General features: G+C 50.0%; 50 protein-coding genes and 1 tRNA gene (1 of these 51 cut by a window edge). 23 read left to right on the top strand and 28 right to left on the bottom strand.

The window, feature by feature from the left end; all coding sequences use genetic code 11:
* Positions 1 to 160 precede the first annotated feature (160 nt).
* From nadB to ACO0LD_RS16565, 6 genes are all read left to right on the top strand, one after another.
* On the top strand, positions 161 to 1,768 hold the full coding sequence (nadB, locus tag ACO0LD_RS16590; RefSeq protein ID WP_423008718.1) for an L-aspartate oxidase: 1,608 nt from the start codon (positions 161 to 163) through the stop codon (positions 1,766 to 1,768).
* Between the two features lie 210 nt (positions 1,769 to 1,978).
* Entirely contained in the window at positions 1,979 to 2,650 is a 672-nt protein-coding gene (locus ACO0LD_RS16585) for an ABC transporter ATP-binding protein (RefSeq protein ID WP_423008716.1), read from the top strand.
* On the top strand, positions 2,647 to 4,632 hold the full coding sequence (locus ACO0LD_RS16580) for an HlyD family efflux transporter periplasmic adaptor subunit (RefSeq protein ID WP_423008714.1): 1,986 nt from the start codon (positions 2,647 to 2,649) through the stop codon (positions 4,630 to 4,632). Before ACO0LD_RS16585 ends, ACO0LD_RS16580 begins: the two co-directional genes overlap by 4 nt.
* Entirely contained in the window at positions 4,629 to 5,876 is a 1,248-nt protein-coding gene (locus ACO0LD_RS16575) for an efflux RND transporter periplasmic adaptor subunit (protein WP_423008711.1), read from the top strand. Before ACO0LD_RS16580 ends, ACO0LD_RS16575 begins: the two co-directional genes overlap by 4 nt.
* The gene (locus ACO0LD_RS16570) at positions 5,873 to 7,108 is read left to right on the top strand and encodes an ABC transporter permease (protein ID WP_423008709.1); all 1,236 of its coding nucleotides are present in this window, start codon (positions 5,873 to 5,875) and stop codon (positions 7,106 to 7,108) included. Before ACO0LD_RS16575 ends, ACO0LD_RS16570 begins: the two co-directional genes overlap by 4 nt.
* Positions 7,109 to 7,168: 60 nt before the next feature.
* Positions 7,169 to 7,936: a hypothetical protein gene (locus tag ACO0LD_RS16565; RefSeq protein WP_423008707.1), complete on the top strand. Its 768-nt coding sequence runs from the start codon at positions 7,169 to 7,171 to the stop codon at positions 7,934 to 7,936.
* 494 nt (positions 7,937 to 8,430) lie between these two features.
* Here the strand turns inward: ACO0LD_RS16565 and nadC are convergent, their stop codons facing one another.
* The 4 genes from nadC to ACO0LD_RS16545 all read right to left on the bottom strand — a co-directional run bounded on the left by nadC (position 8,431) and on the right by ACO0LD_RS16545 (position 14,751).
* Positions 8,431 to 9,297, bottom strand: a complete 867-nt coding sequence (gene nadC, locus ACO0LD_RS16560; protein WP_423008705.1) for a carboxylating nicotinate-nucleotide diphosphorylase — start codon at positions 9,295 to 9,297, stop codon at positions 8,431 to 8,433.
* Between the two features lie 155 nt (positions 9,298 to 9,452).
* Positions 9,453 to 10,583, bottom strand: a complete 1,131-nt coding sequence (nadA, locus tag ACO0LD_RS16555; RefSeq protein WP_423008703.1) for a quinolinate synthase NadA — start codon at positions 10,581 to 10,583, stop codon at positions 9,453 to 9,455.
* Between the two features lie 141 nt (positions 10,584 to 10,724).
* Complete coding sequence (locus ACO0LD_RS16550; protein WP_423008701.1) at positions 10,725 to 12,776, bottom strand: M13 family metallopeptidase; 2,052 nt, start codon at positions 12,774 to 12,776, stop codon at positions 10,725 to 10,727.
* Between the two features lie 16 nt (positions 12,777 to 12,792).
* A complete protein-coding gene (locus ACO0LD_RS16545) occupies positions 12,793 to 14,751 on the bottom strand; it encodes a CocE/NonD family hydrolase (RefSeq protein ID WP_423008699.1) in 1,959 nt (652 codons plus the stop codon).
* A gap of 167 nt (positions 14,752 to 14,918) precedes the next feature.
* Between ACO0LD_RS16545 and ACO0LD_RS16540 the strand changes: the two genes are divergently transcribed.
* Complete coding sequence (locus ACO0LD_RS16540) at positions 14,919 to 15,380, top strand: hypothetical protein (RefSeq protein WP_423008697.1); 462 nt, start codon at positions 14,919 to 14,921, stop codon at positions 15,378 to 15,380.
* Between the two features lie 98 nt (positions 15,381 to 15,478).
* On the opposite strand, the gene ACO0LD_RS16535 is transcribed toward ACO0LD_RS16540, so the two are convergent.
* Together ACO0LD_RS16535 and ppnN are read right to left on the bottom strand one after the other, a co-directional pair.
* Positions 15,479 to 16,435: a chemotaxis protein gene (locus ACO0LD_RS16535; RefSeq protein WP_423008695.1), complete on the bottom strand. Its 957-nt coding sequence runs from the start codon at positions 16,433 to 16,435 to the stop codon at positions 15,479 to 15,481.
* A gap of 65 nt (positions 16,436 to 16,500) precedes the next feature.
* Positions 16,501 to 17,871, bottom strand: a complete 1,371-nt coding sequence (gene ppnN / locus ACO0LD_RS16530) for a nucleotide 5'-monophosphate nucleosidase PpnN (protein WP_423008693.1) — start codon at positions 17,869 to 17,871, stop codon at positions 16,501 to 16,503.
* A 252-nt stretch (positions 17,872 to 18,123) separates the two neighbouring features.
* Between ppnN and ACO0LD_RS16525 the strand changes: the two genes are divergently transcribed.
* A tRNA-Met gene (locus ACO0LD_RS16525) sits at positions 18,124 to 18,200 on the top strand.
* Between the two features lie 144 nt (positions 18,201 to 18,344).
* Positions 18,345 to 18,569, top strand: a complete 225-nt coding sequence (locus ACO0LD_RS16520) for a hypothetical protein (RefSeq protein ID WP_423008691.1) — start codon at positions 18,345 to 18,347, stop codon at positions 18,567 to 18,569.
* 38 nt (positions 18,570 to 18,607) lie between these two features.
* Here ACO0LD_RS16520 and ACO0LD_RS16515 read toward each other — a convergent pair whose 3' ends face one another.
* Both ACO0LD_RS16515 and ACO0LD_RS16510 read right to left on the bottom strand, forming a co-directional pair.
* A complete protein-coding gene (locus ACO0LD_RS16515; protein ID WP_423008689.1) occupies positions 18,608 to 19,408 on the bottom strand; it encodes a LytR/AlgR family response regulator transcription factor in 801 nt (266 codons plus the stop codon).
* The gene (locus ACO0LD_RS16510) at positions 19,405 to 20,442 is read right to left on the bottom strand and encodes a sensor histidine kinase (protein WP_423008687.1); all 1,038 of its coding nucleotides are present in this window, start codon (positions 20,440 to 20,442) and stop codon (positions 19,405 to 19,407) included. Before ACO0LD_RS16510 ends, ACO0LD_RS16515 begins: the two co-directional genes overlap by 4 nt.
* 218 nt (positions 20,443 to 20,660) lie before the next feature.
* Between ACO0LD_RS16510 and argH the strand changes: the two genes are divergently transcribed.
* The 3 genes from argH (at position 20,661) to ACO0LD_RS16495 (ending at position 24,767) form a co-directional block, all read left to right on the top strand.
* On the top strand, positions 20,661 to 22,055 hold the full coding sequence (gene argH, locus ACO0LD_RS16505; protein ID WP_423008685.1) for an argininosuccinate lyase: 1,395 nt from the start codon (positions 20,661 to 20,663) through the stop codon (positions 22,053 to 22,055).
* Positions 22,056 to 22,461: 406 nt separating this feature from the next.
* A complete protein-coding gene (locus ACO0LD_RS16500) occupies positions 22,462 to 23,004 on the top strand; it encodes a TRAP transporter small permease subunit (protein ID WP_423008683.1) in 543 nt (180 codons plus the stop codon).
* Positions 23,001 to 24,767 carry a TRAP transporter large permease gene (locus tag ACO0LD_RS16495; protein WP_423008681.1) on the top strand — a complete coding sequence of 589 codons (1,767 nt, stop codon included), beginning with the start codon at positions 23,001 to 23,003 and terminating at the stop codon, positions 24,765 to 24,767. Before ACO0LD_RS16500 ends, ACO0LD_RS16495 begins: the two co-directional genes overlap by 4 nt.
* A gap of 161 nt (positions 24,768 to 24,928) precedes the next feature.
* On the opposite strand, the gene ACO0LD_RS16490 is transcribed toward ACO0LD_RS16495, so the two are convergent.
* The gene (locus tag ACO0LD_RS16490) at positions 24,929 to 26,020 is read right to left on the bottom strand and encodes a TRAP transporter substrate-binding protein (RefSeq protein ID WP_423008678.1); all 1,092 of its coding nucleotides are present in this window, start codon (positions 26,018 to 26,020) and stop codon (positions 24,929 to 24,931) included.
* A gap of 378 nt (positions 26,021 to 26,398) precedes the next feature.
* On the opposite strand from ACO0LD_RS16490, the gene ACO0LD_RS16485 reads away from it, so the two are divergent.
* Positions 26,399 to 27,079 (top strand): TerC family protein, encoded by a 681-nt coding sequence (locus tag ACO0LD_RS16485; RefSeq protein ID WP_423008676.1) that lies wholly within the window; start codon positions 26,399 to 26,401, stop codon positions 27,077 to 27,079.
* Positions 27,080 to 27,142: 63 nt separating this feature from the next.
* Here the strand turns inward: ACO0LD_RS16485 and pmbA are convergent, their stop codons facing one another.
* Positions 27,143 to 28,495 (bottom strand): metalloprotease PmbA, encoded by a 1,353-nt coding sequence (gene pmbA / locus ACO0LD_RS16480; protein ID WP_423008674.1) that lies wholly within the window; start codon positions 28,493 to 28,495, stop codon positions 27,143 to 27,145.
* 189 nt (positions 28,496 to 28,684) lie between these two features.
* Between pmbA and yjgA the strand changes: the two genes are divergently transcribed.
* Genes yjgA through ACO0LD_RS16455 form a run of 5 tightly spaced genes read left to right on the top strand, consistent with a single transcriptional unit; the run spans position 28,685 to position 31,880 of the window.
* On the top strand, positions 28,685 to 29,296 hold the full coding sequence (yjgA, locus tag ACO0LD_RS16475; protein ID WP_423008672.1) for a ribosome biogenesis factor YjgA: 612 nt from the start codon (positions 28,685 to 28,687) through the stop codon (positions 29,294 to 29,296).
* On the top strand, positions 29,277 to 29,927 hold the full coding sequence (gene mog, locus ACO0LD_RS16470; RefSeq protein WP_423008670.1) for a molybdopterin adenylyltransferase: 651 nt from the start codon (positions 29,277 to 29,279) through the stop codon (positions 29,925 to 29,927). The genes yjgA and mog overlap by 20 nt, the downstream gene beginning before the upstream one ends.
* A gap of 17 nt (positions 29,928 to 29,944) precedes the next feature.
* On the top strand, positions 29,945 to 30,487 hold the full coding sequence (locus tag ACO0LD_RS16465) for a metal-dependent hydrolase (protein ID WP_423008668.1): 543 nt from the start codon (positions 29,945 to 29,947) through the stop codon (positions 30,485 to 30,487).
* Entirely contained in the window at positions 30,484 to 31,161 is a 678-nt protein-coding gene (locus tag ACO0LD_RS16460) for an alpha/beta hydrolase (RefSeq protein ID WP_423008666.1), read from the top strand. The genes ACO0LD_RS16465 and ACO0LD_RS16460 overlap by 4 nt, the downstream gene beginning before the upstream one ends.
* Complete coding sequence (locus ACO0LD_RS16455; RefSeq protein WP_423008664.1) at positions 31,158 to 31,880, top strand: phytanoyl-CoA dioxygenase family protein; 723 nt, start codon at positions 31,158 to 31,160, stop codon at positions 31,878 to 31,880. The genes ACO0LD_RS16460 and ACO0LD_RS16455 overlap by 4 nt, the downstream gene beginning before the upstream one ends.
* Before the next feature lie 5 nt (positions 31,881 to 31,885).
* Here ACO0LD_RS16455 and ACO0LD_RS16450 read toward each other — a convergent pair whose 3' ends face one another.
* The 3 genes from ACO0LD_RS16450 to purU are packed head-to-tail and all read right to left on the bottom strand — an operon-like array spanning position 31,886 to position 34,401.
* Positions 31,886 to 32,986, bottom strand: a complete 1,101-nt coding sequence (locus ACO0LD_RS16450; RefSeq protein WP_423008662.1) for an acyltransferase family protein — start codon at positions 32,984 to 32,986, stop codon at positions 31,886 to 31,888.
* Positions 32,987 to 33,529 carry a YaeQ family protein gene (locus tag ACO0LD_RS16445; RefSeq protein WP_423008660.1) on the bottom strand — a complete coding sequence of 181 codons (543 nt, stop codon included), beginning with the start codon at positions 33,527 to 33,529 and terminating at the stop codon, positions 32,987 to 32,989.
* On the bottom strand, positions 33,529 to 34,401 hold the full coding sequence (gene purU / locus ACO0LD_RS16440) for a formyltetrahydrofolate deformylase (RefSeq protein ID WP_423008657.1): 873 nt from the start codon (positions 34,399 to 34,401) through the stop codon (positions 33,529 to 33,531). The genes ACO0LD_RS16445 and purU overlap by 1 nt, the downstream gene beginning before the upstream one ends.
* 264 nt (positions 34,402 to 34,665) lie before the next feature.
* Here purU and ACO0LD_RS16435 point away from each other — a divergent pair, with 264 nt between their 5' ends.
* On the top strand, positions 34,666 to 35,691 hold the full coding sequence (locus ACO0LD_RS16435) for an NADP-dependent oxidoreductase (protein WP_423008655.1): 1,026 nt from the start codon (positions 34,666 to 34,668) through the stop codon (positions 35,689 to 35,691).
* An 83-nt stretch (positions 35,692 to 35,774) separates the two neighbouring features.
* On the opposite strand, the gene ACO0LD_RS16430 is transcribed toward ACO0LD_RS16435, so the two are convergent.
* The 8 genes from ACO0LD_RS16430 to ubiD form a co-directional block, all read right to left on the bottom strand.
* A complete protein-coding gene (locus ACO0LD_RS16430; RefSeq protein WP_423008653.1) occupies positions 35,775 to 37,403 on the bottom strand; it encodes an ATP-binding protein in 1,629 nt (542 codons plus the stop codon).
* 41 nt (positions 37,404 to 37,444) lie between these two features.
* On the bottom strand, positions 37,445 to 37,885 hold the full coding sequence (locus ACO0LD_RS16425; RefSeq protein ID WP_423008651.1) for a response regulator: 441 nt from the start codon (positions 37,883 to 37,885) through the stop codon (positions 37,445 to 37,447).
* Positions 37,882 to 39,795 (bottom strand): PAS domain-containing protein, encoded by a 1,914-nt coding sequence (locus tag ACO0LD_RS16420; protein WP_423008649.1) that lies wholly within the window; start codon positions 39,793 to 39,795, stop codon positions 37,882 to 37,884. The genes ACO0LD_RS16425 and ACO0LD_RS16420 overlap by 4 nt, the downstream gene beginning before the upstream one ends.
* Positions 39,796 to 40,539 carry a substrate-binding periplasmic protein gene (locus tag ACO0LD_RS16415; RefSeq protein ID WP_423008647.1) on the bottom strand — a complete coding sequence of 248 codons (744 nt, stop codon included), beginning with the start codon at positions 40,537 to 40,539 and terminating at the stop codon, positions 39,796 to 39,798.
* Positions 40,540 to 40,993: 454 nt separating this feature from the next.
* Positions 40,994 to 41,785 carry a 2-oxo-tetronate isomerase gene (gene otnI / locus ACO0LD_RS16410; protein WP_423008645.1) on the bottom strand — a complete coding sequence of 264 codons (792 nt, stop codon included), beginning with the start codon at positions 41,783 to 41,785 and terminating at the stop codon, positions 40,994 to 40,996.
* Between the two features lie 10 nt (positions 41,786 to 41,795).
* The gene (locus tag ACO0LD_RS16405) at positions 41,796 to 42,755 is read right to left on the bottom strand and encodes a bile acid:sodium symporter family protein (RefSeq protein ID WP_423008643.1); all 960 of its coding nucleotides are present in this window, start codon (positions 42,753 to 42,755) and stop codon (positions 41,796 to 41,798) included.
* 139 nt (positions 42,756 to 42,894) lie between these two features.
* Complete coding sequence (locus ACO0LD_RS16400) at positions 42,895 to 43,353, bottom strand: acyl-CoA thioesterase (protein WP_423008641.1); 459 nt, start codon at positions 43,351 to 43,353, stop codon at positions 42,895 to 42,897.
* A 59-nt stretch (positions 43,354 to 43,412) separates the two neighbouring features.
* Positions 43,413 to 44,897, bottom strand: coding sequence for a 4-hydroxy-3-polyprenylbenzoate decarboxylase (gene ubiD / locus ACO0LD_RS16395; protein ID WP_423008847.1), 1,485 nt, complete (start codon positions 44,895 to 44,897; stop codon positions 43,413 to 43,415).
* Between the two features lie 535 nt (positions 44,898 to 45,432).
* On the opposite strand from ubiD, the gene ACO0LD_RS16390 reads away from it, so the two are divergent.
* Positions 45,433 to 46,335, top strand: coding sequence for a transglycosylase SLT domain-containing protein (locus ACO0LD_RS16390; protein WP_423008639.1), 903 nt, complete (start codon positions 45,433 to 45,435; stop codon positions 46,333 to 46,335).
* Positions 46,336 to 46,428: 93 nt separating this feature from the next.
* Here ACO0LD_RS16390 and ACO0LD_RS16385 read toward each other — a convergent pair whose 3' ends face one another.
* The 6 genes from ACO0LD_RS16385 to ACO0LD_RS16360 all read right to left on the bottom strand — a co-directional run bounded on the left by ACO0LD_RS16385 (position 46,429) and on the right by ACO0LD_RS16360 (position 52,045).
* Positions 46,429 to 47,595 carry a pyridoxal phosphate-dependent aminotransferase gene (locus ACO0LD_RS16385; RefSeq protein WP_423008637.1) on the bottom strand — a complete coding sequence of 389 codons (1,167 nt, stop codon included), beginning with the start codon at positions 47,593 to 47,595 and terminating at the stop codon, positions 46,429 to 46,431.
* 103 nt (positions 47,596 to 47,698) lie between these two features.
* The gene (nusB, locus tag ACO0LD_RS16380) at positions 47,699 to 48,163 is read right to left on the bottom strand and encodes a transcription antitermination factor NusB (protein ID WP_422952084.1); all 465 of its coding nucleotides are present in this window, start codon (positions 48,161 to 48,163) and stop codon (positions 47,699 to 47,701) included.
* 108 nt (positions 48,164 to 48,271) lie between these two features.
* A complete protein-coding gene (gene ribH / locus ACO0LD_RS16375; RefSeq protein WP_110253023.1) occupies positions 48,272 to 48,769 on the bottom strand; it encodes a 6,7-dimethyl-8-ribityllumazine synthase in 498 nt (165 codons plus the stop codon).
* Between the two features lie 100 nt (positions 48,770 to 48,869).
* Positions 48,870 to 49,988 carry a bifunctional 3,4-dihydroxy-2-butanone-4-phosphate synthase/GTP cyclohydrolase II gene (gene ribBA / locus ACO0LD_RS16370; protein WP_423008635.1) on the bottom strand — a complete coding sequence of 373 codons (1,119 nt, stop codon included), beginning with the start codon at positions 49,986 to 49,988 and terminating at the stop codon, positions 48,870 to 48,872.
* A 168-nt stretch (positions 49,989 to 50,156) separates the two neighbouring features.
* Positions 50,157 to 51,026 carry a PhzF family phenazine biosynthesis protein gene (locus tag ACO0LD_RS16365; RefSeq protein ID WP_423008633.1) on the bottom strand — a complete coding sequence of 290 codons (870 nt, stop codon included), beginning with the start codon at positions 51,024 to 51,026 and terminating at the stop codon, positions 50,157 to 50,159.
* Positions 51,027 to 51,055: 29 nt separating this feature from the next.
* Positions 51,056 to 52,045, bottom strand: a complete 990-nt coding sequence (locus ACO0LD_RS16360) for an XdhC family protein (RefSeq protein WP_423008631.1) — start codon at positions 52,043 to 52,045, stop codon at positions 51,056 to 51,058.
* Between the two features lie 167 nt (positions 52,046 to 52,212).
* Between ACO0LD_RS16360 and ACO0LD_RS16355 the strand changes: the two genes are divergently transcribed.
* Entirely contained in the window at positions 52,213 to 53,721 is a 1,509-nt protein-coding gene (locus ACO0LD_RS16355) for a peptide MFS transporter (protein WP_423008629.1), read from the top strand.
* A 71-nt stretch (positions 53,722 to 53,792) separates the two neighbouring features.
* On the opposite strand, the gene ACO0LD_RS16350 is transcribed toward ACO0LD_RS16355, so the two are convergent.
* Positions 53,793 to 54,650 (bottom strand): DUF1653 domain-containing protein, encoded by an 858-nt coding sequence (locus ACO0LD_RS16350; protein ID WP_423008627.1) that lies wholly within the window; start codon positions 54,648 to 54,650, stop codon positions 53,793 to 53,795.
* A 462-nt stretch (positions 54,651 to 55,112) separates the two neighbouring features.
* On the opposite strand from ACO0LD_RS16350, the gene ACO0LD_RS16345 reads away from it, so the two are divergent.
* Together ACO0LD_RS16345 and ACO0LD_RS16340 are read left to right on the top strand one after the other, a co-directional pair.
* Positions 55,113 to 56,402, top strand: coding sequence for an MFS transporter (locus ACO0LD_RS16345; protein ID WP_423008625.1), 1,290 nt, complete (start codon positions 55,113 to 55,115; stop codon positions 56,400 to 56,402).
* A 170-nt stretch (positions 56,403 to 56,572) separates the two neighbouring features.
* Positions 56,573 to 57,671 carry the 5' portion of an OPT family oligopeptide transporter gene (locus tag ACO0LD_RS16340; protein ID WP_423008623.1) on the top strand. 1,154 nt of this gene lie beyond the right edge of the window, so the window shows 1,099 of its 2,253 coding nt (coding positions 1-1,099); it begins with the start codon at positions 56,573 to 56,575; its stop codon lies beyond the right edge, outside the window.

Here is a 57,671-nt window from a genome sequence, read left to right as displayed (position 1 = left end):
GATATATGGTATGGCTTTAAGTTATAGGCGACGCTGAGAGCCAGTCATGAATCATGAAGCACAAAAAGCGCTCGTATATAGCAGACCCATAGCAAGCCCCCAAGCAAACCCCCAGAAATCGGAATAAACTTAAAACAAATAAACACAGACACGGAAGACAATGAAGAATTTTGACGTAGCAATCGTAGGTAGTGGACTGGCCGGCTTATCTGTCGCCCTGCATCTGGCGCAAACTCGCAAAGTCGCCATCGTTTCCAAGCGCGAATTACTCGACGGCGCAAGTAACTGGGCACAAGGCGGCATCGCCGCTGTACTCGATTCTCACGACAGCCATGAACAACACATTTCAGACACCCTGATTGCAGGCGGTGGCTTGTGCGATGAAGGAGCTACCCGCTACATCATAGAACACGGTCGTGAAGCCATAGACTGGCTGATAGAGCAAGGCGTACCCTTCACCCGTGATGAAGAAGCAGAACTGGGCTTTCACCTGACCCGCGAAGGCGGCCACAGCCAGCGTCGTATCATTCATGCGGCAGATGCTACCGGTCATGCTGTGCAAGTCACGCTGGAGCAAAAAGTACGCAATCATCCCAACATCACGCTGTTTGAACATCACTATGCAATCGATGTAATTACCTCAGCCAAAATCGGTGACACATCCCCTACCCCACGTTGCCTGGGTTTGTATGTGCAAGACGTAAAAACCGGCAAGGTCGATACCTTTGCGGCCCAGCATACGGTGATGGCAACCGGCGGTGCGGGTAAAGTCTATCTGTACACCACCAACCCTGACACTGCTACCGGCGATGGCATCGCCATGGCATGGCGTGCAGGCTGCCGCATCGGCAATATGGAATTCATACAATTCCACCCCACCTGTTTGTATCACCCATTCGCCAAATCATTTTTGATTACTGAAGCGGTACGTGGAGAAGGCGGCATCCTGAAGTTGCCAGCCGAAGCTGGTGCATCTGCTGGCAAGCGCTTCATGACCAGTCATGATGACCGCATGGAACTGGCACCACGCGATGTGGTTGCCCGTGCGATTGACTTTGAAATGAAAAAACGTGGCCTGGATTTTGTTGAACTTGATATCAGCCATCAACCACCAGAATTCTTGAAAGAACATTTCCCCACCATTTATGCACGCTGCCTTGAGCTGGGCATAGACATCACCAAGCAAGCCATACCCGTGGTGCCTGCAGTGCACTTCACTTGTGGCGGCATCGTCACTGATACGGATGGCCGCACCGACTTACCCGGCCTGTATGCCGTAGGTGAAACCGCTTATACCGGCTTGCATGGTGCCAATCGCCTGGCCAGTAATTCACTGCTTGAATGCCTGGTCGTAGGCCGCGCCACAGCCAAGCATATAGAAGCCCAGGAACGTGCCAGCGTCATTGCCTTGCCAGACTGGGATGAAAGCCGTGTTTCAGATGCAGATGAAGAAGTCGTCATCGCCAATAACTGGGATGAGCTGCGCCGCTTCATGTGGAATTATGTAGGCATAGTGCGCACCACCAAACGCCTGGAGCGCGCCAAGCACCGCATACGTTTGCTGAAAGAAGAGATAGATGAATACTATGCAAACTTCCGCATCTCGAATAATTTGCTGGAGTTACGCAACCTGGTAGAAGTAGCTTCACTGATCGTGAACAGCGCATTATCACGCCGTGAAAGTCGTGGCCTGCATTTTAGCCGCGATTATCCAGACACGCTCCCCAAAGCACTGCCTACAGTCTTGTCCCCCAAGCGTAAAAAATAATCCTTCATGCTGACAGCGTTCGCGCTGCCAGCATGATCGAATCACCTAAGCCCCCAGCGCAACCAATAAAAGCACTGAGTTTTTCATCTATTTACTGCATAGCCATTTGACAAATTAAATTATCACAGTGATACTTCCCAGCTTGCTTGCCGGGTAATCATATCAGCAGTTTTTTCCGGCGCAGCCTACCTGAAACCAGAAAAAATTGGCATGATAAAGCTCAGTCAGATACGTAAGACATATAAGCAGGGCGGCAATGAAATCAGGGCGCTTGACGGCATAGATTTACACATCACCAGCGGCGAGTTTGTCGCCATCATGGGCCCTTCAGGTTCTGGCAAATCCACATTACTCAATGTACTTGGCGCACTTGACCGCCCTGATCATGGGCGCTACCTGTTGAATCAGGAAGAAATCAGTGCCATGAATGATGACGCGGCATCTGATATACGCAACCGCAGCATTGGCTTTGTCTTTCAATCTTTTCATTTATTACCACGCTTGACCGTGCTGGAAAATGTGCTGCTGCCGCAACGTTATAGCAAGGCCCCTGATGCGCAGGCAGAAACACGCGCCCGCCAGTTACTTGAACGCATAGGTCTGGCACAGCGCATGGATCACAGGCCGGGTGAATTATCTGGCGGCCAGTTGCAACGTGCAGCCATCGCCCGTGCCCTGCTGAATCAACCTGCCTTGTTACTGGCAGATGAACCTACTGGCAACCTGGATTCGAAAAGTGCCGCCGATGTCCTGGGCTTGCTTGGTGAATTGCATGCGAATGGTCAAACTCTGGTGCTGGTGACTCACGATCCTGCAGTGGCTGCCAAGGCGCAAAGAACTATCCATCTGGCGGACGGCAAGGTTGCGGGGATCGCAGCATGAAGCACAACTTACCTAAACACTTACGCTTCTCAAAGCTGAGCGTCTGCATACTCACTGCTTGCTTGAGCATGCCTGCACTGGCACCAGCTTCATCAGTAGCACCTGCCGATACCGCCAAAGCATCCCTATCTGCAAAGAACCGCCCGGTCTTGTTAACTGGTGAAGTCATCGCCAAAGATTCTCAAACCATTTTTGTCCCTCCCTCAAATTCTGCTCCCGTGGTTTTGCGGAATTTTATTGCTGAAGGTAGCAAAGTAAAAAAAGGCGATCTGGTACTTCGCATAGAAACACCTAATGGTTCGAATATAGAGCAACTGGAAATTGGCATGCAGCAAACCAGGGCCAAAGCCGATTCCGAGCAGGCAAAACTGGAAGTCGCAGCACTTGAAGCCGAAAAAAACCTGGTCACAGCAAAGGCAGCACTCGCCAAGGCACTCGTCGATGCTGCCTTGCCGAAGGCACAGATTTCTGCGCTGGACTTTGATAAATACCAGGGAGAAAGAGAAAGATCGGAACGCGACCTGCAAGTGAAACAACTGGCATTTGATGACGCCTATGCTGCTATCAACAGGAAAAAATCAGATGCTGAGCTGGAAATCAAAAAACAGGAAATCAATATCAATTATCTCAAGGCACAACTGACCCAATCTGAAGTGCGTGCCACGCAGGATGGCTTCGTTGTCCATGGTTATAGCAACTGGCGTAACGAGAGACTGGAAGAAGGATCCAGCGCCTTTCCTGGCAATAATGCGGGTCAGGTCATAGGCTCAGGCCAGATGGAAGTGCAGGCCTGGACACTGGAAGCCGACAGGATATACCTGAAAGAGGGACAGGCCGTTAAACTGAAATTTGATGCCTTGCCAGGATCTGAAACAATCGCCAGTATCGCCAGCATTTCCAACGCCCCTGAAGAACACAATAGTTGGGGTTATGGCAGGTATTTCCGAGTCAGTATCAAATTACCACAGCAATTAAATCTCAAGCTGGTGCCTGGCATGAGCGCGCTGATAGAGCCAGTACAGGCCAGCCAGCAAGCGACAGAAAAGCGTATCGCCAAAACCGGGGAACTGACCATAGAAGGTGAAATACAATCGCGCAACAATACGCCGATAGGGCCGCCCACCATCCCCTATATCTGGCAGTATACCTTGGCCAAAATTGCGCCGGAAGGCAGTGCAGTAAAAGCTGGCGACATACTTGCCATGTTCCAGGCAGCCGAAGTACCGACCCAACTCGCCAGCCAAAAAAGTCAGTTGAATGAAAAACTGAGGGCGCTGGAAAAACTGAAGCTGGAACAATCAGAGGCAGAAAAAGCTGTTGACCTCTCAGTGGCCGAAGCACAAAGCAATGCCGAAAAAGCCGCACGTAAAGCCACCATGCCAAAAGAATTAATACGACGTGTGGATTACGACAAACTGGTTATAGAAAAATCACTCAATAGCGATCTGGCAGCACTTTCCTTGAAGCTTCGCACCACGCAGGCACGCGCCCGCAAGGCTGAAAAGGTCGGACTGGAAACAGAGATAGCCAAGCTGCAGGGAAAGATAGACGTATTAATGAAAGGCCAGCAAGCCCTGACCATAACAGCCTCAAAACCCGGCATGATGATTTACAAAACCAATATGGAGGGTGAAAAATTCACGACTGGCAGCCAGATCTGGATGGGATTATCGATAGCCAGTGTGGCGGACCCGGACAAATTATTTGTCTCGGCCAAAATACCAGAAGCGCAATCAAGCACAATCGCCATAGGGCAAAGTGCGCGCATCACCATCCCGGGGGCAAACCTGACAGTGCCCGCACGCGTGACCGGTCTCGGCAATGTATTTCATAGCAAATCAAGCTCACAACCCATCATCGTGCGCGATATAGAACTTGAATTTGACCAGATGCCCAAAGGGCTCAAGCCTGGTGCTGCCGTGCAAGCCATTTTGAATGCAGCAGGAACAGACACACCAGCGGCCGGAGTAGTTAAAAAATGAACATCCGACTCCTCTTTACCTGCGTGACACTATCTGTGAGTAATCTTGCCTGCACTGGCAAAACCGATCAGGTGCAAGTGGCGACAGAAACTTTTGCGCCCAGAATCTGGCAAGAAAGCATCGTCGTCAATGGGGAAATTATCGCTGCCAACAAAACCCCGTTGACTGTACCAGGACAGGGCTGGGATGGCCGCACCCTGGTTGACATGCTGCCCGAAGGTAGCCTGGTAAAAAAAGATCAGGTCATTGCCCGTTTTGACGCCCCAAAATCCCGCATGGAATTATCGCAAGCTGAACTGGAATTACTGCGCAAGGAACTAGCGAAAGAAACCATACAGGCCAGCGATGCCAGCAGCCGCTCTACCCTGGCGGCAGATAATGCAAAAGTCCAGACAGATTTGCGCCTGAGTGAACGCTATGCCAATGCCGACCTTGCCATTTTTTCACGTAATAAAATTCTGGATGAATTACAGGATAGCGGTTTTCTCAAGAACAAACGTGGTTACCTGAACTGGAAAACCGGTCAGGTACAGGCGCGTAGTGCAGCAGAACAAGCTGTACTAAGCTCACAAAAAGAAAGTGTCAGCCTGAATGCCATCCAGCACAAGAAAAACCTGGATGCGCTGGAATTATTGGCGCCGCATGATGGCGTGTTTTTGCTACAGGCAAACTGGGATGGCAGCAAACCACAGGTAGGCTCAAGCTTCCGCCCCCGCGAAGAATTTGGTTCACTCCCTGACTTGGATCAACTGGTTGCCAATTTCAGTATAGAAGAAGGCCGCACCTTTGGCCTGAAAGTCGGCTTGCCTGTGAAAGTGCGCCTGGCTGGCAGTGGCCAGGAAATCGAACTCAGCATCACCAAGGTTGGCAATAGTGCCAGCGTCACGTCTCGAGACTCCCCAGTCAAATTCATCACGTTTGAAGCCGCTTTCAAAAAAGAACAGGCACAAACTCTGGCATTGAAACCAGGTCAGGCATTATTGGGTACGGTAAGTCTCATCAATCAAGCCAAAGCCATGACCGTACCAAACATCGCCCTGGTGCAAGATGGTGCCAGCTTTGCCACCTATGTCAAAGAAGGTGATCAGCTTAAACGCCAGACTGTGGTACTGGGTCAGCGTGGACCAGTGCGCAGTGAAATCAAGTCAGGCATCAGTCAGGGTAATCAGATTGTCCTTCTGCCCGAAATAAAAGATAAAGACAAAAATAAAGACAAAGAAAAAAACAAGGATACACAGTCATGAACCGCGCCCTGATACTGGAAGCCATTAATGAACTGCAAAGGCGCAAATTACGTACCGGCCTGACTTTATTGGGCATGATATTTGGTGTCGCAGCCATCGTTGCCATGCTGGCTGTAGGTGAAGGCAGCCGCCGCGAAGCCTTGCGCCTGGTGGCAGAACTGGGCCTGGACAATGTCATCATCGAAAGCAAGAACATCGACGACAAACGCCTCAAGGACATACGCACACGCTCACTGGGCTTGTCTGCGGCCGATGCAGATGCCGCACTGGCGGTCGTGCCTGGTGCAAAAGCAGTGGCACTAAAAAAGGAAATCAAGGTTGACCAGTTAGTCAGTGGCAATAGCGTCGTTCCTGCCCGCGCCTTTGCCGTATCTGATTCGTATGCAGAACTCGGTGGCCTGCAAATTGGCCAGGGGCGCTGGTTAAGCCCGCAGGATGATGCCAGTCTGGCACCAGTATGTGTGATAGGCCCGCGCCTGGCACATCAGCTGTTTGGTGACAAACAAGCTATCGGTGAACGCATCAAACTCAATCATGCCTGGCTGGAAGTGGTTGGTGTGCTGGCTGACCGTGCATTGAGCAAGTCAGAATTCGAGGGTGTCAAACTGGGACTGGACGATGAGCGCCTGTTCGTCCCCTGGCAAACCGGGCGCGCCCGCTTCCATTTCACTGCCCTGGAAAATGAAGTTGATAGCTTGAGCTTGCGCCTGGATGGTCAAACCCCACCAGACATCGCGGCGCGAGTCCTGCAAAACCTGATAGAACAAAGACATGCAGGCACAGACGACACCAATCTCATCGTCCCCATGGGCTTGTACAGGCAAAACCAGCAAACCCAGCGCATCTTCACCATCGTCATGAGTTCGATTGCTGCCGTATCCTTACTGGTAGGCGGCATAGGCATCATGAATATCATGCTGGCCAATGTACTGGAACGCCGCCGTGAAATTGGCCTGAAGCGCGCCCTGGGTGCGCGCAGACGTGACGTCATAGAACAGTTTCTTGCAGAAGCCCTGGTAATCGCTTTCAGCGGAGCTTTGCTTGGTGTGGTGTTGGGGGCAGTTGCAGCATATAGCATTGCCGCATTGGCAGGCTGGTCTGTCGCCTGGTCACCTGTCAGCCTGTTTATTGCAGTCAGTTCGTGTGTAGCGGTTGGCCTGGGCTTTGGTGTATTCCCGGCACGACAGGCCGCAGCACTGGACCCGATTGCGGCTTTACGTACTGATGGTTGATGCGGCACACGTACGTCTTCCACTGTAATTAATTATCAGTAATCCGGGACGAGCAAAAAAATGAAATTCAAACCCTTATCATCCAAAGATTTTGAATATTTGTGTGATGTATATGAAGCAGAAAAATACGATAGTCAGACCGAATTACTAGATGACTGGAGAGCACTGGGGAACATGTTCCCCGAATCCAGAATACTGCTAACTTTAGATGATCTGGGACAAGCTCAGTACACGTCCATGCATAGCAAGGGCTCTCATAACCTGGACGAGACAGAAGGTTTCGATTTAAGCTCACTTGATGCGATATGCTTTGAGAACGGCGAGCATGTCGGCTATCTCAGTACCAAATCAGAATTTTTTATTCGTCTGGGAAATTTTGAAAAACTATGCAAAGAAAGCAGCTTGGAACAAATCTTTCAAGAGAAAAATCTGCTTTTAAATGATGGATCACTTTTAGAACTAATCTCAGCACAAGAAAACTGGATATCAATTCTGGATGACAGCGTTTATGCTTTCAGAGCCATTGTCAACACAGCTGAAGACAGTCTGGCAGCATTTCCTAACGGCTATTTCTCATCGGATCTGGACCCCTTTGAAAATCACACCCTGTGCCTGCATCTCAGAGAAAATTATGGCTACAGCCTGATAGGAATCGGTGCATCATACCTTGCCCTCATCAGAGAAACGAAGCTAAGCCCGGCACAGACAAGCGACCTGACAGATCTTCTACTGAAGCTTTATGGTGAAAAAGCCGCGAGTTGGATAGAACTGGTCATGAGCAAAAAAGATGAATCGCAACATGTATTGATGTTGCGATATACGGAATAAATTATTCCATAAAAATTGCAATCTACAACTTACCAATGAACGAAAACGAACTGACCGCAAGTAGCTCAAGATAAATCAGGAAATATAACTACGCTCTTTATCTCTTGTACGAAACTCACTTTCAAGTCCTGTACAATTTCTCTGTTTGCAAGCAAACCAGCTTACCTGATTGAATGTGCATGGGGAGTTGAGATTGTCTTTTAAAAATGCACAATTCTCAAATTCACAGTTAACGAATCTGGCACCTGAAAATGCCGTCCCATGAAAAGTACAATTTAAAAACTTTACATCAACAAGAATGCTGGTATTGAACAGACCCCAGTACCATCCACAGTCTGTAAAGCTGCAAGCCAGGAAGGTAGATGTGATATCTCCCCCTTCAAATTGTATATCTGAAAATTCACAATAGCGAAAGACATGCTCATCCAGACTGACAGGCTTCCTCAATCTGGATGCAAAGTTTTGGTTTTCAAACAGCATGTGAAATGAAGTAATTAAATAATCCGCAAAGAATAATCCGTCGCCTTGATATCCTTGGTCAGGCTACCTATGGATATCCTGTCCACGCCAGTCTCGGCTATGGCTCTCACGCTTGCATGATCAATACCACCAGATGCTTCCAGCAAGGCACGGCCAGCAGTGATGACCACTGCTTCGCGCATCATGTTGGTGTTGAAATTATCCAGCAAAATGGACTTGGCACCAGCGTTCAATGCAGTCTGCAATTGTTCTAGTGTTTCCACTTCTATTTGAATGCTGACGCCCGCATTCAAGCTCAGGGCAGCTTGCATGGCTTCAGCTACGCCACCTGCGGCGGCGATATGGTTTTCCTTGATGAGAATACCGTCATACAAGGCCAGGCGCTGGTTCTTGCCGCCGCCTACACGCACTGCATATTTTTGCGCCAGACGCAGGCCGGGCAAGGTTTTACGGGTGTCGAGTATGGCTGCTTTTGTGCCAGCGATGATGGCGACATATTTGCTGGTCGCGGTTGCGACAGCAGATAACAATTGCAGGAAATTCAGCGCAGAACGCTCAGCTGTCAGCAAGGCCCTGGCAGGTGCCTTGATTTTGCAAACGACAGTATTTGCCTTCATCTGCTCGCCTTCGGCATATTGCCAGTCTATTTCTATGCTTGTATCCAGCGTTGTCATGACGGTGTCGAACCACGGGGCACCACAGAGAACGGCATCTTCACGCACAATGACTTGTGCCTGCACTACTTCATCTGCAGGCACCAGCAAGCCAGTCAGGTCGGCAGCGCCGACATCTTCAAGCAGCGCATCGCTGATATTGCGTTCAAATGCTTTTTGTAAATCTGCATCAAATGGGAAATGCGTATTCTTTAAATTACCAGACATGTCCAGATCACCTCAGTTTAATTTTATTTAGCTTGCGCAGCATTCAGAACCTGCTTACGATCTGTAGCGAGCGTGCGTCAGCGGGGTGAAGAGCAGCGCATGAGCCCCCGCATTAATTCCTGTTGCGCTTGCGCAGTAAGATCGTCAACAGGTTCTCAGGCCGGGCCTATGCCGGAGAACAGTTTGGTTTCTTTCGCCAAATCACCTGAAGGACGTACATTGGCTTTTTTGGCGGCAGCAAAATCCAGCATGCGGTCTATGCAAACTTTGGCTTTTTGCCCAACTGCAGGGTCAACCTGGATTTCATTATTGCCGTTTTCCAGCACCTGCACCAGATTGCGCAAGCCATTCATCGCCATCCATGGGCAATGTGCACAGCTCTTGCAAGTCGCACTATTACCAGCGGTTGGGGCAACGATGAAACGCTTGGTAGGCGCAGCCATTTGCATTTTGTGCAGGATGCCATTGTCTGTGGCGACGATAAATTCATCTGCATCCAGAGTCTTTGCAGCATGGATCATTTGTGAAGTCGAACCGACCACATCAGCCAGAGCAACGACTGCAGCCGGTGACTCTGGGTGCACCAGGACTTTGGCATTTGGATGCTCAGCCTTGAGCACATCCAGCTCTATCCCTTTGAACTCATCATGTACCAGGCAGGAACCCTGCCACAGCAACATGTCTGCACCTGTCTGCTTCTGGATATAACCACCCAGATGCTTATCAGGTGCCCAGAGTATTTTTTTACCTTGCGCATGCAAGTGAGCAACAATGTCCAGACCTATACTGGACGTCACCATCCAGTCAGCACGAGCTTTGACGGCAGCGCTGGTATTGGCATACACGACGACGGTGCGGTCGGGATGGGCATCGCAGAACGCTGCAAACTCATCTGCCGGGCAACCCAGGTCCAGCGAGCAAGTCGCATCCAGGTCAGGCATTAAAATGGTTTTTTCGGGGCTGAGTATTTTGGCTGTTTCGCCCATGAACTTGACACCGGCCACGACCAGGGTCTTGGCGGGATGGTCGCGGCCAAATCTTGCCATTTCCAGCGAATCAGAAACGCAGCCACCGGTTTCTTCTGCCAGGTCCTGCAGTTCGGCATCGACATAATAATGCGCCACCAATACAGCCTGCTTTTCTTTCAAAAGCTGGCGCACCCTGGCTTTCAGTTCCAGCTTTTCTATGGCTGAAGGCGCATCCGGGATACGCGCCCAGGCATTGGCAGTACAGCTACTACCCACATCCATTTGTGGACGTTCAAATTCAACAACTTTGGTTTCCATATAGCCCTACATATCTGGAGTGCATGCCTGGCATGCACTCTGATGACAAGAAATATTTGGCAGGCTTGGGGTTGCCAGATTTACATCCAGTATCACCCCAACCTGCAGTCTCTACTGCATTTCAGGCCATAGTATACGCTGTTACCAGATATTTACCCGTGTCGTCGTCGGGCGCAGGGGTGAACGATCTCCCTTGCACTGGAACGCATCAGAGAATTCTGTCATATTTGCCAACGGCGCGATGACACGGTATTTGTCTGGTGAGTGAGGATCAGTTGCAAGTTTCATGCGCAGCATCTCATCACGGATAAGGCTACGGAAGCTTTGCGCATTGGCGACAAAGAAGCGCTGATCAACCGTCAAACCATCAATTTCTTTGGCCTGAGGCTTGCGCTCCAGCGATTTGTGTAAAGCCTGCAGGGCTATCTTCATCCCACCCAGATCGGCAATATTTTCACCGGCAGTCAATTTGCCATTGATATGCAATTTGTCGATGGGATTGAACTCGTCAAATTGCTTTTCTATGGCTTTGACGCGGACCAGGAATTTTTTCTCGTCGTCTTTAGTCCACCAGCTTTTGAGATTACCCTGGGCATCAAATTGACGTCCTTCATCATCAAAGGCATGCGTTAGTTCATGGCCAATTGTTGCGCCCGTATTGCCGTAGTTGGCCGCCGGGTCTGCATTCACATGATATAAAGGTGGTTGCAAGATACCCGCCGGGAACACCATTTCATTCATGGTGGGGTTGTAGTAGGCGTTCACGGTTTGTGGCGTCATGCCCCATTCGTTTCTGTCTATGGGCTTGCCCAGTTTGGCGAGATTGCGCTTGAATTCAAATTCAGCGGCGCGTGCCATGTTCGCTGCATACGGGCCAGTGTCTATCTGCAGACTGCTGTAATCACGCCAGACGTCGGGGTAACCTATCTTGACGAGTATCGTGTCGAGTTTTTTATAGGCTTGCTGCTTGGTCGTATCCGACATCCATTCCAGCTTGCTGATACTTTCACGCATGGCCAGCTTGATGTTGTCGACCATTTCCAGTACACCAGCCTTGGCTTCAGGGCCAAAGAATTTGGCGACATACAATTCCCCCATGGCTTCGCCTGCCATGGCATCGATAGAACCGAGAACACGCTTCCAGCGTGGCTGCAATTCCTTGGTACCTGCCAGGGTCTTGCCATAGAAATCAAAGTTGGCATTGACAAAGGCTGAACTCAAATCCCTGGCACGCGCATTCGCCAATTGCCAGCGCAAATAAGTTTTCCATTGATCAAGGCTGACGGTATTGACCATGCGCCCTGCTTCGGCAACAAACTTGGGATGAGCAAGATTGAATTGACCTGGCTGCGCCAGACCCAGTTCATTAAAATAAGTCGCCCAGGCAGTTTTTTTATCTGCCTTTTGCAAGGCATTCAAGTCAGACAAGTGGTAACTGGCTTGTGGGTCACGCAATTCGACCTTGGTCAATGATGCCTTGGCCAGACGGGTTTCCAGCGTCAGGACAACGGCAGCATTTTTCTTTGCCTGGTCTGGTGCATCTCCAAGCAAAGTAAAAAGCTGAGTCACATAAGCCACGTATTTGTCGCGGATATCCTTGGTCTTGGCATCGGTCTTCAGGTAATAATCGCGGTCTGGCAAACCCAGGCCACCCTGCATGATTTGCGGGATATAGCGCGTGGTATTCTTGGCGTCCTGGTCTACTGCAAAACCAAACAAGGGTGAAACACCTTGCTTATGCAAACCGGCGATCACGGCCAGCAATTGTTGGCTATCCTTGATGCCATTGATTTGCGCAAACTGTGGTTCCAGCGGTTTGACACCTTCTTTTTCTATCTGCGCCTCATTCATGCCACTGGCATAAAACGCACCCACCAGTTGTGCTGCCTTGCTCTTGCCATCACCCTTTGCAGCGGTCTCGGCAATCAGTTTCAATGCCGCCAAATTCCGTTCGGTCACTTCGTCATAGGCACTGTAACGCGCACGGTCTGAAGGAATGGGATTGGCTTTCAGCCATTCGCCATTTGAATATTGAAAAAAATCCGTGCAAGGGTCGGCCTTTTTATCCATGGTCATGGATTCCAGCACGAGCTGGTTTGATGTCGCCGTTTGGGCCATCACCGCATTGCCCATGCACGCCAACCCAACCATGCTGGCCAGCACACTGCGCTTGAAGATATTTTTTGTTTTCATTTTTATTTCTCCGTTTTCAATTTTTTGATGGCAGTACTTGCACAGCTATACCAGAATATTGTCCGGGTGAGCGATACACTCTTTGCGTGGCTTTCTGGAAATCTTCAGGATTGGCTTTTGGGATATCCATGAATTTTTGCGGATTCAAATCCACCAGCGGGAACCAGCTACTCTGCACCTGCACCATGATGCGATGACCACGGCGGAAGGTGTGCTGGATATCCGGCATGTTATAGCTGATGGCTGCCACCTTGCCCGGCACAAATGGCTCAGGCTTTTCAAAGCTGTTGCGGAACTTGCCGCGCAGCGGTTCACCCCTGACCAGTTGCTGATAACCAGCCATGGCTACTGACGGTGGCGGCACATCATTGGCACGTTCGCGCACTACCTGTTTATCCGGATAAGTCGATGGATAAACATCGATGAGTTTGACGACCCAATCAGCATCCGTACCTGAAGTGGACACAAACAATTTTGGATTGACTGGTCCGACGATGGTCACATCTTCTTCCAAAGGTTCTGTCTGGTAGACCAGTACATCTGGTCTGCTTGATGCAAAGCGCTGGTCAGAGACGACATATTCACGCGGTGCACCAGTGGCAGCATACGAAATAAAAGGCACGGGCTTTTTAGGGTCGCTGACATATTCATCAAAGGTATTGAATTCTGTCTGCGGTTCTTTCCAGCTCAAGCTGCCGTCATTGCCAAAATACAGGGTGCGTTTTTGCGCTTGCTGCGGCGGCCAGCTTGGGTATTCACGCCAGACATTGGTACCAGTTTCAAATACGGTTACCTCTGGCAAGGCCTTGCCAGCCGTACCTTTCAAATGCTGTTCAAAGAAAGGGAAAACGATGTTCTTGCGATAGTAGTCACCTGTCTTGGTGTCAAAGCTGACATTGCCGATGGATTTACCGTCAGCACTCGCCCAGCCCCCATGTGACCATGGGCCCATGACCAGGCCATTGTAATAACCCTTGTTATTGCTTTTGATGCTGTGATAAGTCGTGAATGGCCCTTGAGGGTCTTCAGCGTCATACCAGCCGCCAACAGTCAGCACGGCTGCCTTGATGTTTTTCAGGTGAGGTGCGATATTCCTGCTCTTCCAGAAATCATCATAAGTACTATGCTCTATCGTTGGCATCAGTAATTCGCGCTGCTTGGCTGACAGCTGGGCAGTAATATTTTTCAGGCTCATATGCTTGAGAAAGTATTGATAACCATCTGAGGTACCAAAATCAAACTCTTCCCAGCGCTTGGGCAAGGTGGTGGGATTTTTTTCTACAGTAAAGTTGGAAAAGAACCCAAAATTGGCGGCCAGCATGAAGGCACCACCATGGTAGGAATCGTCACCCATGAACAAATCAGTGACAGGTGCTTGTGGCGATGCTGCCTTGATGGCCGGATGCGAATCGATGATGCTGGCTGAGGCATAAAAGCCCGGGTAAGAAATACCCCAGATGCCGACCTTGCCATTATTGCCCTTGACGTTTTTCAACAGCCATTCAACGGTGTCATGCATGTCCTGGCTTTCGACACCCTCGCCTGCCAACCTGCTTGCCTTGATATGCGGCGTCATCTCTTGCCAGACGCCTTCAGACATATAACGTCCACGCACGTCTTGCTTGACAAAGATATAGCCACTTTGGTCAAACTCTTTTGATGGCCCCAATGATTGCGGGTAAAAATCCACGCCATAGTGCGACTGCCCACCATCATAGACACCACTGCCATAGGGGGATCGAATCATCAAAAAGGGATAAGACTTGCTACTGTCTTTGGGAACATACACCACAGTAAAAAGCCGGGTACCATCACGCATGGGGATCTGGTATTCATATTTGGTGTATTGTTCGCGTATGCCCGGTTTGGCAGCGTCAGGAGCATCAGCCATGACGGCTTCGACAGCATACACTGGCAAATTTACCAGCAAGGCCAGAGCGCACAAGGCTGCACATTTTTTAATCACGAATTTCATAATTCCCTTTAAGATAACGCGCTATTGTTTTATTTATTCTGCCCACATGCTTGCAAACCAAGCCTGGCGCAGTGAATCATAAAGAGTGAAATTTTCTCAATAAGTTTCCTGATTTCGACCTAAACTGATAAATAGTCATCAAACAAATATTTTATTGCGAAATAACCATGAAATCATTCAGAATATTTGCCCTCGCCCTGGGTTTAGTCATGCTTGCCGGATCTGCAGGGGCGCGCCCTGGCGTCCATCATTTCCACCCGAGGGTGAGCATCGGTGTATCTATCCCGCCGCTGTATTTTAATTATGGCAACCGCCATAGCTATGTGTCTGCGTACTACCCTTATGATTATTCATGGCGTTATTACCCCAGCCTGGTGATAGCCCCTGCCGTCAGCTACGTTACGCCGGTGGTCAGCACTGGCAACGTGGTTTATACGGATAGCTATGGTACTTACAATACCTATGCTCCAGACTATAGCAATGACAGCAACATCATCAGCCTGCCCAACTTGGCTCCTCAGTCGACGGCAGGCAAGGATTGGCTATATTGCCATCAGCCTGATGGCTTTTACCCAGCAATTAAGTCTTGCCCAGGCGGTTGGGAACGTGTGCCAGCGCAAGCAAGGTAGAGGTAACAAGGCCAGATACAAAAAAGGGTGCAAAAAAAGGGTGCAATTATTTCACTAATTGCACCCTTTTTTACGACTTCCAACTTCTACTGCAAGATTTATTTTGCCAGTACGGCACGTATCGTCGCAGCCAATTCTTCAGCAACGAACTTGGCAACATAGGCATCTGCACCTACGGTCTTGATATGGTCTTCGTTGGTCGCACCTGACAAAGACGAATGTATCACCACCGGCAAGAATTTAAACCTGTCATCCTGCTTGATCTTGCGTGTCAGGGTAAAGCCATCCATCTCTGGCATTTCCAGGTCTGTCAGCACCATCGCAACCTTGTCACGCACTCCCTTGCCTTCAGCCTGCGCCGCAGCTGCCAGGGATTGCAATTTCTCCCAGGCTTCTTTACCGGTCTTGGTCATGATGTATTGCGCACCCATGGCAGTCAGGGCTTGCTCGATCAGGCCGCGGGCTACAGCTGAATCATCAGCAGCCAGAATGGAAGCCCCGGCTTGCATTTTCAGTTTGGCACCTATGGTTTCAGGGTCAACATCCTTGGTGTCAGACGGTGTGATCTGGCGCAGGATTTGTTCAACGTCCAGCACCTGGGCCAGGCGAGTATCTTCAGTATCGCCATCCAGACGGGCAATACTGGTCACCATGCCGCCAACAGCACTGTTTTCAGCTGACAAAACCTGGTTCCAGTCGAGACGCACGATTTCTTCTACTGATTCGACCGCAAAACCCTGGGTAGTACGTGCATATTCAGTCACCAGCATAATATTCAGGCCAGTCTTGGGTTTCAGCCCGACTACGGAAGGTAAATCAATGACAGGGATGATCTGCCCGCGCAAATTCACTACGCCCAGCATATGAGGCATTGCGCCTGCCATACCGGTAATCGTGGGCATGGCGACTATCTCTCGCACCTTGAAGACATTAATGCCAAACAATTCTGACCTGTCGCTGTTGCCATCTGTCCCCAACCGGAACAGCAAAAGCTCAAACTTGTTGGACGCAGTCAGGTTGGTACGTTCGTCGACTTCTTGCTGTACGGAACTCATGTCTGTTTTCCTCATATTGATGGAACAGGGTTGCACCATTATCCTACGGTTTTACTGCAACGCAATTACTTTATAACACGGTAGCAAGGGGTATAAGCCTTACCGGGTAATTTCATGCGACTTTGTGCAACAAAAGATGCCAGCAAGGTATCCATTGATGCCATTATTTCACTATCGCCGCGAATTTCAAAATGTCCATGTTTTTCTATCGCACGTATGCCCTGGTTTTTGACATTGCCTGCCACTACCCCTGAAAAAGCACGGCGCAGATTTGCCGCCAGCAAATGGGTTTCCTGGTTTTTGTGCAGCGCCAGATTGCGCATGTTTTCATGGGTAGGTTCAAACGGTTTTTGGAATTCTGCATCTATCTTCAACAACCAGTTGAAATAATACGCATCGCCCTTGGCTTTGCGGAATTCACGCACCTCTTTGATACCTGCTTGCACTTCTTGCGCCACCCTGACCGGATCATTGACAATGATCTTGTAACTCTGCTGCGCTTTAGGCCCCAGGGTTGCAGCAATAAACTGGTCTATCTGACGGAAATAATCTGCTGCACTTTCTGGCCCGGTAAAAATCAAGGGGAAAGGCAGATCGGCATTATCGGGATGCAGCAAGATACCCAAGAGGTACAAAATTTCTTCCGCCGTACCTGCACCACCAGGGAACACAATCACAGCATGCCCCATGCGTACAAAAGCTTCGAGACGCTTTTCTATATCCGGCAAAATCACCAGGTCATTGACGATGGGGTTTGGTGCTTCGGCAGCAATAATGCCGGGTTCTGTAATCCCCAGGTAACGGCCAGTAGTAATTCTTTGCTTGGCATGGCCTATGGTGGCACCTTTCATCGGGCCTTTCATGGCACCTGGGCCACAACCTGTGCAAATATCCATGCCGCGCAAACCCAGCTGATAACCTACATGCTTGGTGTAATCGTATTCATTACTGGAAATCGAATGCCCACCCCAGCACACCACCATATTGGGGTTGACTTGTGGCTTAAGCAAATTGGCATTACGCATGACGTGAAAAACGGCGTCACTGATGCCCTCAGTGGTAGTTAAATCAAATTTACGGTCGTCTTCGATGGCTGCCTTGATGAACAGGATGTCCCGCAACACGGCAAACAAATGCTCTTGTATCCCTTTGATCATCACGCCATCAACAAAGGCGCTGGCTGGCGCTCCCTTGACATCCAGTTTGATGCCGCGTTCACGCTGGATAATGCTGATATCAAAACTCTTGTAGCGCTCCAGCAATTCCTTGCCGTCATCAAGCCCACTGCCGCAATTCAATACTGCCAATGCGCAACTGCGAAACACCTGATACAGACCACCATGACTATTGTCGAGCAATTGCACGACCTCGGCCTTGGACAAAACTTCCATGCGGCCGCCGGGTGAAATTTGTGTGTCAATAACTTCGAATTCCATAACTGCTTTTTCGCTCCTGAAAATGATCTTTGGCCTGGTGCATACACTGCACCACTACTACGCTTCCCTATGCGTCCATTATGCATCCAATTTATTCTGCGGGTTGCATCAGCAGCATTATTTTCCACATTTGTATTGTGAAGAATGGCAAATTAAGTCTGCTTCAGATTACTGATTTGATGCGCGTATAAAAATATTTCCATAAAAGATTGTATATAGCGCCCGCGCCATGTACAATTCGCCTCCTTCAGACGCGGGGTGGAGCAGTCTGGCAGCTCGTCGGGCTCATAACCCGAAGGTCGTAGGTTCAAATCCTGCCCCCGCAACCAAGTTTTTTTGTTCTGGTGCATTCGCACAAATTTACCGAGCACTATTGATACTTCTGGCAAGCAATTGCCAGGGTCGGTTTATTTTGCGTTTTGCTCAAGCGTCACAAAATATCGCCAAACATCAACATTGATCAAGCTCAACTGATGAAAGACAATAAAGATCACGCTACTCTGGAATTACCCGGCTTTGGCGAACCAGCATTTTTATTGCCAGAAGCCAGGAAGCCTTTGCCAGCACAACGTCAGCGCGGCAAAAAACAAGAGCAGCTTGAACTTTTGGAAGTACTGGGCCCAACTGATCGCACAGGTCTGCCAGCCTGGGTACATGATGAAAACACTGACCTGACTGGCTTGCCGGTCTGGCGCTGAACGGTCTGGCGCTGGACTTGCTCAGCGCGCAAGACAAGTCAAACCCGCACCAAAGCCTTGATAATGGGCCATTGCCTGCGTGAAATCGGCAAACGCTCAGTACAACCGCTAACGATGATTTGCCAGGATTCTGATACCTTTTCCTGATTATTCTCCACATCCACCAATTGCACTGCCCGCTCGACACCATTAATGGCACCACGGGCAACCAGAGCATTCCTGTGCACCCTGACCAGTAAATCACCCAGTTCCAACTCTATTGAAGTCAGCGACTCTTCCAGCAGATATTCGCGCTGCACAGTATGCAGGGTCACATATTTTTGCTCTGCCTTCAAAAACAGCACATCAGCCACGGGCACCAATAATATCCGCCCTCTTTCCAGCACTGAAAAATGCTTGCGTCTGGATCCACTGGCATCTGTTGCCATGGTTTCGGGCAGACGGCGCGCCCCCTTCATTTTTTCGCTGGCGCGCACCAGGGCATCGACCAGACGACTGGCCCGCACTGGCTTCATCAGGTAATCCAGCGCATGCACTTCAAAAGCCTTGACGGCAAATTCATCATAGGCAGTCACAAAAATAATTGCTGGAGAGCGCAAGTTGGCTTGATGCTGCGCCAGGTGCTGCGCCAGCTCTATGCCATTCATGCCCGGCATCTGCACATCAAGCAAAACGATATCTGGCTGCAAATTGCCGATTTGTTCCAGCGCCCGCATGGCGTTTTCAGCTTCTCCAACGACGGTCACCGGGCATTCAGCCTCAATATCCGACAATAGGGCCATCAACCTTTGTCTTGCGGGAGCTTCATCATCAACAATCAGTATTCTTGGTGTCATCATCTTTTAGCCGGGAATTGCAATTTAACCTCAAAGTACGCATCCACTACTCCGTATTGAATTTGCGCTTCGATATCATAAAGCAAACTTAGTCGCTGCCGTATGTTTTCCAATGCCATCTGATTGCCGGAAACCACATTCGCTTCTGCGTGATAAGGATTCCGAATACGAATTTCGACCTTATCCAGTTGACGCTTTATCTCTACTGTGACGGTCGCCCGTTCCACTGATGGCTCAACGCCGTAATGAACCGCATTTTCGAGCAAGGGTTGCAACAACAAGGAAGGAATTTGTATTTCACCCAATTCTTTGGGTGAAATTTTTTCTTTATCCCAGGTCACCTGCATACGCTCTCCCAGGCGTATTTTTTCTATTGCCAGATATTGCTCACACAAGCGTATCTCATCCTGCAAACTGGTGACATTGCGCGTGTCGCGCATCAATACCCTGAATAAATCAGCCAGATCTTCCAGCACAACTTCTGCACGGCGTGGGTCGGTACGTATCAGCGACAAAGCAGTATTGAGGCTATTGAATAAAAAATGTGGACGTATCCTGGCTTGCAAGGCTTGCAGCTTGGCCTCACCCAGCGCAGGCGAAAAAGCTCGTGTACGCAATTCAAAATACTGTTGAAATGCCAGCGCCAGCAAACCAGTTGCGGCTACGACAAAGATGGGATTAAGTTTAGGGAAACCTGCCAATATCCAGTCTTGCGTACGCAAATACAGCATCAGCAAGGCAGCTATCGTTGTTGGCAACGTACAACACAACAATCGCTGAAACCAGCCAGACATGTAGTAATGCATCGCCAATCTGCGCACATTGCATAAAACCAGCAAAGACAGCAGACATATCGTTTCCAGCAATGCCGCGCTTTCCAAAAAATTTTGCAATACCACACGCCATTCGTCTCCCCGCGACCATAAGGCCAGCAATGCCAGCAGATTCACACTGATCAAGATACGGGAAAACACACCCAAATTGCAACAATCAGGAATCAGCGGCTCGCTTACGGTGCTTTTCTTATCGCTAGTCATTTTTGTTTATCTTTATTATTTGTACGCGTAACAACATTTTAATTCGTAACTGGCCTGCGCCTCATAAGCGGCTACACGGACGCTGGGCAAGCAAATTAAATGACTAATTATCCACGGCTAAGCAGGCATCTGGCATTTCCAAGGGTAATCAGACGCAAAATCTGGGATAATCACCGAAACTTCTCTCGCAAATGCAGCCAATATGGCAACAATTCACTATGACATCACAATTCAATAAAAAAAGCGAGGCATGGTCTGCCCGTTTCTCTGAACCTGTTTCCGATCTGGTCAAACGCTATACTGCCTCGGTTTTTTTCGACAATCGCATGGCCGCCTTTGATATTGAAGGCTCACTGGCGCATGCTGAAATGTTGCAGGCACAAAGCATCATCACGGCCCAGGATTATGCCGACATACAACGTGGCATGGCACAGATCAAATCTGAAATCGACAGCGGCAAGTTTGAATGGTTGCTGGATCTGGAAGATGTGCATCTGAACATAGAAAAACGCCTGACCGAGCTGGTCGGCGATGCTGGCAAACGCCTGCATACTGGCCGTTCACGCAATGACCAGGTCGCCACCGACATACGCCTGTACATGCGCAGTGCCATCGATAATATCCTCGGCCTGTTGCGAGACTTCCGTCTGGCCTTGCTGGATCTGGCAGAAAAGAATGCTGACACCATCTTGCCTGGCTTTACCCATATGCAAGTGGCGCAACCCATCACTTTTGGTCACCACATTCTTGCCTATGTAGAAATGTTTGGCCGTGATGCAGAGCGCATGCACGATTGCCGCAGACGTGTCAACCGCCTGCCGCTTGGTGCAGCAGCGCTGGCTGGCACGACCTTCCCTATCGACCGTGAACGCGTCGCCAAAACCCTGGGCTTTGACGAGGTTTGCTACAACTCGCTGGATGCCGTCTCTGACCGTGATTTCGCCATCGAATTTTGCGCTGCGGCTGCCTTGGTAATGACACATATTTCACGCATGTCAGAAGAGCTGGTGATCTGGATGAGCCCGCGCATAGGCTTCATCGATATCGCTGACCGCTTTTGCACAGGCTCTTCCATCATGCCGCAAAAGAAAAACCCTGACGTACCAGAACTGGCACGTGGCAAAACCGGCCGCGTTAACGGTCATTTGATTGCCCTGCTGACCTTGATGAAAGGCCAGCCCCTGGCTTACAACAAGGACAACCAGGAAGACAAAGAACCCTTGTTTGATACTGTAGATACCGTCATTGATACCCTGCGCATTTTTGCAGACATGGCAGGCGGCATTACCGTTAAACCAGAAGCCATGCGCGCTGCTGCCTTGCAAGGCTATGCCACAGCAACCGATCTGGCTGATTATCTGGTCAAAAAAGGCCTGCCTTTCCGCGATGCCCACGAAGCAGTGGCGCTGGCAGTACGTACCTGTGTAGATAAAGCCTGCGACCTCAGCGATATGTCATTGGAAGAATTACGTGCATTCTCCAGCCTCATCAACGAGGATGTGTTCCACGTATTGACACTGGAAGGCTCGGTTGCCGCACGTAATCATATAGGCGGTACGGCACCACAACAAGTCAAACTGGCCATAGCCAGGTTGCGCAGTCAGCTCAGTTAAGCTTGCATAAAGTAAGCTTGGTTAAAGTAAGCTTGGTTAAAGCAAGCCTGACCAGGCAAGTTGGCATATCTGCATCAAACTGCTGATCAGGGTGCGATTTACCACACGGAAATCGCACCTCTCCATCAAGCTTCAAATTCCCGCGTTAAATATTCATCTAAGTAGAAATACTGGGAATGTCGTTTTCACTCCAAAAAAGCATTTTTTCAACGCCGACAGACTCTCGTGTATGTGAAAAAATGTCTTATACTCGTGACGGTTTCCGGAATACCTGCACCAAGCTCATGGTGATTCCAGAAACACCAAAATAAGACACCAAGAAGCGATCCTGTGCAGGGCTTTATGTTTCCCTGACAGGATAAATTTCTTTAGTAGTCTATAAAATAAAAACTCAGGAGATATGTATATGCAAGTATTTCTGCGTCTGTCTAAATGGATCGACGTAATGAATGAGCGTATCGGCAGTCTGGCAAACTTGTTAATTTTATTATCATGTATCGTCAGCGCTACGAATGCGTTAATACGTTATGGTTTCGACTGGAGTGACAACTGGCCATTGGAGTTGCAATGGTATTTGTTTGGTGCCGCCGTGATGCTGGGTGCCTCGTACACCTTCCAGAAAAATGAACACGTCAGGGTAGATTTGATTTACGCCCATGTTTCTGAACGGGCTCAACTCTGGATCGATATTTTCGGCATCGTCTTCTTCCTTTTCCCCTCATGCATACTGTTTTCCTGGCTGGCCTGGAAATCCCTGTTCCTGCCATCATGGGCAATCCTGGAGCAATCGAGTAACTCTGGTGGCCTGCCGCGCTACCCGATCAAACTGATCGTTCCTGTTGGCTTTGCATTACTGACATTGCAAGGCGTATCTGAACTCATCAAACGTATTGCATCCTTGCTGGGCAAGACACATCTGGAATCGAAATACGAAAGGCCTGTGCAATGATCCCTCTAGAGTATATGCCGCCACTGATGTTTGGCGGCCTGGTTTTGTTCATGCTGGTCGGTTTCCCCGTCGCATTTTCACTATTGGCTGTTGGTCTTTCCTTTGGTCTGCTATCGATAGAACTGGGGTTTTTCAACGTCGCTTTCCTGCAGGCTGTACCACAACGTATTTTCGGCAGCGTACTGGCCAATGATCTTTTATTGGCCATTCCCTTCTTTACCTTCATGGGGGCGATCCTGGAGAAGTGTGGCCTGGCAGAAGACATGCTCGACTCCATGGGCCAGCTGTTTGGCCCTATCCGTGGTGGTCTTGGCTATTCAGTCATTATCGTCGGCTTCATACTTGGTGCCATCACAGGCACGGTTGCTGCACAGGTAATTGCGATGGCAATGATTTCATTGCCAGTCATGATGCGTTATGGTTACAACATGCGCTACACCACCGGCGTACTGGCGGCTTCTGGAACGATTACCCAATTGGTACCACCTTCACTGGTACTGGTGGTGCTGGCTGATCAATTGAAAACCCAGACTTCCAGCGCTGACGTAGGTAGCATGTATCTGGGCGCATGGGGACCATCACTGGTTCAGATTGCCCTGTTCATGTTGTACACCTTCATCCTGTCACGCATCAAACCGGAATGGCTGCCTGCCGTCCCCAAAGAAGCACGGACCTTGCAGGGCCTGGCCTTGTGGAAAAAATGTCTGCAAGGGATTATTCCATCCGCTGTACTGATTTTCATGGTGCTCGGCACCATGATGCTGGGTATAGCCACACCGACCGAATCCGGTGCCATGGGCGCGCTGGGTGCAATCATTCTTGCTGTCTTGCGTGACAAGGAATTCAACAAGAGAGATAAACTGGCCTTCCGCGCTGGCCTGGTTGGCCTTGGTGCTGCCTTGATCATCGGCCTGTTCTTCTACTCTGATACTGCAGAGGTCAGCAAGCCAGCAAAACTGGCATTGCAAATCGCCCTGGTTGTCGTCTATATCGCCATTGTCTGGCTGGTGACGCGCGCTTACCGGATTGGTGATTTGCGGGCACTGATCACACTGGGATATCAATCCACCATGCGCATCACTGCCATGGTCGTCTTTATCCTGATAGGCTCAACCTGCTTCTCCGTGGTATTTCAAGGTGTTGATGGTGGTGTCTGGGTAGAGCATTTGTTCACTTCCTTACCTGGCGGCTGGATAGGTTTCTTGTTGATCGTCAACTTGTTCATTTTCTTCCTGGCCTTCTTCCTGGATTTCTTTGAAATTGCCTTCATCGTGGTTCCCATGCTGGCGCCTGTGGCAGAAAAAATCCTTGCGCCAGTTTTGCTGGAAAGCGTGGGCAGTCCACAAGCTGCATCTTCTGCCGCGCTGGTGTGGTTTGGCGTGATGTTGTGCGTGAATATGCAAACCTCGTTCATGCATCCGCCATTTGGTTTTGCGCTGTTCTATCTGCGTGGTGTGGCTCCCAAGGAAGTCAAGAGTTCAGATATTTACTGGGGTGCCCTGCCTTGGGTAGGCTTGCAGATGATCATGGTAGTGTTGGTCATGTGCTTCCCTGTCATGGTCACTGCCCTGCTTGATAAAGGCTCGAACAAGCCCGTGTCCGATAATCTGGTGATAGAAAAAACCGTCAACGAGCCCGATGCTGACGTCAAACCACCGGTATTTAGCGACAGCACTGAAAAGCCCGCCAGCACACCTGCCACGCCTGAAACACCGCCAGAAGAGGAGCCGCCAAAGTTCCAATTCCAGGAGCCACAGAAGTAAGTGGTAAATAAGCAGTAGATAGGTAATAAGCAGGCAATACAAAAAAACCTCTGACCATAAACAGCAGAGGTTTTTTCATTGCTACAATCAAATGCAGTCTGCAAAAAAATCCCCGCAGAAATTTCTACGGGGATTTTTTACTGACGAAACTCAGATCAGAATTATTTCAAAGCCTTGCCAAAGTTAAATCGTGCAAAGGCTTGTTCAGCAACTCCAAACCATTGGCCCTGGTTGTTGCGGAAGTTGACCCAGTCCGTATACACCTTGGCAAACTTGGGATTCTTTGCGACTTCTTCAGTAAAGGTTTCCTGGGCAGCCTTGAAGCATGCATCCATGACTGGTTGCGGGAAAGGTTTCAGATTGATTTTTTGCGCCAGCAAACGCCCCAGAGCAGCCGGGTTGCGTGCATCGTACTTGGCTTGCATGTCGTTATGCGCCTCATGCGTTGCTACCTCAATCGCCGCCTGGTACTGCTTGGGCAGCTTGTCCCATTCTTTCTTGCTGACATAGAAGGACAACTGCGCGCCGCCTTCCCACCAGCCTGGGTAGTAATAAAACTTGGCGATCTTGTTGAAGCCCAGTTTTTCATCATCATAAGGGCCTACCCATTCAGCCGCATCTATCGTACCTTTTTCCAGCGCAGGATAAATGTCACCGCCAGCGATCTGTTGCGGCACTGTGCCCAGTTTGGACAACACGCGACCAGCAAAACCACCAACCCGGAATTTCAAGCCATTCAAATCTGCAACCGTCTTGATTTCTTTGCGGAACCAGCCACCCATTTGGGTGCCGGTATTCCCACCCAGGAAGTTCACCACATTGTATTCAGCAAAGAATTCACGCATGAGCTTCATGCCGTTACCATGCAGCATCCAGGCAGTTTGTTGACGCGAAGTCAGGCCAAACGGTACCGCTGTATCAAATGCAAATGTCGGGTCTTTACCAAAATAGTAATAAGATGCAGTATGTCCCATTTCTACCGTGCCATTTTGCACAGCGTCCAAAACCGCTGTACCAGGAACAATCTCACCGGCAGAAAACACCCGTATATTCAATTTCCCGTCAGTCAGTTCTTTGACGCGGGCCGCAAAAACCTCAGATGCACCAAAGATGGTGTCCAGGCTTTTTGGGAAACTGGATGTCAAACGCCAATTCAAGGTTGGCAAAGCATCCGCAGCCAGGGCTGGCGCGGCAACCGCAGCGCCAACTGACGCACCTGCCGCGGCTTTTTTAAGAAAGGAACGACGTTCCATACTATCTCCGATATTTTGAATAATGACCGGAATTGCTCCCGGACCGACTTTGATTTAATGATGGCAACGCCATTTACTAAAAACCGAAATCATTCTATGGGCGTAAGCATAGGCTAGCAATAAATGATCATATTGCAATGCAACAATTACCATCATCGCCTGCAATCTATCCAGTTTTATTGCTACCGCAATCACCAATTCCATGCACATGCGCTGCGCGGGCAAGATAGAATCCGGGATGGTCAAGCTAGTGACTTAAGTAGTACTACTGAGGGTGAATAACAACAGGCATATTTCTGCCTATGCATTTTTTTACGCCATACACCAGAATGTAGGCTATTCAAAAAAAACGACAATAACTCTGGAAAAAATTAATTCATGGACATCAGTAATCCACAATTTTGGTTTGCCATCCTGCAAATCATGGCAATTGACATTTTGCTCGGCGGCGACAATGCCATCGTGATAGGAATGGCATGCCGCCGCCTGCCTGATCATCAACGCAAACTCGGTATTTTTTGGGGCATGGTTGGCGCCATAGGCTTGCGTATTGCCCTCATCCTGTTTGCCCTGAACTTGTTGGCCATACCTTATCTGAAAATAGTCGGTGCCTTGCTGCTGCTGTGGATAGGCGTCAAGCTCTTAATACCGGAAGACGAAGAAGCGCATGAAATCGATGGTGGTTCTACTCTGTTCACTGCAATCAAAACCGTGATAGTGGCCGATGCCGTCATGAGCATGGACAATGTCATCGCCATTTCTGGTGCCGCAGGCGGTCATAACTGGCTGGTCATTTTTGGTATCTTGCTGAGCATCCCGATTATCGTCATGGGTAGCCAGCTGGTACTGAAACTGATAGACCGCTTCCCCCTGGTTATTTATTTTGGCGGAGCCATGCTGGGCTGGATAGCGGGCGGCATGTTCGCTGAAGATGTCGCCATCCATGGCTGGCTTAAATCCAATGTCCCGGCCGTCATCAATTTAATGCCCATAGCCGGTGCCGGCATCGTTTTGTTGCTGGGTAAACTGCAAGCCAGCAAGGCAAAAAAGAAAGAATAATAAAAAACGCCGGACTGCATCAAGTCCGGCGTTTTCGTTTTCCCTGCTTGTGCTATCAGGCGATCAACTACCGGCGATAATCATATTCTCTATGAGTATGGAACCAGTTTGCTTGGTACCACGTATTAAGGCATCATTGCCGACAGCGACGATTTGCTGGAACATGTCGCGCATATTGCCAGCGATGGTAATTTCTTCTACTGCATACTGGATCACGCCGTTCTCTACCCAGTAACCAGACGCACCACGTGAATAATCACCAGTTACATAATTAACACCCTGTCCCATCAACTCAGTCACCAGCAAACCCGTACCCATTTTTTTGAGCATGCCAACAAAATTGTCTGCTCGTTTGGTCAGGCTGGAAGTCAGAGACAGGTTATGTGAGCCACCTGCGTTGCCGGTAGTTTGCATGCCCAGCTTGCGTGCAGAATAGGTAGAGAGGAAATAGCCTTGCAAGACGCCATTCGTGACGATATTGCGTTTCTGGGTTTTTACACCCTCATCATCAAATGGTGAAGAACCAACAGCGCCGATGACATGCGGGTCTTCCAGCACTTGTATGTGGGATGGAAAAATTTGCGTGCCCAAAGAATCCAGCAAAAACGTGGACTTGCGGTACAAGGCTCCACCAGAGGTGGCCTGCACCAGAGCACCCAGCAAACCGGCAGCCAGTGGTGCTTCAAACAAAACTGGGCATTTGCGGGTATCCAGTTTGCGGGCATTCAACCTGGCTAATGCGCGCTCGGCGGCATAACGACCTATGGCTTCAGGATCTGCCAGTTTTTTGGCATTACGCTGTGATGAATACCAGTCATCCCTTTGCATTTTTGCGCCCTTGCCTGCGATAGGCGCAACCGAGATAGTATGACGGGAAATCGGGTAGCCTCCCATGAAGCCACGCGAATTGGCTGCCACAAAATGCGATTGCTGGGCATGTACGCTGGCACCCTCGCTATTGGTGATACGTTTGTCGACTGCAAAAGCCGCAGCTTCTGTGCGTTTTGCCAGTTCTATGGCTTCTTCGGCAGTGACCAGCCATGGGTAGCACAACTTGAGGTCGCGCGGCGCCATTTCCAGCAAATCTGCTTCAGGCAATCCAGCACAATCATCTTCTGCCGTAAAACGGGCGATATTGTAGGCAGCATCAACAGAGTCACGCAGGGCTTGCTCGGAAAAATCCGAGGTGCTGGCATTGCCACGGCGCTGGCCGATATACACGGTAATGCCTATGCCTTTGTCACGGTTTTGCTCTATGGTCTCAATTTTGCCTTTGCGCACGCTGATGGACAGGCCACCACCCTCACTGATTTCAACTGCCGCATCCGATGCCCCTTTTTCACGGGCGAAACGCAACATATCCTGCGCGATTTGCTTTAACTGGTCTTGGGTATGGGTAAAAACTGGTTTGCTCATGGATGGGGTTCTATGTATGTCAGTGCTAAATGACTAAATGGCCAAAGGGAAATATCCTAATTATTTACCTTGATTCACACCATATATGGGTCAATTATGGGTCAATCGCAGCTTGATTTTAGGTAATTCCAAGCTAAAAAGGGTATCATAGCAGCCGTTTCATTAAGTTAATAGTAAAGGCGCAGAATTATGCCAAATCCAAATCGCGGCTCATGTGGCTATCAGTCCAGTGAGTTCGAACCAGAATACGACCGTCCATCAAAATCCCAGTTGAAGCGCGAAATGACCGCCCTGCAAAAAATGGGACAAGAATTGGTCGAGCAGGCGCGCGAACGCGTCAAACGCGTACCCATGCCAGAAGATGTGCGCGAAGCCATCCTGATTTGTCAGCAAATCAAGGATCACGAAGGCCGCCGCCGCCAGATGCAATATGTAGGCAAGAAAATGCGTACCCTGGATGAAGCAGAAATTGCCCTGATCCAGAAAACCATAGACAGCTGGAAAGGTGCTTCGAAGTCTGAAACTGCCGCCATGCATGCACTGGAACGCCGCCGCGAAAAATTGCTGGCAGACGACAATGCCCTGACAGAGTTGATGGCAGAACACCCTCAACTCGACGTACAGCAATTGCGCACCATGATACGCAATGCCCGTAAAGAACAGGCTGAAAACAAGCCGCCTAAGGCTTATCGTGAAATTTTCCAGATTTTGAAAGACTTGCAAAAATCCAAAGCTGCTGCCAATGCTGATGAAGCGGATGATGCAGATCTGGATGAAGAAGATGAGTTTGATGACAAGTGAGTCTGAACAAATGGCCAGCCCTGATGGCGAAAAACTCAAGATAGGTCTGATATCAATCTCAGACCGCGCCTCTGCCGGTATTTATCAGGACCAGGGTTTACCTGCCTTACAGGAATGGTTTGGCAAGGCTCTCACCAGCCCATGGGAAATGGCCACACGGCTGATCCCGGATGAACGTGCAGCCATAGAACAGGCTTTGATTGCGCTGGTGGACGAAGATCAGTGTCACCTCGTCATCACCACTGGCGGCACTGGCCCATCCAGGCGTGATGTCACGCCGGAAGCCACGCTGGCAGTCGCGACAAAGGAGGTGCCGGGCTTTGGCGAACAAATGCGCCAGATCAGCCTGCAGTTTGTACCAACAGCCATCCTGTCACGCCAGGTTGCCGTAATACGCGAAACAGCGAACCACGCTGCACTGATACTGAACCTGCCAGGCCAGCCGAAATCCATCAAGGAAACCCTGGAAGGCTTGAAGGATGCAGAGGGCAAGCAAATCGTTGCCGGGATTTTTGCGGCAGTGCCGTATTGCATAGATTTGATAGGCGGCCCGTATATGGAAACGGATGACCGCGTCTGCAAGGCATTCCGCCCTAAAAACGCCATACGCGCCAAAATCCTGCCTGCCTGAACGGCACATCTATTGCGATGGCGACCATACTGACGCATCCCGTTGTACCACTGACTTTGGGTCTGATATTGGGGCAAAAACGCCTGCCCTGGCCCCTCGTGTTAACTGGCATGCTGGCTGCGATCTTGCCGGATCTTGATGTGATTGCCTTCAAACTTGGCATTGCTTACGAATCGGCTTTTGGTCACCGTGGTTTCAGCCATTCCATCGTGTTTGCAATACTGGTCGCAAGCCTGGTCAGTGTCTTTCATCATCGCTTGCGTAGTTCTGCCCTGGTTTGCTGGCTGTTTATTGCCTTCGCCACCATCTCACATGGCCTGCTGGATGCGCTGACTACAGGCGGCCTGGGCGTGGAATTTTTCTGGCCGTTGACTGAAGAACGTTATTTCTTCCCCTGGCAATTCATCCAGGTATCGCCGATAGGTGTGAATCGCTTTCTGACAGCGCGCGGCTGGCGTGTAATACAATCCGAATTACTGACCGTCTGGCTGCCCTGCGGCCTGCTTTTACTGACTGTCAAACTAACTACTTATTTTTCATCCTCACGAAAATCATCATGACACAAGATATCTTAGCGACTGTAGAAAGAGAAACCGCACCAAACCCAAGTGTTGCCATTATCTGGATGCATGGCCTGGGTGCGGATGGCAATGATTTCTTGTCTATCGTCAGGGAGCTGGATTTGGAAAACTGCCCTGGTATAAGATTTGTCTTCCCTACTGCGCCAACGATGCCTATCACTTTTTATGATCGTTATGTCATGCGCGCATGGTATGACATACTTGGCAAAGACTTGGCTGCACGCGAAGATGAAAGTGGTTTGCGTGCATCGCAAAAACGCATTGAGCAATTGATTGCGCGAGAAAATGCGCGCGGCATTCCATCCGATCACATCATACTCGCAGGCTTCTCACAGGGCTGTGCCATGACCTTGCAAACTGGTTTGCGCTACCCTGAGAAATTGGCGGGCTTACTCTGTCTGTCAGGTTATCTGCCACTGCGTGATTTGCTCGCAGGAGAAAGACATGAAGCGAATATAGCAACACCTATCTTTCAGGCGCATGGCCAGATGGATGACGTTATTCATATTCAACGCGCCAAGGAGTCGCGTGATCTTTTAGTGGCATCGGGCTATCAGCTAGACTGGCATGAATATTTAATGGCACATCAAGTCTGCAAAGAAGAACTGGATGACATCAGCCTGTGGTTGAAAAAAGTCTTGCAGGGAAAATGAAACCGATACTTACCGGGTATCAAAGTATCGCAACAACCCTGGCAAGCCAGGGTTTTGTCATCTTGCCTGGCTTTCTTGATGAAAAAGAGTTGGCACAACTTCGGCAGGCTTGCCAGCCTATCGCTGATCAATACGGTGTGCGCCAGGTACTGCAAGGCTACCCGTCCATACGGCAGGCATTGAACTGGAACAAACTGTATGCGCTATTGCAGGCTGCAGATATGATGGAGTCGCAAGCCGTGCGCAGCATCTTTTTCAACAAGAATGCTGATCACAATTGGCTGGTGTCCTGGCATCAGGATATGACGATCTGCGTCAACCAAAAAACTGAGCTGGCCGGTTACAGCAAATGGACTTGCAAGAAAAATGTGCATTACGTAGAACCACCGGCAGAAGTGCTGGAAGCAATGCTGACGTGCCGCATTGCCCTTGATGATGCCGGTGCTGAGAATGCCGCCCTGAAAGTCATCGCTGGCAGCCACAACTCAGGCAAGCTTGATGAGACCCAAATCCAGAATATCAGCAAAACCAGCGCCCACAATACCTGTGTGATGCGGGCCGGTGACATCTTGTTGATGAAGCCCTTGTTACTGCACGCATCCGACAAGGCAAGAATCGCTACTCAACGCCGAGTATTGCATCTGGAATTCAGTGCCAACACACTTCCACCACCGCTAGATTGGGCGGAAACCAGTGATCAAGCAGCGCATATACGTTAGTCACCCTATTGAACTGACGGGATTGATGCTTCCCTCTTGAGCGATAAATAATTGCGCAAGCGTGATACTGTCGCTGACTTTAAAGCCAGGGCCGGTTTTTCTATCATGTGCCACGAAAATAGCGCCAGCAACATGGTCACAAAAACCGAAGCCGTCGCCATGCTCCACACTGCAATGCCCGGGAACAAAGCCGCAATTGCCTGCTGCACCGGGAAGGCGTAAATATATACTCCATACGAATAGTCCCCCACGCGGTTATAAGCTCGCAACCATCCTGCAGGCAGGTAAGCGACGCAGGCCACCAGATAAGCAATCGTCAGATTATACAAGCTAAAGAATAGGGGTTTGCTGACGAATGCAGTTGTCAGCACCAGCAACAACAAGGGATAGAAAAGACGTCCTGTCAGTACCAGTTTTTCTTTCAGCATAAACAGGCTGGCACCAGAGAAAAACATGAATAGCAAACGAGTGAACTGGCTATCATCATGCAAATAAAAATGGCGTATAAACACCAGCATGGCAGCCAGCAAAGTGATTGCGGGTATCAGATACTTCAAGATCTGCAGGCGTTTTTTCTTCAGCAATACCAGGCCAATCCAGAACACCAGCAAGAGCAGATACATCTTGATTTCATATGGCATGGTCCAGAGCGAACCATTGACTGCATTTGGATAGGGATTTTGTGCAAATACACCGGGCAAGACATAGCTCACCCCGGACAAGAGAGTTGCGCACTTGAGCAGATATTGCCATGTCTCAGCAGCAGACAAATACGCTGTCAGTGACAAGCTGCTGAAATAGGGTCCAAGTACAAATACCGTCAACAGCAACATGCATATCAGCGCTGGAAATATACGCAATACCCGCGCGCAGACATAGTCAATCACGCTTTGCTTGTTAACCAGACTGCCTGTCACCAGCATGCCACTGACGATAAAAAATACGTCCACCGCAACCGAGCCAGGCGTCATGCCAGTCAATGCACCCCAAGGCTCTGGCTGGGCCAGCAAGGCAAAGCTATGCCCTACCAGCACCGCCAGCGCAGCGACTATGCGCAACAAGTTGAGGTTATTGTCGCGGCTGCCTATGCATTCAGACAAGCGCATTCAGGCAAACTCTTTAAGTACTTCCAGATCGATTTGTACGGGGGCATCTCCGGCTGACATCCAGATTTGCCCATCTTGTATCGTGCATTGCAATTGCATATTGCGTTGGGCAAGTTTTTCCAGTGCCTGGCTTTGTACAGAAGGTACATTCATGACGCGCAAATTCTTGGCACGGTCGAGACGGCTGTTCATTGCCTTCCACCAGATATCGCTGGCGCTGGCAAAGCTGTAGACAATCACTTGCTCCGAACGACCACATGCCTTCAACAATCGCCGGTCGTCTGGCTGGCCAACTTCTACCCATAACTGTATGGCGTCGGTGTAATCTTTTAGCCAGATATCAGGTTCTTCCGTATCCGATATACCTTTGCCAAATTCCAGACGCTCTGCCGCATGAATGGCAAATGCCAACACACGTATCATCATGCGCTCGTCGGTCTCAGATGGGTGGCGGGCGATAGTCAGGCTATGGTCGGCATAATAGCCGCGGTCCATGTCCGAGATATTCAGGTCAGCTTTATAAATGATGGATTTGAGTGCCATTACTTGAACACCACCGTTTTATGACCATTCAACAAAATGCGATGTTCAACAAAGCATTTGACGGCACGTGCCAACACCACGCATTCAACATCGCGACCTATGGCAGTCAGTGTTTCTGGCTCCATTGAGTGATCAACGCGCTCCACATCCTGTTCGATGATAGGGCCCTCATCCAGATCCCCCGTGACAAAGTGGGCGGTAGCGCCTATCAGTTTGACACCACGTTCATGCGCCTGATAGTAAGGCTTTGCTCCCTTGAAGCTGGGCAGGAAGGAATGATGGATATTGATGGCCTTGCCTTTCAAGGCATCGCACAATTTCGGCGACAATATCTGCATGTAGCGCGCCAGCACCACCAGTTCAATATCATTGCTGGCAACGATATCCAATATCTTTTGTTCCTGCGCCTGCTTGGCTTCTGCCGGTGCACCGGCCGCCAAAGGCAGATGGTGAAAAGGAATATTGTAGCTGGCTGCCAGTTGATAAAAGTCGGTGTGATTCGAGACGATGGCCTTGATTTCTACAGGCAGCAAACCGCTCTTGTAGCGGAACAGCAAATCATTCAGGCAATGGCCTATCTTGGATACCATTAACATCACGCGTGGCTTGTGATGAGCATCATGCAATTGCCAGCTCATTTGCATATTCGCGCCCAATGCCGCGAATTCTTCACGCAAGGCGCTGTCGCCGACGCTGGAATCTTCCACCGCAAAATGCACGCGCATAAAGAAAGTCGCTGATTGCGCATCACCAAACTGGGCAGAATCGATAATATTACAGCCATGGTTGGCTAAAAATCCCGATACGCTATGCACAATGCCGCGTTGATCGGGACAGGATAAAGTCAGGATATATTCTGGTCGTATGCTCATGATTTCAGTGGTTTGACCCGGATTTGCAGTTTTCCGTGGTCAGAGACAAATTAAATTCGTAAATTTGCTAACAAAGCTTAAAAATTAACCGCGTATTGTCGCATGTCGGAAGCATAATTCATAATATCGTGTCCAATTAAATAAGCACCACAAAAAGCACGATCGTTCTAATTAGTGTATAGTCATTCTTCTGATAACCCCATTTTGGTTCAGACACCTACGAACACAAGAGCAGCCACCAAAGCACAACATTCTGGAGACAACATGAGCACACTCAGCAATCAACAATACCGCCTTGCCGCCCGCCCTGTCGGCAACCCCAAGCATAGCGACTGGAATTTCACGACAGAAACCGTGCGTGACATCACAGATGGCGAAATTGTCGTACAAACCATCTATATCTCGCTGGACCCGGCCATGCGCGGCTGGATGAATGAAGGTAAATCCTATATCCGCCCGGTTGCCATCAATGAAGTCATGCGCGCTGGTGGTATAGGCAAGGTGATTGCTTCGAAATCGCCCAAATTCACGGTTGGTGATTATGTCTCTGGTGGCACAGGTGTACAGCAATACTGGGTTGGTGCGGCTGATGATAAAACAGCTGGATTTTACAAAGTCAGCCCAAAACTGGCCCCTCTGCCAAAATTCATGAATGCGCTGGGCATGCCCGGCATGACCGCTTATTTTGGTTTACTGGATGTCGGTCAGCCCAAGGCTGGTGAAACCGTAGTGGTATCTGGTGCGGCGGGTGCGGTTGGCCAGACTATAGGCCAGGTTGCCAAACAAAAAGGCTGCCGCGTAGTCGGCATCGCTGGTGGCAAGGATAAATGTGATTTTGTGGTCAATGAACTGGGCTTCGATGCCTGCATAGATTACAAGTCCGGCTCAGTCAAAGATGGTTTGAAAGAACACTGCCCGAATGGCGTGGATATCTACTTTGATAATGTCGGTGGCGACATCCTCGATACCGTGTTGACCCGTATCAATCTGAAAGCGCGCATCATCATCTGCGGAGCGATCTCCCAGTACAACAATACTTCGCCAGTCAAAGGCCCGGCCAACTACCTGTCATTGCTGGTGAACCGCGCCCGCATGGAAGGTATCGTTGTATTTGATTATGCAACCCGCTATGGTGAGGCAGTGGCCGAAATGGGTAAATGGATGGCTGAAGGCAAATTCCAGACCCGCGAAGATATCGTCAAAGGACTCGAAACTTTCCCTGATACGCTGATGATGCTGTTTGAAGGCAAAAACTTTGGCAAACTGATTTTGCAAGTAGCGGAAGAATAAAGCCTGGAATAAAAGCCTGCTTGAAGACGGCCTGATTTTGAATAAAATCAGGCCGTCTTACACTATGTCAGCTGATTTTTATCTCAGCTGGTTTTTGGAGTAATCGCAGGAAAACTGAAATGCAGGCGTACGCCCTGGTTGTCCTCGCTCTCCAGCCTGACACTTCCCTTGAATATACCCTGCACAAGGTTATGGACAATATACAGACCAAGGCCTGAACCACCCTGCCCCAGGCGCGTTGTATAAAAAGGTTCAAACACCTTGTGATGCAAGGCCGGTGCAATGCCTGTGCCATCATCCGTATACACGAGTTCAATCACCCCATCGACGCTGCGCGCCTCAATGACGATATGTTTGTCTGCTCTTCCCTCAAAACCATGGGTCAGGGAATTAACGATAAGATTATTGATGATCTGTTCCAGATGGCCAGGAAAACTATCCATCATCAGCCCTTCGGGAATGCGGTTATCAACCAGCACTACAGCTCGATTGATCATGCCACCCAGGGCATTGATACTGTCTTGCACCGCAATGCGCACATCAAATGGACGCCTGCGCTGGCTGGTCTGGTCGACTGACACGCGCTTGAAGCTGTCGATCAATTCACTGGCTCGCCCGCCACTTCGCACAATCAACTGGCCGACATCAGCACATTCATCCAGAGCCTGCACCAGACCTGAGCGCGTCATTTTGCCGCTCTCGATGAGCTTACCCACATCCTTGAGTTTGTCTGCCAGAGATGAAGCGGCCAGCAACATATTTCCTATAGGTGTATTGAGTTCATGCGAAACACCCGCCACCAGCACACCCAGCGAAGCAAGTTTTTCTGATTCGATAATCTGCGTCATGGCGCGGCGCAATTCGCGGGTACGTTCTTCCACTCGCAATTCCAGCTGTTCATTCAGGATACGCAATTCCTCTTCAGCCTGCTTGCGCTCAGAAATATCGACATGAGTACAAATCATGCGGGTAGCCACACCGTGCTCGTCATGGCTGACTATCATGCCTCTGTCTATGACCCATTTCCAGCTACCGTCCTTACCAAGTATCCTGTGCTCACTGTGGTAGCGTGGCATGGCACCGGCAAAATAAGCACGCAGCGCATCCCTTACCAGTGGCAGCTCATCTGGATGCACCAGGTCCATACCGCCATCCACAGTAGCCGGGATTTCATTGTTGTCATAACCATGCATACTGGCCCAGCATGATGAGTACAGCACGTGACCCGTTTTGATATTCCAGTCTGACACACCGTAGCCTGCGCCTTCCAGGGCAAAACTCCAGCGTTCCTCACTTTCACGCAATGCTTCCACAGCCAGCCTGTGGGCTCGTCTTTGCGCAGCTTCGCTCATTTCACGCTTGATGGCTGGCGGCAGGCGTGCCAGACTATCTTTCATGACATAGTCATGCGCCCCAGCCTTCATCAGGGCGACGGCAGCATTCTCACCGAGTTCGGCAGAAACAACGATAAATGGCAGATCCAGGCCGGATTCTTTCAACAGTGCCAGAGCTTCATTGGTATTAAAATGCGGCAGGTTGTAGTCTGAGAGTATGACATCCCAATCACCTTCGTCCATGGCCTGGCGCATCTCCTCACAAGTCTCAACCCGTGTCATGCTGACATCAAAGTCAGCACGCCGCAGGCATAGCATGACCAGCTCTGCATCCATATCAGAGTCTTCAACCATCAGCAAAGATAGTGGTGTTGCCATGTCAGCCCTGTGTCGTCTTCATTTGCCTGAATTTGCCCTGATCATGATTGATGCGGATTTTCGTTAATCACCAGCCAATACAAACCCAATTGTTTGATGACTTCTGCAAATTGTTGAAAATCAACCGGTTTGCGTATGTAACTATTTACACCAAGATCATAACCAGCTGCTACATCCTGTTCTTCCCGCGACGAGGTCAGGATCACCACCGGCACCCTGTGAGTACGCGGGTCACTGCGTATCTGTCTTAACACTTCCAGGCCATCTACTTTAGGCAATTTCAAATCCAGCAACACCAGCATGGGAGGGACAGTGTCTTCCCGGTTAGCATAATTGCCCTGGCAGAACAGGTAGTCCAGCCCTTCCTGTCCATCTTGGGCAATCACCAGATTATTTGTGATATGACTTTTCTTGAAGGCGCGTTCGGTCAAGCCTATGTCACTGGGATTGTCCTCTACCAGCAAGATGGTTCCTGTACTCATTGAAACTCCTTCAAGGTAAAATAAAATGTCGCCCCTTCGCCTGCCGTTGAATCTGCCCAGATATTCCCACCATGGCGAAAAACGATGCGCTGTACCGTCGCCAGTCCTATACCGGTACCGCTAAATTCACTGGCTTTATGCAGCCTTTGAAACACACCAAAAAGCTTGTGCGCATAACGCATGTCAAAACCAGCGCCATTGTCTTTCACGTAAAAGGCGAGCACCTCCATCTGCGAAAGTGGTTCTGTTATTTGTACACGACCAAATGTAATCTGAGGTAGCTCTTTCATTTTAGAAAATTTGGCCGCATTTTCGAGTAAATTAGTCAAAACCACTTCCAGCAAACGTTTATCACCCCAGGCATGCAAGCCTGGGGTGATGACAAAACTATACTGGCGCTGTTCATTTACCCCTTGTTGCACTTCCTGTATGCGTGCCGCGATGGTCGTCGCCAGGTCACTGAGATCAACCTCGCGCATAGTCAGGGCTGCACGGCCTAATCTTGAGAACTGCAACATATCGTCTATCAATTGACCCATGCGCTGGCTTTCGGCGCGCACTCTCCCCAGATATTCCTGACCAGTCGCATCCAGATGCGGGCCATAATCTTCTTGCAGGGCCAGGCTCCAGCCATCGATACCACGTAGAGGACTGCGCAAGTCGTGGGACACTGAATATGAAAATGCCTCCAGTTCCTTATTCGCTGTTTCCAGTTGCGCGGTACGTTCCTGCACCTGTTTTTCCATACTATCGTTGATCAGGCGCAGTTCTGCCCGCGCCAGTTCATTCTCAACCAACAGCATGCGCATATCTTCTGCTGCCCTCAATTGCTCGCTGATGTCAGTATGCGTGCCTATCATGCGCGTGGCTCTGCCTTTGGCATCCTTTTCCACTACCATGCCACGCGACATCACCCATTTCCAGTTGCCATCCTTGCACAACATTCTTTGCTCTATGCTGAAGAAATCTGTTTTACCTGCCAAATTATCATCCAGTTGGGCAAACGCACGGGCAGCATCTTCTGGATGCGCCAGCCTGGTATAAGTATCAAGGGTGCCGGGTAACTCATCTTCGCGATAGCCAAGCATTTCTTTCCAGCGCCGTGAATACACGACTTCATTGGTGTCGAGATTAAAGTCCCAGACACCGTCGCCGGCACCTTCCAGCGCAAATTTCCAGCGAAATTCACTTTCCTGCAAGTCTTCAACGAACTGATCAAGACGCTGCTGCATTGCATTGAGTGCGCCAACTACCTGCTCAAGCTCATCGCCAGCCACTCCTGGTCTCGTTTTACGCTCCAGTTGCAATTTCCCAGCCTTGCTTCCGGCAAACAGGCGATCTGAAAACAAGGCGATTTTTTTCAAATGCCGCCCCACCATGTATTGAAACAACATCAGGATAAACAGGGACACCAGGAAAGTCTTGATGGTCTGGGTAATCAGTATCACGACCACCTTGTCACGCAAGCGCTGGTACACACCTTCCAGGTTGGCGACGATCAGCACACTGCCTATATGGACCTGGTTTTGTCTGTGGGTGAAATGAAGTGGGAATTCATGACGTATGACATGCGTGCTGATAGCTTGCCCTGCCCTGGCAACGAGTGCCCCCTGATCCGTGCGCACTTCAGCATATTGCATGTCCGGCAATCTCAGGATGCCATTCAATTGCAACTCCAGGTCACGTATGCTGGTCACCCACAGGCTGGATGACAAACTTTCTTCATAGCTGGACTGTATCTGCGTCATCTGCGTTTCTATGTCGCTGATTTCACGCTTATAGTCTATTGCCAACTGGAACACGGTTGAAACCAGCGTCACCACCGAGCTGAACATGAGGATGGCAATCGCTATCCTGCGCCCAAGGCTATTGGCAGTAGTTCCACCGAGGCTGCGTATTAGTGAACGCATTCAAGCACCAGCTAAAGGCTGATAGCGCTTCAACACAGAATCAAAAATCCGCTTATGAGTACCATCCTGCTTCATCTTGCGGATTTCTTCAGCCAGTCTGGGCACCAGTGCTTCATGCTTCTTATTCAGGTACAAAAACCAGTCACCCTCAACAAAAGCAGGTTCCATGATCTTGATGTCCTTGAGTCCCAGGCTCTTGATGAAATGCAAACCTTCCAGTTTCTCTATCACCGCAACATCTATCCTGCCTTTATCGAGCATGGAAAACAATTGCGTACCCGTTTCGAGTTTGAGCAAGGAACGGGTATCAACGATATTCCGTTCCAGAATTTTCCAGCCTGTGAGTATGCCTACATCAAAAGGCTTGAGACTGTCTGCACCTGTGACGGTGAAACTGGGTTTGCGGGTAAACACCACCATTTGATAAAACATGACTGATTCAGGTACGCGCACAAGATTCGGGTAAGTCTTATCTATACCCAGCACGCGTGAGACATCACCATCATCAATTCCATTATTAACATTGAGCAGACTTCGCTCAGCCGACATGGGCTGGATATCGACCTTGAAACCTACACGCTTGAATAATTCGGCGTAGAACAGGTCGAGTACGCCATCACGCCCGGGTGAAGTAATTGGTGCGAAAAATGGTGTATTTAATACCAGCGTAGCTTCTGCACGAGCAGAACTCACCAGCATCAGCCCCAGTATGACTGTCAGCCAGATTTTGATACGGATACTCATGATCGTCTCCAATGCACTTCAAGGAGTAACAGGACCACAAAAGCTAGAACTCATTTCATAAATAGGGGTGAGATGCGTTTGTCTCATAACGTGGGCTGGCAAGGCGGACGAGGCAGTCAATAGCGGTGCTATTGATAACGAGTCCAACGCAGTCCAGCGCGCGTTATGAGACAAACCCTCTGGGAACTGACGATTTGGGCGCATTGCAGCGTTGTGGCGCTTGCTAAGGCAGCAGCCTTAGCTGCGCGTCACACCTTACACTGCATCCCAAATCGTCTTGTTCGCACTCATCCCTATTTATGAAATGAGTTCTACTTGCTTTGATCACTTTCCACCGTTTTCATGCCACTGTCAATTCATCTTCAAACGACTGTGGCAAAGCTGATTTTCACGGCAAAATCAGCATAATAATCAAAATAATAATCAGAACTCATTTCATCAACAAGAATGAGCTCTAGCCAAGCCAGGGAACAAGCCAGCCCAGGCCAGCACTGGTTCCGGCTTTAGGGCGGTACTCACAACCTATCCAGCCCTGATAGCCCAGCTCATCTATCAAATCAAACAGATAGGAGTAATTCACTTCTCCCATATCAGGTTCATGCCTGTCTGGCACACCGGCTATCTGTATATGACCTATGCCGGCGTGCTTGCGTGACATATCGCGGCGCAGCTTGGTGGCGACATCTCCTTCGACGATCTGGCAATGATAGATATCAAATTGCACACGTAGATTCTCTACACCTACTTCCTGGCAAATCTCTTGCGCATCATCTTGCCGGTTCAAGAAATAACCAGGTATGTCACGGGTATTGATGGGTTCAATGACTATGGTGATGCCTTCGCGGGCAGCAAGCAAAGCAGCATAGGCAAGATTGCGCAAATAAACAGCACGGTGTCTTTCTCTGTCTTGTTCGGGTTGTATCAGCCCGGCCATGACATGCAAATGACGGTTGCCAAGTATGCGGGCGTAATCCAGCGCAGTATCAAAGGCCTGCTTGAATTCTTCTTCCCGCCCAGGTATGGACGCAACCCCTCGCTCGCCCAAAGGCCAGTTGCCTGGTGAGGTATTAAACAAGACTTGCTCCAGTCCATGCGCACTGAGCAAATCGCGCAATTCATTCGCCGCATAATCGTAGGGAAACAGATATTCGACAGCCTTGAAGCCATCTTTGGCGGCGGCGGCAAAGCGTTCTGTAAAAGGCAATTCGGTATACATCATGCTGAGGTTGGCAGCAAAACGTGGCATGTCTGACTCCTTATCTTTTAGCGTAATGTTGCGCCATGAAGGCACACACCATTAACTGTAGCTGATGAAACAGCATCAATGGCAATAAGACCATACCAAGAGCATGACTGGCAAATAAAACTTTGGCCATGGGTACACCACTGGCCAGGCTTTTCTTGGAGCCACAAAATACAATGGTAATTTGATCTTCCTTGCTAAATCCCATACGACGGCTGATGACGGTCGTCAACAACATGATAATTGCCAGCATCAGGGCACTGATACCCAGCAAACTTGCCAGCATCAAAGGTGGTAACTGTTGCCACAATCCTTGCACCACTGCCTCGCTGAAAGCAACATAGACGACCAGCAAAATCGAACTCTGATCCACCATGGTCAGTATGCTGGCATACTTTTCCAGCCAGGCTTGCAACCAGGGTCTGGCGATCTGCCCGGCGACAAAGGGCAATAATAATTGACCAACTATCTTCAACATCGCATCCAGTGAAGAATGACTCTCTCCATGCGCGACCACAACCAGGCTGACCAGCAGGGGGGTCAGGAATATTCCCAACATATTGCTAAGAGATGCACTACAAATGGCTGCAGGCACATTGCCACGGGCGACTGAGGTAAATGCAATCGAAGATTGCACCGTCGAAGGCAAGACACATAGAAAGAGTATGCCTACATATAATTCAGGCGTAATCAACAACAAGAGCAAGGGCTTCAATGCTACGCCCATCAATGGAAAGATGGCAAAAGTAAATGCCATCACCAGCAAATGCAGACGCCAATGCGTAAGTCCCGCCAGCACAGCCTGGCGCGACAACTTGGCCCCATGCATGAAAAACAGCAAGGCGATCATGCCCACGGACAAATGGTCAAAGCCTGATGCGACCAACCCGCGTGCAGGAAACAGGCTGGCAAGAGTGACCACGCCTAACAGCAACAAGGTCATGTTATCGGGTAGAAAGCGCGGCCGTTTCATGTGGGGAAAGCAAGAAATGTAGGTAATTGATTGTACTTGAATAATGCGCCTTACTTGCCAGCACGTAGATGCTGCCCTGTAAAGCGTAGTCTGAGTCCAACAAATGCCTGCTTAATGTCAATATGCCCTAAATTGCAGCTTATAGAGACGGAACTACCGCCGGTAAATAGATATCGCAAAACTCAGCTGGCATGCGGCGTGCGCGCCCACTGCTAAGCTCTATGCATACCAGGTCCCAGCGCCCCCTGAGTACGGTGGCACCATCACTGTCACGTATCAATTGAAAACGCCTGTCCATGGTGAGTTTGCCATCGCTGGCAAACAGCCACGTCGCCAGCGTCAGTGATTCGCCGAGCAGGGTGGGCAAAACATAATCATATTCACCTCGTCTGATCGCCATGGCGCGGTCCAGGCGATGGTAGTCTGACAGATTCAAACCCAGTGCTTCAGAGTGCCCCCACGCGACCTCTTCGCACCAGCGCACATAGACTGCATTGTTGGTGTGATTCAAACCATCGATATCACTTTCTTGCGGCTTCACTGCCCGCGTGAACGGCTGCGGATAATCCCAAGCCATGGAAAGACCTAAAGTACTCAATACACTCATATATATACACGCAAAAATTTAATCGCTAAAACACCACTCTCACAAATGACTCACAAACCCAGTTCTTGCCAGATCTGATCCACTTTGGTCTTTACTTCTGGCGTCATCTCTATGGTCGTGCCCCACTCACGGCTGGTCTCGCCAGGCCATTTATTGGTCGCATCTATACCCATCTTGCTACCCAGGCCACTGACGGGTGAAGCAAAATCGAGGTAGTCAATTGGCGTGTTGTCGACCAGCGTGGTATCGCGCAAGGGATCGACACGGGTGGTGATTGCCCAGATGACTTCTTTCCAGTCGCGAATATTGACATCTTCATCAACCACGATGATGAACTTGGTATACATGAACTGGCGCAAAAAGCTCCAGACCCCGAACATGACGCGCTTGGCATGACCGGCATAGGCTTTTTTCATTTGCACCACAGCCATGCGATAACTACAGCCTTCTGGCGGCAAATAGAAGTCCGTGATTTCACTGAATTGCTTTTGCAGCAAAGGGATGAAGACTTCGTTCAGCGCCACACCTAGTACCGCAGGTTCATCTGGCGGCTTACCTGTATATGTAGAGTGATAAATAGGATCGCGGCGCATGGTGATGCGGTCTATGGTAAAGACGGGAAACCAGTCTTTCTCATTGTAGTAGCCGGTATGGTCACCATACGGCCCTTCCAGCGCATGCTCATAACCGCTAGGGTGATTTTCATCAGGATAGATATGCCCTTCCAGCACAATTTCTGCTGACGCGGGCACGCGCAATTCACTGCCGATTGCTTTTACCAATTCAGTACGGCTGCCACGCAACAGCCCGGCAAACTGGTATTCAGACAAACTGTCTGGCACGGGCGTCACTGCACCTAATATAGTAGCCGGGTCTGCCCCCAAAGCGACGGCGATGGGATAAGGCTTGCCTTTATTGACGATGCCATGTTCACGAAAATCCAGGGCACCACCACGATGAGCCAGCCAGCGCATGATAACTTTATTGCGGCCCAACACCTGCTGTCTGTATATACCCAGATTCTGGCGTTTTTTATTGGGGCCTTTGGTAATCACCAAACCCCAGGTAATCAATGGTGCAACGTCGCCAGGCCAGCAATGCTGTATAGGTAAACGAGCGAGATCAACATCATTGCCTTCCCAGACTATTTCCTGGCATTTGGCACCACGCAGCTCTTTTGGCGACATGTCCCAGACCGCTTTTACCAAAGAACCCATGCCCATGATTTCTTTAAACCCCTTGGGCGGTTCTGGTTCTTTTAGCGCCGACAAAACATGGCCTATCTGGCGCAGCTCGCTCAGGTTTTCTGCCCCCATGCCAAGTGCTACGCGGCGTGTCGTGCCAAATAAATTACCCAGCACTGGTATGGTATGCCCAACAGGTTTGGTAAATAAAAGAGCCGGACCTTCGGCACGCAAAGTGCGATCGCAAATCTCAGTCATTTCCAAATGTGGCGAAACAGGCAAGTCCACCTGTTTAAGTTCGCCTTTTTCTTGCAGTTGAGAAATAAAATCTCTCAAATCAGAATATTTCATCATTTTTCGCTTTTTCGTATCTCTGCACTAGTCGCACTAGCAACTTCTGCCAAGTGCTTGATTTTATTCAACTTTGCTGCATTGCAGCACAATTCATCAGACATAAAAGTAATTACTTTCTTATTTGATAGTGTTGACTTGATATAAAACCGCCCCTACAATTCGCCCAACTTGATGAAGAGGTTAATGACTTCCGCCACTTTCGACACAAAGAGAGTTTCGCCAAACGGTAACATCATTCACGGGGATCGGGCCCCAACATAACATTGTAAGGATTGTTTTCAAAAGGCGTCTGCCTTATCCCGAAAAAAGTTGTTTGTCACTGGACACACCATGAACAGGTTCGACGGACCTGATTTGACAAACGGCTCCGGCGTCTTGCGATCACACTTGTGACGGGGACGATGTTTCTGATTCGCGGAAGTACGCACCATGTTTGGCTTTTAAGTAAGTTGAATGACGCATCGCGAAGATTCAGGAGGTAAGAATGTTTCAACGTTTTATTTTAGCTGTACAACAAAGTAGTTTTTCTTCAATGGATAAGCGCAAAGCGCTCTCCATGGTAGCGCGTGATACAACCAGTGGCTTATTCACCACCCTGCGCAACCTGCTGACACTCGCTGGCATCATTGCCATGACCGTTTTGGTCATGATGTATGTCAAACCCGAACTCACCGACAAATTCAAAGGTTTGTCACCCTATGCTGAAGCTGGCGAAGAGCCCGCAGAAGCCGTAGCAGCCGTACCAGCACCTAATCTTGCCCATTTGATGCAAGCACCAGGTCAAGCTAATTCTGACAGCAATTTGCAAAAAGCAAGCGCATCTGAAGAAGAAGCAAAAATGCTGGGCAACCAGCGTCAGCAACAATGGGTAACCACCTGGCTGGCCAAACGCTACCGCGTGGCGACTGATGCCACCAACATGCTGGTATCTGCCGCTTACCTGACCGCCAAAGAAATCAAGATTGATCCTTTGCTGATCCTGTCTGTGATGGCGATAGAATCCGGCCTGAACCCATTTGCCGAAAGCCCGGTAGGTGCGCAAGGCTTGATGCAAGTCATGTCCAAAGTACATCACGACAAGTTCCAGGATCTTGGTGGCGTTAAAGCTGCCCTGAACCCGGTTGCCAATATCCGTGTTGGCGCATTGATACTGAAAGACTATGTCACCCGTGGTGGTTCTGTTGAAGCTGGCTTGAAGATGTATGTAGGCGCAGCCGATTCCGACAATGACTCTGGTTATGGCGCACGTGTCTTGAATGAATACAAACGCCTGAAGGATGTCTCCGCAGGTAAGAATGTACCTACCTTCTTTAGCGCTCCTGCACCAGCACCTGTGCAAGCTCGCCCAGTCGAAGCAGTTCCTGCACATAAGCCTGATGCAACGGAGGCCAAAGCAACAGTAGAAACGAAAAAAGACCAGGTTGCAGCGCTGTAATTCTGCTCCTTGATAAAAAAGCCGCCTGATCAAATGATCAGGCGGCTTTTTTACTTATTGGTCTTAGTGATTGGTCTTGGCGAGCTGCCTTAATTATCTATTAGCCAAAAACTTCTTTAGCCTGGCAACGGCTTCCTGCAAATTCTCAAATGAATTGGCATACGACAGACGTACATAAGATGTCGCAGTTGCCGGGCCAAAATCCAGTCCTGGCACGATCACCACACCGGCTTCATTCAACACCTGCTTGGCAAAAGTATCTGCATCGTCGGTAAAGCTGGAGCAATCGGCATACACATAGAATGCGCCATCTGGCATGACTGGAATACTAAAACCAAGCTCACGCAATGCCGGAACAATATAATCGCGGCGGCGCTTGAATTCTGCTTTGCGCTCTTCATAAATGGCGATAGTCGCAGGCTCAAAGCAAGCCAGCGCCGCATACTGGGCGATCGAAGATGGGCAAATGAACAGGTTTTGCGCCAGCTTTTCCAGTGCAGGCACGATACGCTCTGGCACCACCAGCCAGCCAAGACGCCAGCCTGTCATATTGAAATATTTGCTGAAGCTATTGATGACGACCACATCCTCATCCAGCGACAAGGCAGAAAATGGCGCCCCATCGTAAGTCAAACCCTGATAAATCTCGTCAACGATGCTGAAGCCCCCCAACTCTTTTACTGTAGCGACAATCTTGCCCAGTTCTTCATGCTCTATGGAAGTGCCGGTAGGATTCGATGGCGAAGCCAGCAAGACACCACTGCTGCGCTCATCCCATTGCTGACGGACGATTTCTTCAGTCAGTTGAAAGCGGTGATCAGGCCCGCTGGCGATAAGCTTTGCCCTCCCCTCGAATGCCGCAACAAAATGGCGGTTGCAGGGATAACAGGGGTCAGGCATCAACACTTCCCTGCCCGGCTCGACCAAGGCAGCACAAGCCAGCAACAAGGCAGCCGATGCACCAGCGGTGACGATGATGCGGGAAGCGGGTACTTCAAGACCAAACACATCAAGGTAATGCTGCGATATCGCCATGCGCAATGCTGGTAAACCCAAGGCCGAGGTATATTGCAAACGCCCGGCTGCCATGGCCTTGGCTGCAGCATCAATCACCGCTTGCGGTGCGGTAAAGTCTGGCTCGCCTATACCCATGTGTATCAGATGACGGCCCTGCTTTTCCAGTTCTGCTGCCATTTTCATGAGTTCCATCACATGAAAAGGGGCGATATTGTCCAGTCTTGCGGCGAGATTTTGATGCATGGCACTTCCTAGAAACACAGGCTGAAAAAAAACCGCCTTATTTATCTTTCAAAATAAGGCGGTAGATACTTTTACAAATATGGTCAGTAACTTAGTCAGTAACTTATTTACCTGCTGCAACCTCAGTCGCACGCAGCTTTGCTGCCAGTTTGTCGAGTACACCATTGACATACTTGTGACCATCGAGTCCACCAAAGGACTTGGTCAGCTCTACCGCTTCGTTGATGACAACACGGTAAGGGATTTCTATGTGGTTCTTCAATTCATAGGCACCAATCAGTAAAGCAGCATGCTCGATCGGTGACAATTCAGCAATAGTACGATCGATCAAAGGAGCAATTTGTTCACGCAATTCTATGGATTGTTTGATTGCACCATGTAACAGAGAATCAAAATGTTCTCTGTCTGCCTTCTCAAAACCGTGAGCTTCACGGATATGAGCTTCAATTGCGCCGGAATCTTCATTATTCAGCAGCCATTGGTACATACCCTGCAAGGCAAATTCGCGCGCACGGTGGCGTGGCGAACGGTTCTTGCTGGGATTGGCGTGTAGTGTTTTATTATTCATATCTTCTCTTACTTATCGTACTTAACTTACTTAACTTACCTAATTTAAAGCTGGGTGATCGTCGTTCAGGCTTAAACTTAAATATAAACTCAAGCCTGAGCCAGACGATCAGGCATCATAGTGCACGTCTTCTGTGGCTTCTGCCAATTCTTCCAGTGCCAGGGTCAGGTTGGCCATTTCTACGGCAACACGGGCAGCATCACGGCCTTTTTCCTGCATGCGCACTTCGGCTTGCTCATCATTTTCTGTCGTCAGGATAGCATTGGCGATAGGGATGCCGGCATCCAGGCCAACGCGGGTGATGCCTGCGCCAGATTCATTCGATACCAGCTCAAAATGGTAGGTTTCACCACGGATAACTGCACCCAGGGCGATCAGGGCATCGAATTGATTGGTTTCTGCCAGTTTTTGCAAGGCCAGTGGCACTTCCAGTGCGCCCGGCACTGTGACGTGCAGGATGTCTTCATTGAGTACGCCCAGCAATGACAATTCAGCCAGGCAGGCATCCAGCAAGCCCTTGCCGATATTGTCATTGAAGCGCGCCTGTACGATACCTACACGTACGCCTGCACCATCCAGATTTGCTTCGTAATGTCCAACTGTCATAATATTCTTTCTTGCGCTTTTCGCGCCTGATGTGATGTGAGTGATGAAAATGCACTAAAAAGACCGCTGGCGACACTGCTGCGGCCCGGCACTCTCATCCTTATTTGTCTGCGCACGGCTTATCGAGATACCCAACAACTTCGAGATTAAATCCTGTCATGGACGGCATCTTACGTGGATTGGCCAGCAATTTCATCTTGCCCACGCCTACATCCTTCAAAATCTGTGCACCTATGCCATAGTTGCGCAAGTCCATACGTGCGGCACGGCCTGCTGGCTTGGTTTCTGGCGTATCAAGTGCCTTGAACTGGTCAAACATCTGCTCGGCAGTTTCTTCGCAATTAAGCAAGACAATGACGCCGGAATCTGCCTTCTTGATGGCTGCCATGGCCGCAGCGACATTCCAGGAATGCGTGGTAGCCTGGCTTTCCAGCAAATCGATGATGGATACTGGCTGATGCACACGCACCAGTGCTTCTTTTTCGCGGCTGATATCGCCATGCACCAGCGCCAGATGGGCAGAGCCACTGGGTTTGTCGCGATACACCAGGGCCTTGAAGCTGCCATGCACGGTATGCATTTCACGTTCAGCCACTCGGTCAACAATGCTTTCTGTCTGGCTGCGATAATGAATCAGGTCGGCAATCGTCCCTATCTTCATATCATGTTCTTTGGCGAACTCAAACAAATCAGGCAGACGGGCCATGGTGCCGTCGTCCTTCATGATTTCGCAAATCACCGATGCCGGGGTCAGGCCAGCCAGCTCTGCCAGGTCGCAACCAGCCTCAGTATGGCCAGCACGCATGAGGACACCGCCTCTTTGCGCCTTCAGCGGGAAAATATGGCCAGGCTGGACGATGTCAGCCGCAGTGGACTTCTTGTCAACAGCAACCTGTACCGTGCGGGCACGGTCAGCAGCTGAGATGCCAGTGGTCACGCCTTCTGCCGCTTCTATCGACACCGTAAAGTTAGTGCCAAAGGAGGTGCCGTTGCGGCTGGTCATCATGGCCAGGTTCAACTGATCACAACGCTCTTCTGTCAAAGTCAGGCAAATCAGGCCACGGCCAAACTTGGCCATGAAATTGATAGCTTCCGGGGTGACAAACTCGGCGGCCATGATCAGGTCGCCTTCGTTTTCTCTATCTTCTTCATCAACCAGTATCACCATGCGGCCAGCGCGCAATTCGGCAACGATTTCCTGGGTAGTAGACATGCTCATAGGGGAATATCCTGAACCGGGCCACAGACACAAGTTCGTCGGGCCGCTGGTTTTTCAGTGCAAATGAATGAAGTCGCTATTTTAAAGGATTTACGCCTGCTCTTCCCGTGCTTTATGTTGATTTATGCGCTACCCAGCTTGATTTATGCCTGATTCAGAAGAATTTTTCTAGATTTGCAGCTGGCCTTGTGCAATTTCTATCACCTTGCCACCTACCCGTATGTTCTTGTCTGTCGCCACATCCAGATAAAGCTGGCATGGCCGCCTGACTTGAGCACCCTGGGCAATGCGCATGCTGACTGGCAAATCACGCCCCTGATGCTGCCACCAACCACCCAGATTGGCACAGGCAGAACCTGTGCCCGGGTCTTCAGCAAAGCCACCACCCTGCTTGGCAAAGAAATAACGTGCTGTTACGGCCAAGCGCTCATCCCCCGCCAGTGGATCATCAAAGGCAAATACATAGACAGACTTGCGCCCCAGGCTATTGGCTGGCCAGATCGGCAACTTGCCCACGTCTGGCTTGGCACGTAAAACCGCTTCGCGTGAATTCAGGGGTAGCAGCATTTGTTCGCTACCAGTGTTGATCCACAGTGGCACAGAATGAATGTCGTCTTCATTCAGGCCAAGCAAAGAAGCTGCTTCGGCGACAGATAAACCGCTCGCTTTGACCACAGGCGCGCCCTTGTGCGGCGTAGTCAGTGTCCATATGCCATTCTCAAGACGCAGATCTACCAGGCCCGCCTTGCACTCAAGCGTAATCTCGCTGGAATTGCTAAGGCTGCCAACCACCTGCGCCGTACCCAGGCTGGGATGCCCGGCAAAGGGCATTTCTGTATCTGGCGTGAAGATACGCATTCTGGCGGTAGCGACATCTGAGGACAATACAAACACTGTCTCAGACAAATTGAATTGCAGAGCCAGTGCCTGCATTTGCTCATCCGACATGCCTGTGGCATTTTCAAATACACAAAGAGGATTACCACCCAGAGTTTCTTCGGCAAACACATTCAAGAGACGAAAAGCGTAGTCGGTCATCGTTTTTTCACTATTCTTTCTTCAAAAAATCAAGCCAGCGTGGATTTGGCATGGGCGACATTGACTTCAGCAGGCAGCAAGATGCGATTTTTTACCGCTGTCAATTCAGCCAGTATGGAAATCGCAATCTCAGCTGGGGTTTTGCTGCCTATATATAAGCCGATGGGACCATGGAGTTTTGCCAGTTGCTCATCATTGAGGTCAAATTCCTTCAACCTCTCCCTGCGCTTGGCATTGTTGATGCGAGAGCCTATGGCACCAACATAAAAAGCATCTGACTTCAAGGCTTCCATGAGAGCCAGGTCGTCTAGCTTGGGGTCATGTGTCAGTGCGACCACGGCACTGCGGCTATCCAGTTGCATTTCCAGGACCAGGTCGTCAGGCATGGCATGGATCAATTGCACGCCCTCGACTTGCCAACCGCTACGATATTCTTCACGCGGGTCGCAAACCGTAACTTGATAATCCATGCCAACTGCAATACTGGCCAGGAATCGTGACAACTGCCCTGCCCCTATGATGAGCAAGCGCCAGCGCGGGCCGTGTACTGTCGTCAAAGCGTCATCAGTAATCTGTAATTGCTGGCCCGGGTCGGCCTTGGCAAGTGTCACTTCCCCAGTACGCAAATCCAGGCGTCTCGCCAACAATTCATGCCTTTGCAAACCTTGCAATAAAGTGTCCACCTTGCTGCGTACTGACAAAGGTTCTATTGCCAGTTCTATCGTGCCGCCACAAGGCAGGCCAAAACGGTGTGCTTCATCGGCGGTAATGCCGTAGGTGACGATCTCCGGCAAATGACGCTGCATGCCCTCACGCTGCACTCTTTCTATCAAGTCGTCTTCTATGCAACCGCCAGAGACAGAACCTACCACCTGCCCGTTGCCTGCAATAGCCAGTGTGGCGCCTTCCGGTCTCGGGCTGGAACCCCAGGTCTTGATAACGGTGACCAGTTCGCATGGCTGCCCCGCCTTGATCCAGGCGTCACAGGTTTTGAGTACTTCGAGATCTATGCTATCCATTGCTTCCTATGATCTTGTTTATCCGAAAATGAACTGACTTGACTATCATTCATTTTCGCATGTTTTTGACTTTGACCTTCCCCATAGAAATTATCTATACAAATTGTCTTATTCCCAGTATTTCTTTGCATTACAATGCCTGCCAGACCACCACTCTGGAGACCACCTTGTCCACAATCAAACAAAGATTGGCCGCCGTACCCGAAGGCGCAGGCGCATTGTTTTTCATACAAATTTTCGCCACCCTGGGTTTTGCTGTCCTGTATTCCACCCTGGTGCTGTATGCGACCAAGAAGCTGGGCTTCACCGTCAAGGACGCCACAGCCATCATGGGTGTGTTTGGTGCTTTCAATTATGGTTTGCATTTGTTTGGTGGTTATCTTGCCGGTCGTTTTATCAGTAACCGCAACCTGTTTGTAGGCGGCATGATCCTGCAAGTCATAGGCTGCGCGACTATTTCCACAGGTACTTCAGCGACGCTGTACTGGGGCCTGGCATTCTTCCTGACTGGCAGCGGCTTGAACGTCACCTGCCTGAACCTGATGTTGACGCAACGCTTCAAGCCTGAGGACAATCGCCGTGAAAGCGCCTTCCTGTGGAATTATGCGGGCATGAACCTGGGCTTTTTTATCGGTTTCACCGCTGCCGGTTATTACCAGTTGCAGGAAGACTATGCCAGCCTGTTCATCTTCGCTACCATAGGCAATTTCATGGCGATCGTGCTGGCAGCAGTCAACTGGCGCAGGTTATGCGACTTGAACACGACGCTGCTGGATGCCACGGCAAACCAGTTCCGCATGCGTTTTCTGGTTGGCCTGGCTGTCATGGCTGGGTTGGTGCCGCTAGTTGAATTCATGCTGCACCGTGCAGAAATGACGGGTAACCTGGTTATGATCATCAGTGTTGCAATCGCTGTCATTTTTATTATCCTGACTGCGATCCACAAAGAACGCCGCGAGCGCAATAACATGACGGCCTATGTCTTGCTGACCATAGGCTCACTGGTATTCTGGACCTTGTATCAAATGGCCCCGATGGGCTTGCAACTGTTTGCTGTCAATAATGTGGACCGCATGGTCTGGGGTTATGAAGTGGCGCCGCAATGGATACAAAACATCAATAGCTTCGTCATCATGTTTGGCGGCCCGCTGATGGCGATGCTGTTCGACAAGCTGCGTGCCAAGGGCTGGAATATCGATATCCCGCGCCAGTTCTCTGCTGCCTTGGTCATCATAGGCGTAGCTTTTCTGGTTCTGCCCATAGGCATAGCAACCGCTGCAGGTAATGGGCTGGTCGCTTTCAAATGGATATTCATCAGCTACCTCCTGCAAAGTATTGCTGAACTGCTGATTTCCCCTATCGGTTACGCCATGATAGGCAAACTGGCACCACGTCAGTATCAGGGCGTGATGATGGGTACCTGGATGCTGGTAACTGGCACGGCTTCTATCCTGGCCAGCAATTTCTCAGGTTTGATACCTGAGGCGACTGAAGGCCTGGCGTCTTCCACCAATCCAACCTATAACTACATCTTCTCCCTGCTAGGCTGGGGTAGTGTCGGGGTTGGCGTGGTACTCATCATCCTGATACCTGTATTGCGCAAACTGATTACGGACGGGCCTGCCAAGGCCGTGCCAGCAGTAGCAAACCCGGCGGTACAAGCTGAGCCTGCATGATAAAGAAATGAAACAAGAATGAAGAAAAAAACGCGAACACAATGACATGTGTCCGCGTTTTTATTTATTGATTATTCCTTGATAGGTGTAAAGCGCATTACCTCTGCACCATTTACCTGTATTTTTTCAAAAAATACAGTCTCTGGCCGGGTCCAGATTGAGCCATCAGGTGCGCGATAAACGATGACGGGACTGAGATCGGATTCCTGCGTTGCTTCACAAACCAGTTCATAAATCCCGCCTTTGTAGTGGCGGTAACGCTGTACTCCCGTTTTGACAGGCAATGCAGGACTTGCCTCCACAGCAGGCGTGGCACTGTGTTTTTTCAGAAATGCAGGCACCTTTGCTGCCGTCAGTTTATTGATGTCTTGCAGCAAACGGGGATCAATCGCGGCATAGCCATAACGCTGCCCCAGCTCACCGGCAATACGCAGCATCAGGGCAGATGCCACTTCCGCATCTGCCTCGGCCCTATGCGCAGAACCTTTGAAACGTATGCCCATCGAAGCCGCCAACGGCCCCAGTGAATAAGTGCTCAAGCCAGGAAAAACCCTGCGCGCCAGCTTGACTGAGCAAATCACGCCATCGTAGGCTGGCCACAAGCCCAGCCTGTCGCTCTCGGCCAATAAAAATTTTTCGTCAAAACTGGCGTTATGGGCCGCCAGCGCATCAGTACCAATAAATTCCACCAATTCAGGCAGCACTTCGGATGCTGGTGGTGCCCTGTCCACCATGGATTGGGTAATGCCTGTCAATTCAGTAATAAAGTAAGGGATACGCACATTGCAATTGATGAGGCTGACATAACGGTCAACTATTTCACCGCCAACTATACGCAAGGCTGCCACTTCGGTAACGCGCCCTCCCTGGTCTGGTGACATGCCGGAGGTTTCAAAGTCAATCATGACTACAGGTTTTTCAAACATCATATTTTTTTCACTAGCGGGAACTTATGAAGAGCAATACAATCTATCTGTACTGTGCGTCAATAAAAATCTGTGACGCGGGGTAATTTTCTGATTCAATTTTCATTCACTTTCAACCCTCAGGACTCGGGTAAATGCACTTGCAAACTACAGCGTCACTAGTAACACCGTGGTGCAACCAGGCTTTTCAGCACTGGCGACGTAGCTTTGCGCATGCCCCAAGCCCCATTAAGTTCGAATAGCTCTACTAGTTCGACTAATCTGCGCTAGCTGCCAGATGCTCCGATGATACGGTAGTAATCGCTGACCCAGTTTGTTCAGCCATACCAGGCCAAACCAGGCATTACATATCATCCATCTTTATTTTTTTTGCTACATCCTGGTTGCGCATAGACGCCCAGACCTGTGTACTACTATTCATCTCGTCAAGAATAAAGACACGGGCAAATTATTGTATTGCTCATTATGAAAAATAAAATTTTAGGACTGTTTTCGCTCCCGGAAAGGGATTTATTACGCGATCTTGTCTACAGGCGCTTGTGGACTTCGATACTGATCAGCTCATTTGGTGCGCAGGTGACCATGCTGGCACTGCCACTGACAGCAGCTATCTTGCTGCATGCCAGCGCTACCCAGATGGGGATGCTGACCTTTATGGAAATCCTGCCCTTTGTCTTGCTGTCACTGCCTTCCGGCGTCTGGCTGGACAGGGTACGCAAGCTGCCTGTGTATGTCGTCGGCGAAATCATGATTTCCATCTCGGTCGCCAGTGTGCCTGTGGCCTGGTGGCTGGGTTATCTGAACATGAGCTGGTTATATATAGTTGGCTTCATGATCGGTGTGGTCAACACCACGGCAGGTACGGCTTCGCAAATCGTGCTGACGCAGATCGTACCGCGTGACCGCCTGGTGGAAGCACATGCAAAAAATGCCCTGGCAACTTCTGGGGCTGAAGTTGCGGGTCCGGCTACTGCCGGTGCTTTGATCAAGTTGCTGGGTGCACCGATAGCCTTGCTGGCTGATGCCATTCTTTTACTGACATCCGCCGTGATCTTGCGTGGCATTCACGTCAATGAAGTCAGGGAGCCGCGCGCAGACGCGCATTTCTGGCGTGATTTAAAGGCGGGGCTGTCCTTTGTCGCCAATAAGCCTTTGCTGATCGCACTGGCCTTGACGGTGGGTGGCTGGCAGCTTTGCTATAACGCAGCGCTGGTCGTGCAAATCCTGTTTGCTACGCGCGAACTGGGCTTGTCCGAGCAAGCTGTTGGCCTTAGTTACATGGGTATGGGTGTGGGTACCATTATCGCCAGCGTGTATGGCAGCCGCATCAGCCGCAATATCGGGCCTGGCCCATGCATGGTGCTGGGTGTGGCTGTCTGTGGTCTGGGTTGGGGTTTGCTGGCTTTGGCACCGACCAATAACTGGGGCATCGCTGCATTTGGTTTCATGCTGATGTGTTTCTCCATAGGCGGCGTGCTGATCTTTATCAACTTCCTGGCTTTGCGCCAGGCTGTCACGCCAGAAGCCATGCTGGGCCGCATGACCAGTACCATGCGCTGGCTGATATTGATACCCGCCGGGCCTGGTGCACTGATAGGTGGCTGGTTGGGTGAGCACATGGGTTTGCGCTATGCCCTGGGTTTTGCCGGTGTGGCAGCCTTGTTGCTGGCGATACTTGCCGCAAAAAATCCTATCATCCGGGGCATTACGGTCTTGCCGCGCCTGAGCAAACAGGAGGAGATGCAACAAGTTTAAGGATGGCATTGCAAATAGGCTGAAAAAAGCGTGATAATGCGCGAATATTTATGTTTTTTTAGCTATCCCCCTCAGGAGACCAGAGGGGGATTATTTATTCGCCGTGCTGAAACAGATCACCCTCTTATTCAGCTTCTTTGACAACAATAGGTAGACCAATGCCAACAGAAATGTCAACACCTGATGCCAAGCCGGGTTTCAAACCCTACATCCCTGCCTCAGCCCAGCTTCCCGAAATGACCGCAAGAGCCCTGATCATGGGTGTATTACTTGGCATGGTTTTCGGTGCATCTTCATTGTATCTGGTACTCAAGGTCGGTTTGACCGTCAGTGCCTCGATTCCGGTAGCGGTGATTGCCATCACCCTGTTCCGCCTGGGCAATAAGCTGGGTGCAAAAGATGCGACCATTCTGGAAAACAGTATTACCCAGACCGCAGGTTCCGCTGGTGAATCCCTGGCCTTTGGCCTGGGCGTGACCATGCCGGCTATCCTGATCCTGGGCTTTGACCTGGAAATTTCCCGCGTCATGCTGGTTGGCTGCCTGGGTGGTTTGTTGGGTATTTTGCTCATGATCCCCATGCGCAGAACCATGATCGTGGAAAAACATGATGAACTGAAATATCCTGAAGGCACGGCCTGTGCCGAGGTCTTGAAGGCTGCAGCGACTGATTCTTCCCGCGAAGCAGCCGGTGAAACAAATAACCCCAATGCGGCAGATGATGCCAGCAAGCGTGCTGCAATTATTTTTGGCGGATTTGGCATAGGCTTGCTCTACAAGATTGCCAACGTCGCTCTCAAAGGCTGGAAAGATACGCCTGAAGTCGTATTTGGTGCCCCACTCAAAGGTGGTTCGCTGGGTGCAGAAGTATCCCCTGAATTGCTGGGCGTAGGCTATATCATCGGCCCGCGCATTGCCTCTGTCATGGCAGCCGGTGGTGTCATGTCTTACCTCTTGCTGATACCAATGATCAAGTTCTTTGGTGATGCATTGAGTGTACCACTGGCTCCAGGAACCAAACTTATTAGCGAAATGAGCTCACATGACGTACGTGGCGCTTATATTCTGTACATCGGCGCTGGCGCTGTTGCTGCCGGTGGCCTGATCAGCCTGATGCGTGCCATGCCTACTATCTGGCGCAGCTTGTCGGCTGGTTTATCTGGCCTGGGCAAAGGGGCTGCGGCAGCAACTGCACCGCTGCGTACGGACCAGGATATCCCCATGAAATGGGTAGTCATCGGTGCCTTGGCCATTATCGCCATCATCACTT

The organism is Undibacterium sp. Ji83W (assembly GCF_049340385.1).
In the GTDB taxonomy this organism is placed as follows: domain Bacteria; phylum Pseudomonadota; class Gammaproteobacteria; order Burkholderiales; family Burkholderiaceae_D; genus Undibacterium.
Note: the sequence above shows the minus strand (reverse complement) of the source record. Positions and strands in the feature narration are given on the sequence as shown.

Bases quoted from the DNA above. Each gene is read 5' to 3' on its own strand.
- ACO0LD_RS16490 (WP_423008678.1), bottom strand. From the start codon at position 26,020: ATGGAACGTCGTTCCTTTCTTAAAAAAGCCGCGGCAGGTGCGTCAGTT.
- ACO0LD_RS16435 (WP_423008655.1), top strand. From the start codon at position 34,666: ATGAGCACACTCAGCAATCAACAATACCGCCTTGCCGCCCGCCCTGTC.
- ACO0LD_RS16405 (WP_423008643.1), bottom strand. From the start codon at position 42,755: ATGAAACGGCCGCGCTTTCTACCCGATAACATGACCTTGTTGCTGTTA.
- otnI (WP_423008645.1), bottom strand. From the start codon at position 41,785: ATGCCACGTTTTGCTGCCAACCTCAGCATGATGTATACCGAATTGCCT.
- nadB (WP_423008718.1), top strand. From the start codon at position 161: ATGAAGAATTTTGACGTAGCAATCGTAGGTAGTGGACTGGCCGGCTTA.
- ACO0LD_RS16420 (WP_423008649.1), bottom strand. From the start codon at position 39,795: ATGCGTTCACTAATACGCAGCCTCGGTGGAACTACTGCCAATAGCCTT.
- pmbA (WP_423008674.1), bottom strand. From the start codon at position 28,495: ATGAGCAAACCAGTTTTTACCCATACCCAAGACCAGTTAAAGCAAATC.
- ppnN (WP_423008693.1), bottom strand. From the start codon at position 17,871: ATGGAATTCGAAGTTATTGACACACAAATTTCACCCGGCGGCCGCATG.
- ACO0LD_RS16385 (WP_423008637.1), bottom strand. From the start codon at position 47,595: ATGCATCAAAATCTCGCCGCAAGACTGGACAATATCGCCCCTTTTCAT.
- ACO0LD_RS16425 (WP_423008651.1), bottom strand. From the start codon at position 37,885: ATGAGTACAGGAACCATCTTGCTGGTAGAGGACAATCCCAGTGACATA.
- ACO0LD_RS16535 (WP_423008695.1), bottom strand. From the start codon at position 16,435: ATGAGTTCCGTACAGCAAGAAGTCGACGAACGTACCAACCTGACTGCG.
- yjgA (WP_423008672.1), top strand. From the start codon at position 28,685: ATGCCAAATCCAAATCGCGGCTCATGTGGCTATCAGTCCAGTGAGTTC.
- ACO0LD_RS16520 (WP_423008691.1), top strand. From the start codon at position 18,345: ATGAAAGACAATAAAGATCACGCTACTCTGGAATTACCCGGCTTTGGC.
- ACO0LD_RS16545 (WP_423008699.1), bottom strand. From the start codon at position 14,751: ATGAAATTCGTGATTAAAAAATGTGCAGCCTTGTGCGCTCTGGCCTTG.
- ACO0LD_RS16345 (WP_423008625.1), top strand. From the start codon at position 55,113: ATGAAAAATAAAATTTTAGGACTGTTTTCGCTCCCGGAAAGGGATTTA.
- ACO0LD_RS16580 (WP_423008714.1), top strand. From the start codon at position 2,647: ATGAAGCACAACTTACCTAAACACTTACGCTTCTCAAAGCTGAGCGTC.
- ACO0LD_RS16575 (WP_423008711.1), top strand. From the start codon at position 4,629: ATGAACATCCGACTCCTCTTTACCTGCGTGACACTATCTGTGAGTAAT.
- ACO0LD_RS16365 (WP_423008633.1), bottom strand. From the start codon at position 51,026: ATGACCGACTACGCTTTTCGTCTCTTGAATGTGTTTGCCGAAGAAACT.
- ACO0LD_RS16515 (WP_423008689.1), bottom strand. From the start codon at position 19,408: ATGATGACACCAAGAATACTGATTGTTGATGATGAAGCTCCCGCAAGA.
- ACO0LD_RS16390 (WP_423008639.1), top strand. From the start codon at position 45,433: ATGGATAAGCGCAAAGCGCTCTCCATGGTAGCGCGTGATACAACCAGT.
- ACO0LD_RS16485 (WP_423008676.1), top strand. From the start codon at position 26,399: ATGGACATCAGTAATCCACAATTTTGGTTTGCCATCCTGCAAATCATG.
- argH (WP_423008685.1), top strand. From the start codon at position 20,661: ATGACATCACAATTCAATAAAAAAAGCGAGGCATGGTCTGCCCGTTTC.
- ACO0LD_RS16570 (WP_423008709.1), top strand. From the start codon at position 5,873: ATGAACCGCGCCCTGATACTGGAAGCCATTAATGAACTGCAAAGGCGC.
- ACO0LD_RS16415 (WP_423008647.1), bottom strand. From the start codon at position 40,539: ATGAGTATCCGTATCAAAATCTGGCTGACAGTCATACTGGGGCTGATG.
- nadC (WP_423008705.1), bottom strand. From the start codon at position 9,297: ATGTCTGGTAATTTAAAGAATACGCATTTCCCATTTGATGCAGATTTA.
- ACO0LD_RS16465 (WP_423008668.1), top strand. From the start codon at position 29,945: ATGGCGACCATACTGACGCATCCCGTTGTACCACTGACTTTGGGTCTG.
- nadA (WP_423008703.1), bottom strand. From the start codon at position 10,583: ATGGAAACCAAAGTTGTTGAATTTGAACGTCCACAAATGGATGTGGGT.
- ubiD (WP_423008847.1), bottom strand. From the start codon at position 44,897: ATGAAATATTCTGATTTGAGAGATTTTATTTCTCAACTGCAAGAAAAA.
- ACO0LD_RS16450 (WP_423008662.1), bottom strand. From the start codon at position 32,986: ATGCGCTTGTCTGAATGCATAGGCAGCCGCGACAATAACCTCAACTTG.
- ACO0LD_RS16430 (WP_423008653.1), bottom strand. From the start codon at position 37,403: ATGGCAACACCACTATCTTTGCTGATGGTTGAAGACTCTGATATGGAT.
- ACO0LD_RS16460 (WP_423008666.1), top strand. From the start codon at position 30,484: ATGACACAAGATATCTTAGCGACTGTAGAAAGAGAAACCGCACCAAAC.
- ACO0LD_RS16500 (WP_423008683.1), top strand. From the start codon at position 22,462: ATGCAAGTATTTCTGCGTCTGTCTAAATGGATCGACGTAATGAATGAG.
- ACO0LD_RS16550 (WP_423008701.1), bottom strand. From the start codon at position 12,776: ATGAAAACAAAAAATATCTTCAAGCGCAGTGTGCTGGCCAGCATGGTT.
- ACO0LD_RS16350 (WP_423008627.1), bottom strand. From the start codon at position 54,650: ATGATGTTTGAAAAACCTGTAGTCATGATTGACTTTGAAACCTCCGGC.
- purU (WP_423008657.1), bottom strand. From the start codon at position 34,401: ATGAGCATACGACCAGAATATATCCTGACTTTATCCTGTCCCGATCAA.
- ACO0LD_RS16565 (WP_423008707.1), top strand. From the start codon at position 7,169: ATGAAATTCAAACCCTTATCATCCAAAGATTTTGAATATTTGTGTGAT.
- ribH (WP_110253023.1), bottom strand. From the start codon at position 48,769: ATGACAGTTGGACATTACGAAGCAAATCTGGATGGTGCAGGCGTACGT.
- ACO0LD_RS16360 (WP_423008631.1), bottom strand. From the start codon at position 52,045: ATGGATAGCATAGATCTCGAAGTACTCAAAACCTGTGACGCCTGGATC.
- ACO0LD_RS16585 (WP_423008716.1), top strand. From the start codon at position 1,979: ATGATAAAGCTCAGTCAGATACGTAAGACATATAAGCAGGGCGGCAAT.
- ACO0LD_RS16510 (WP_423008687.1), bottom strand. From the start codon at position 20,442: ATGACTAGCGATAAGAAAAGCACCGTAAGCGAGCCGCTGATTCCTGAT.
- ACO0LD_RS16540 (WP_423008697.1), top strand. From the start codon at position 14,919: ATGAAATCATTCAGAATATTTGCCCTCGCCCTGGGTTTAGTCATGCTT.
- ACO0LD_RS16495 (WP_423008681.1), top strand. From the start codon at position 23,001: ATGATCCCTCTAGAGTATATGCCGCCACTGATGTTTGGCGGCCTGGTT.
- ACO0LD_RS16455 (WP_423008664.1), top strand. From the start codon at position 31,158: ATGAAACCGATACTTACCGGGTATCAAAGTATCGCAACAACCCTGGCA.
- nusB (WP_422952084.1), bottom strand. From the start codon at position 48,163: ATGAATAATAAAACACTACACGCCAATCCCAGCAAGAACCGTTCGCCA.
- mog (WP_423008670.1), top strand. From the start codon at position 29,277: ATGAGTTTGATGACAAGTGAGTCTGAACAAATGGCCAGCCCTGATGGC.
- ACO0LD_RS16445 (WP_423008660.1), bottom strand. From the start codon at position 33,529: ATGGCACTCAAATCCATCATTTATAAAGCTGACCTGAATATCTCGGAC.
- ribBA (WP_423008635.1), bottom strand. From the start codon at position 49,988: ATGAGCATGTCTACTACCCAGGAAATCGTTGCCGAATTGCGCGCTGGC.